This is a genomic window from Roseateles sp. P5_E8, from assembly GCF_054177665.1.
In genome coordinates this window covers 1-56,686 of sequence record NZ_JBGCUM010000016.1, presented here as the reverse complement: position 1 = coordinate 56,686, position 56,686 = coordinate 1, and the positions used below count along the sequence as shown (strand labels likewise).

46 protein-coding genes (1 of these 46 cut by a window edge) are annotated in these 56,686 nt (G+C 69.0%); 20 read left to right on the top strand and 26 right to left on the bottom strand.

Annotated elements, in window-relative coordinates:
- The 7 genes from ACXRVZ_RS11940 to ACXRVZ_RS11910 all read right to left on the bottom strand — a co-directional run.
- Positions 1–752 carry the 5' portion of an ATP-binding protein gene (locus tag ACXRVZ_RS11940; protein ID WP_457420593.1) on the bottom strand. Its footprint begins 394 nt before the window's first position, so 752 of the gene's 1,146 nt are visible here — the first part of the coding sequence; its start codon is at positions 750–752; its stop codon lies beyond the left edge, outside the window.
- On the bottom strand, positions 746–1,456 hold the full coding sequence (locus ACXRVZ_RS11935; protein ID WP_458232435.1) for a response regulator: 711 nt from the start codon (positions 1,454–1,456) through the stop codon (positions 746–748). Before ACXRVZ_RS11935 ends, ACXRVZ_RS11940 begins: the two co-directional genes overlap by 7 nt.
- On the bottom strand, positions 1,453–2,361 hold the full coding sequence (locus tag ACXRVZ_RS11930) for an intradiol ring-cleavage dioxygenase (RefSeq protein WP_457420589.1): 909 nt from the start codon (positions 2,359–2,361) through the stop codon (positions 1,453–1,455). Before ACXRVZ_RS11930 ends, ACXRVZ_RS11935 begins: the two co-directional genes overlap by 4 nt.
- 217 nt (positions 2,362–2,578) lie before the next feature.
- Positions 2,579–3,349, bottom strand: coding sequence for a LytR/AlgR family response regulator transcription factor (locus tag ACXRVZ_RS11925; protein WP_457420587.1), 771 nt, complete (start codon positions 3,347–3,349; stop codon positions 2,579–2,581).
- Positions 3,346–4,335 carry a sensor histidine kinase gene (locus ACXRVZ_RS11920; RefSeq protein ID WP_457420585.1) on the bottom strand — a complete coding sequence of 330 codons (990 nt, stop codon included), beginning with the start codon at positions 4,333–4,335 and terminating at the stop codon, positions 3,346–3,348. Before ACXRVZ_RS11920 ends, ACXRVZ_RS11925 begins: the two co-directional genes overlap by 4 nt.
- A gap of 56 nt (positions 4,336–4,391) precedes the next feature.
- The gene (locus tag ACXRVZ_RS11915; protein WP_457420583.1) at positions 4,392–5,489 is read right to left on the bottom strand and encodes a sensor histidine kinase; all 1,098 of its coding nucleotides are present in this window, start codon (positions 5,487–5,489) and stop codon (positions 4,392–4,394) included.
- Between the two features lie 55 nt (positions 5,490–5,544).
- The gene (locus ACXRVZ_RS11910) at positions 5,545–5,868 is read right to left on the bottom strand and encodes a PilZ domain-containing protein (RefSeq protein ID WP_457420771.1); all 324 of its coding nucleotides are present in this window, start codon (positions 5,866–5,868) and stop codon (positions 5,545–5,547) included.
- On the opposite strand from ACXRVZ_RS11910, the gene ACXRVZ_RS11905 reads away from it, so the two are divergent.
- The gene (locus tag ACXRVZ_RS11905) at positions 5,834–5,965 is read left to right on the top strand and encodes a hypothetical protein (RefSeq protein ID WP_458232434.1); all 132 of its coding nucleotides are present in this window, start codon (positions 5,834–5,836) and stop codon (positions 5,963–5,965) included. The genes ACXRVZ_RS11910 and ACXRVZ_RS11905 overlap by 35 nt on opposite strands.
- Before the next feature lie 2 nt (positions 5,966–5,967).
- Here ACXRVZ_RS11905 and ACXRVZ_RS11900 read toward each other — a convergent pair whose 3' ends face one another.
- A complete protein-coding gene (locus tag ACXRVZ_RS11900; protein WP_457420579.1) occupies positions 5,968–6,402 on the bottom strand; it encodes a hypothetical protein in 435 nt (144 codons plus the stop codon).
- A 332-nt stretch (positions 6,403–6,734) separates the two neighbouring features.
- Between ACXRVZ_RS11900 and ACXRVZ_RS11895 the strand changes: the two genes are divergently transcribed.
- Together ACXRVZ_RS11895 and ACXRVZ_RS11890 are read left to right on the top strand one after the other, a co-directional pair.
- Complete coding sequence (locus ACXRVZ_RS11895; RefSeq protein WP_457420577.1) at positions 6,735–7,304, top strand: DUF1134 domain-containing protein; 570 nt, start codon at positions 6,735–6,737, stop codon at positions 7,302–7,304.
- A 61-nt stretch (positions 7,305–7,365) separates the two neighbouring features.
- Positions 7,366–10,275: an adenosylcobalamin-dependent ribonucleoside-diphosphate reductase gene (locus ACXRVZ_RS11890; RefSeq protein ID WP_457420575.1), complete on the top strand. Its 2,910-nt coding sequence runs from the start codon at positions 7,366–7,368 to the stop codon at positions 10,273–10,275.
- An 8-nt stretch (positions 10,276–10,283) separates the two neighbouring features.
- Here ACXRVZ_RS11890 and ACXRVZ_RS11885 read toward each other — a convergent pair whose 3' ends face one another.
- Entirely contained in the window at positions 10,284–10,670 is a 387-nt protein-coding gene (locus tag ACXRVZ_RS11885; protein ID WP_457420573.1) for a hypothetical protein, read from the bottom strand.
- 343 nt (positions 10,671–11,013) lie between these two features.
- On the bottom strand, positions 11,014–12,096 hold the full coding sequence (locus tag ACXRVZ_RS11880) for a substrate-binding domain-containing protein (protein ID WP_457420571.1): 1,083 nt from the start codon (positions 12,094–12,096) through the stop codon (positions 11,014–11,016).
- Positions 12,097–12,227: 131 nt separating this feature from the next.
- On the opposite strand from ACXRVZ_RS11880, the gene ACXRVZ_RS11875 reads away from it, so the two are divergent.
- Positions 12,228–12,587, top strand: a complete 360-nt coding sequence (locus ACXRVZ_RS11875) for a nuclear transport factor 2 family protein (RefSeq protein WP_457420569.1) — start codon at positions 12,228–12,230, stop codon at positions 12,585–12,587.
- A 7-nt stretch (positions 12,588–12,594) separates the two neighbouring features.
- Here the strand turns inward: ACXRVZ_RS11875 and ACXRVZ_RS11870 are convergent, their stop codons facing one another.
- Positions 12,595–12,777: a ribbon-helix-helix protein, CopG family gene (locus tag ACXRVZ_RS11870; protein ID WP_457420567.1), complete on the bottom strand. Its 183-nt coding sequence runs from the start codon at positions 12,775–12,777 to the stop codon at positions 12,595–12,597.
- A 160-nt stretch (positions 12,778–12,937) separates the two neighbouring features.
- Between ACXRVZ_RS11870 and ACXRVZ_RS11865 the strand changes: the two genes are divergently transcribed.
- Positions 12,938–13,708, top strand: coding sequence for a spermine/spermidine synthase domain-containing protein (locus ACXRVZ_RS11865; RefSeq protein ID WP_457420565.1), 771 nt, complete (start codon positions 12,938–12,940; stop codon positions 13,706–13,708).
- A gap of 9 nt (positions 13,709–13,717) precedes the next feature.
- Here the strand turns inward: ACXRVZ_RS11865 and cfa are convergent, their stop codons facing one another.
- The 4 genes from cfa to ACXRVZ_RS11845 all read right to left on the bottom strand — a co-directional run bounded on the left by cfa (position 13,718) and on the right by ACXRVZ_RS11845 (position 18,610).
- Positions 13,718–14,911: a cyclopropane fatty acyl phospholipid synthase gene (gene cfa / locus ACXRVZ_RS11860; RefSeq protein ID WP_457420563.1), complete on the bottom strand. Its 1,194-nt coding sequence runs from the start codon at positions 14,909–14,911 to the stop codon at positions 13,718–13,720.
- 122 nt (positions 14,912–15,033) lie between these two features.
- Positions 15,034–15,969, bottom strand: coding sequence for a 4-hydroxyproline epimerase (locus ACXRVZ_RS11855; protein WP_457420561.1), 936 nt, complete (start codon positions 15,967–15,969; stop codon positions 15,034–15,036).
- Positions 15,966–16,880 carry a dihydrodipicolinate synthase family protein gene (locus tag ACXRVZ_RS11850; RefSeq protein WP_457420559.1) on the bottom strand — a complete coding sequence of 305 codons (915 nt, stop codon included), beginning with the start codon at positions 16,878–16,880 and terminating at the stop codon, positions 15,966–15,968. Before ACXRVZ_RS11850 ends, ACXRVZ_RS11855 begins: the two co-directional genes overlap by 4 nt.
- A gap of 20 nt (positions 16,881–16,900) precedes the next feature.
- Positions 16,901–18,610, bottom strand: coding sequence for a methyl-accepting chemotaxis protein (locus ACXRVZ_RS11845; protein WP_457420557.1), 1,710 nt, complete (start codon positions 18,608–18,610; stop codon positions 16,901–16,903).
- A 117-nt stretch (positions 18,611–18,727) separates the two neighbouring features.
- On the opposite strand from ACXRVZ_RS11845, the gene ACXRVZ_RS11840 reads away from it, so the two are divergent.
- From ACXRVZ_RS11840 to ACXRVZ_RS11830, 3 genes are all read left to right on the top strand, one after another.
- On the top strand, positions 18,728–19,303 hold the full coding sequence (locus ACXRVZ_RS11840) for a hypothetical protein (protein ID WP_457420555.1): 576 nt from the start codon (positions 18,728–18,730) through the stop codon (positions 19,301–19,303).
- A gap of 32 nt (positions 19,304–19,335) precedes the next feature.
- Positions 19,336–19,836: a hypothetical protein gene (locus ACXRVZ_RS11835; protein ID WP_457420553.1), complete on the top strand. Its 501-nt coding sequence runs from the start codon at positions 19,336–19,338 to the stop codon at positions 19,834–19,836.
- Between the two features lie 64 nt (positions 19,837–19,900).
- Positions 19,901–21,421 (top strand): lysozyme inhibitor LprI family protein, encoded by a 1,521-nt coding sequence (locus ACXRVZ_RS11830; protein WP_457420551.1) that lies wholly within the window; start codon positions 19,901–19,903, stop codon positions 21,419–21,421.
- Between the two features lie 41 nt (positions 21,422–21,462).
- Here ACXRVZ_RS11830 and ACXRVZ_RS11825 read toward each other — a convergent pair whose 3' ends face one another.
- The 6 genes from ACXRVZ_RS11825 to ACXRVZ_RS11800 form a co-directional block, all read right to left on the bottom strand.
- Positions 21,463–24,096 carry a diguanylate cyclase domain-containing protein gene (locus tag ACXRVZ_RS11825; protein ID WP_457420549.1) on the bottom strand — a complete coding sequence of 878 codons (2,634 nt, stop codon included), beginning with the start codon at positions 24,094–24,096 and terminating at the stop codon, positions 21,463–21,465.
- A gap of 7 nt (positions 24,097–24,103) precedes the next feature.
- Positions 24,104–25,609: a malonate--CoA ligase gene (locus ACXRVZ_RS11820; RefSeq protein WP_458232433.1), complete on the bottom strand. Its 1,506-nt coding sequence runs from the start codon at positions 25,607–25,609 to the stop codon at positions 24,104–24,106.
- 7 nt (positions 25,610–25,616) lie between these two features.
- The gene (locus ACXRVZ_RS11815; protein WP_457420545.1) at positions 25,617–26,567 is read right to left on the bottom strand and encodes a Bug family tripartite tricarboxylate transporter substrate binding protein; all 951 of its coding nucleotides are present in this window, start codon (positions 26,565–26,567) and stop codon (positions 25,617–25,619) included.
- A gap of 54 nt (positions 26,568–26,621) precedes the next feature.
- The gene (locus tag ACXRVZ_RS11810; RefSeq protein ID WP_457420543.1) at positions 26,622–28,613 is read right to left on the bottom strand and encodes a PAS domain S-box protein; all 1,992 of its coding nucleotides are present in this window, start codon (positions 28,611–28,613) and stop codon (positions 26,622–26,624) included.
- A gap of 206 nt (positions 28,614–28,819) precedes the next feature.
- Complete coding sequence (locus ACXRVZ_RS11805) at positions 28,820–29,245, bottom strand: globin family protein (protein WP_457420541.1); 426 nt, start codon at positions 29,243–29,245, stop codon at positions 28,820–28,822.
- A gap of 89 nt (positions 29,246–29,334) precedes the next feature.
- Positions 29,335–29,544, bottom strand: coding sequence for a hypothetical protein (locus ACXRVZ_RS11800; protein WP_457420539.1), 210 nt, complete (start codon positions 29,542–29,544; stop codon positions 29,335–29,337).
- A 132-nt stretch (positions 29,545–29,676) separates the two neighbouring features.
- On the opposite strand from ACXRVZ_RS11800, the gene ACXRVZ_RS11795 reads away from it, so the two are divergent.
- Positions 29,677–30,408 (top strand): response regulator, encoded by a 732-nt coding sequence (locus tag ACXRVZ_RS11795; RefSeq protein ID WP_457420537.1) that lies wholly within the window; start codon positions 29,677–29,679, stop codon positions 30,406–30,408.
- 164 nt (positions 30,409–30,572) lie between these two features.
- Here ACXRVZ_RS11795 and ACXRVZ_RS11790 read toward each other — a convergent pair whose 3' ends face one another.
- On the bottom strand, positions 30,573–31,079 hold the full coding sequence (locus ACXRVZ_RS11790) for a response regulator (protein WP_457420535.1): 507 nt from the start codon (positions 31,077–31,079) through the stop codon (positions 30,573–30,575).
- Between the two features lie 221 nt (positions 31,080–31,300).
- On the opposite strand from ACXRVZ_RS11790, the gene uvrA reads away from it, so the two are divergent.
- From uvrA to ACXRVZ_RS11775, 3 genes are all read left to right on the top strand, one after another.
- The gene (gene uvrA / locus ACXRVZ_RS11785) at positions 31,301–36,925 is read left to right on the top strand and encodes an excinuclease ABC subunit UvrA (RefSeq protein WP_457420533.1); all 5,625 of its coding nucleotides are present in this window, start codon (positions 31,301–31,303) and stop codon (positions 36,923–36,925) included.
- Positions 36,926–37,663: 738 nt separating this feature from the next.
- A complete protein-coding gene (locus ACXRVZ_RS11780; protein ID WP_457420531.1) occupies positions 37,664–38,062 on the top strand; it encodes a hypothetical protein in 399 nt (132 codons plus the stop codon).
- A gap of 51 nt (positions 38,063–38,113) precedes the next feature.
- The gene (locus ACXRVZ_RS11775) at positions 38,114–40,783 is read left to right on the top strand and encodes a S9 family peptidase (RefSeq protein ID WP_457420769.1); all 2,670 of its coding nucleotides are present in this window, start codon (positions 38,114–38,116) and stop codon (positions 40,781–40,783) included.
- Here the strand turns inward: ACXRVZ_RS11775 and ACXRVZ_RS11770 are convergent.
- Positions 40,780–41,991: a vanadium-dependent haloperoxidase gene (locus tag ACXRVZ_RS11770; RefSeq protein WP_457420529.1), complete on the bottom strand. Its 1,212-nt coding sequence runs from the start codon at positions 41,989–41,991 to the stop codon at positions 40,780–40,782. The two genes, ACXRVZ_RS11775 and ACXRVZ_RS11770, sit on opposite strands and share 4 nt — an antisense overlap.
- 98 nt (positions 41,992–42,089) lie before the next feature.
- On the opposite strand from ACXRVZ_RS11770, the gene ACXRVZ_RS11765 reads away from it, so the two are divergent.
- Positions 42,090–44,477 carry a sensor histidine kinase gene (locus tag ACXRVZ_RS11765; protein ID WP_457420527.1) on the top strand — a complete coding sequence of 796 codons (2,388 nt, stop codon included), beginning with the start codon at positions 42,090–42,092 and terminating at the stop codon, positions 44,475–44,477.
- Between the two features lie 29 nt (positions 44,478–44,506).
- The gene (locus ACXRVZ_RS11760; protein ID WP_457420525.1) at positions 44,507–46,246 is read left to right on the top strand and encodes a diguanylate cyclase; all 1,740 of its coding nucleotides are present in this window, start codon (positions 44,507–44,509) and stop codon (positions 46,244–46,246) included.
- Positions 46,247–46,402: 156 nt separating this feature from the next.
- On the opposite strand, the gene ACXRVZ_RS11755 is transcribed toward ACXRVZ_RS11760, so the two are convergent.
- A complete protein-coding gene (locus tag ACXRVZ_RS11755; RefSeq protein WP_457420523.1) occupies positions 46,403–47,092 on the bottom strand; it encodes a response regulator transcription factor in 690 nt (229 codons plus the stop codon).
- A gap of 173 nt (positions 47,093–47,265) precedes the next feature.
- Between ACXRVZ_RS11755 and ACXRVZ_RS11750 the strand changes: the two genes are divergently transcribed.
- Positions 47,266–47,637 carry a hypothetical protein gene (locus tag ACXRVZ_RS11750; RefSeq protein ID WP_457420521.1) on the top strand — a complete coding sequence of 124 codons (372 nt, stop codon included), beginning with the start codon at positions 47,266–47,268 and terminating at the stop codon, positions 47,635–47,637.
- Here ACXRVZ_RS11750 and ACXRVZ_RS11745 read toward each other — a convergent pair.
- Entirely contained in the window at positions 47,627–48,178 is a 552-nt protein-coding gene (locus ACXRVZ_RS11745; RefSeq protein WP_457420519.1) for a DUF1415 domain-containing protein, read from the bottom strand. The two genes, ACXRVZ_RS11750 and ACXRVZ_RS11745, sit on opposite strands and share 11 nt — an antisense overlap.
- The gene (locus tag ACXRVZ_RS11740; protein ID WP_457420518.1) at positions 48,175–49,368 is read right to left on the bottom strand and encodes a M20 aminoacylase family protein; all 1,194 of its coding nucleotides are present in this window, start codon (positions 49,366–49,368) and stop codon (positions 48,175–48,177) included. Before ACXRVZ_RS11740 ends, ACXRVZ_RS11745 begins: the two co-directional genes overlap by 4 nt.
- A gap of 49 nt (positions 49,369–49,417) precedes the next feature.
- Here ACXRVZ_RS11740 and ACXRVZ_RS11735 point away from each other — a divergent pair, with 49 nt between their 5' ends.
- The 5 genes from ACXRVZ_RS11735 to ACXRVZ_RS11715 form a co-directional block, all read left to right on the top strand.
- Positions 49,418–49,729 carry a hypothetical protein gene (locus ACXRVZ_RS11735; RefSeq protein WP_457420516.1) on the top strand — a complete coding sequence of 104 codons (312 nt, stop codon included), beginning with the start codon at positions 49,418–49,420 and terminating at the stop codon, positions 49,727–49,729.
- A gap of 69 nt (positions 49,730–49,798) precedes the next feature.
- Positions 49,799–51,781: a TonB-dependent receptor gene (locus ACXRVZ_RS11730; protein ID WP_457420514.1), complete on the top strand. Its 1,983-nt coding sequence runs from the start codon at positions 49,799–49,801 to the stop codon at positions 51,779–51,781.
- Positions 51,782–51,909: 128 nt separating this feature from the next.
- The gene (locus tag ACXRVZ_RS11725; protein ID WP_458232432.1) at positions 51,910–53,382 is read left to right on the top strand and encodes a circularly permuted type 2 ATP-grasp protein; all 1,473 of its coding nucleotides are present in this window, start codon (positions 51,910–51,912) and stop codon (positions 53,380–53,382) included.
- A 13-nt stretch (positions 53,383–53,395) separates the two neighbouring features.
- On the top strand, positions 53,396–54,340 hold the full coding sequence (locus ACXRVZ_RS11720; protein ID WP_457420510.1) for an alpha-E domain-containing protein: 945 nt from the start codon (positions 53,396–53,398) through the stop codon (positions 54,338–54,340).
- Positions 54,341–54,894: 554 nt separating this feature from the next.
- The coding region (locus ACXRVZ_RS11715) for a transglutaminase family protein (protein WP_458232431.1) at positions 54,895–56,686 on the top strand (1,792 nt) is incomplete at its 3' end.

Sequence of the window (56,686 nt, the reverse complement as noted above, 5' to 3'; positions counted from 1 at the left end):
GCCAGCGCCGACAAGTCCACCCGCTGCGGCTCGGCCACCTCGGCCGGCCGGAAGATCTCGATGACGCTCTCGACGAGGCGGTTCATCTCGCGGATGTCCTCCACGCAGCGCTCGCGCACGCCGGCCTCGACCTCGCCCGTCTCCAGTCGCAGCCGCATGCGCGTCAACGGTGTGCGCAGGTCGTGGGAGATGGCCGCGATCATCAGGCCGCGCTCCTCGAACTGGCCGCTCAGCTCGGCGGCCATGCGATTGAAGACGGACGCAGCCTCGCGCACCTCGCGCGTGCCTTCGTCCTCGCTGAGCGTGGGCGCAGGCCGGCCCTGGGCCAGCGCGGGTGTCAGCTGCCGCGCCGCGCTCACCAGCCGGCGCACCGGGCCGGCCAGCCAGCGTGAGCCCCACCAGGCCGCAAGCGCGATGACGAACAGGCGCACGCCGTAGTCGACGAGGCTGGCGGACCAGGGCAGGTTGGGCGGCAGGGAGGGGAAGGTGGGTATGCGCGCGGGCATGGCGGCGCCAGGCGATGGACGCTGCGGCGGCGGACCGGTGTCGAAGTCGTCGTGCGGCGGTGGCGCGCCGGGTCCGAAGCCGCCGTCGGCATGCATGGGCGGCGGCCCGGGCCGGTCATTGCCTGGGCCGTGCAAGGCCTGCGACACCAGGCTCCAGGCCGCCAGGTGGCTGAGCGCCAACGCGGCCCACATCAGCAGGAAGAGGCGCAGGCCGAGACCATCCCAGCTCTTCAGGCGGCTCAACATGGGCTCACCTCGGCATCGAACAGATAGCCCTCGCCGCGCACGGTGCGGATGACCGAGGGCTCGCGCGCGGTGTCGCCCAGCTTGGCGCGCAGCCGCGATACGGCCAGGTCGATGCTGCGGTCGTTGACCTCCACGCCGGGCGCGCGGGTCAGCTCGATGAGCTGGTCACGATTCAGCACGCGGCCCGGGCGCTGCACAAAGGCGGCGAGCAGGCGGAACTCGGCGCTGGACAAGGCCACGCCCACGTCGTCGGGGCTGATGAGCTGGCGCGCGAGGCGGTCGAAGCGCCAGCGGCCAAAGCGCAGCAGGCGGGGGTCTTCCTGCAGCGCGGCGCCCTTGCTCGAACGCCGCACCAGAGCCTGCAGGCGCGCCACCAGCTCGCGCGGCTCGAAGGGCTTGGCGAGGTAGTCGTCGGCGCCCAGCTCCAGGCCGACGACGCGGCTCATGGTGTCGCCGCGCGCGGTCAGCATCAGCACCGGCGGCGCGTCGGCCTGGGTGCCCAGCCAGCGCAGCAGCGCCAGGCCGTCCTCGCCGGGCAGCATCAGGTCCAGCACGATGACATCGGGCTTGGTGGCCGCCATCGCCTGCCGCATGGCCTGGCCGTCCGCCGCCGCGCTCACCTGCCAGCCAAAGCCCTGGAGGTAGGTCCTCAGGCTGGTGCGGATCTCGGCGTCGTCGTCGACGACCAGGCAGTGTCCATTCATGCAGAGATGCCGACCTTCAATCGAGCCACATAGCCGGCGCTGACCGAGCCGGTGACGGTGGTGAGTTGCGTGGAATAGCCATCGCTGAAGATGCCGTCGCTGCTCAGGCTGATGGCATTGTTGTTGGCCGCGCTGCTGCCATAACCGCTGGTGGCGTAGACGGCGGTGTTGGCGTCCGACGGGAAGCACAGCTGCGAGGTGCGCAGCTTGTTGTTCCAGTTGGTGGCCGTCGTCGTGCTGCGGTAGACCTCGAAGTGGATGTGCGGCACGCGGCCGGCGTAGCAGCCGGGGTAGATGGTCTGGAAGACGGCTGTTCCGTCGGTGCCGGTGGCCTGCACGCCGCGCAGGTAGTTCTCGCCGGTCACGCCGCTGGAGTACATGGAGTAGCGGCCCTGCGCGTCGCAATGCCACAGGTAGACGGCATAGCCGGACAGGTCGGCGCAGGAGGCGTTGGTGTTCACGAGCTCGATGATGACCTGAAGCGGCACGCCCGTGGCGATCCCGCTGGCACCGGCGATGCTGGAGCGGATGTCGCTGCGCACGACGCCGGAAAGGGCCAGCACGTTGGCGATGCTGCCGTTGGCCGTGTTGGAGCCGTCGCGCGGGTAGGGGCCTTCGGTCTCGGCGGGGATGACGGAGCAGCCCGTCGTGGTGGTCGTGGTGCCGCCCGAGGAGCTGCTGCTGCCGGAGGACGACGAGCCGCTGCTGCTTGCAGCGCTGCTGCCACCGCCACCGCAGCCCGCCAGCGCCATCGCACCAACGCCACCCAGCGATAGGACGCCTGCGCCCATCAGCCAGCGCAGCGCGGTGCGGCGCTCCAGGGCCTGCTGCTGCAGGCGGGTCAGGTCATGGGCCAGGCCAAGGTCGTGGTCGTGGTCGTGGTCGTGGTCGTGGTCGTGGTGCATGGGGTCTCCATCGGGATGTCGAGTGGAGGCATTGCATCGCCCGGATGTATCGGGCGGATCGGCAGATTGTGTCGGGGTGGAAATACGGGGGGTGCTTTTGGCTAGAGCCTTTCGACGCGGTGCATCGCGCCGGGAGTCCGCCCCGGCCGCCGGGACGGACTCCCGGCAATGCAGCGAGCAAAAAAGCTCTCCGCAAAGGCGACCAAAAAAACCAACCTCACATCTGCCGAAACAAATGCGCGCAGCTCTCAGCCACCAACAGCATCTCGCTCCCATGCTTCAGCTTGATCTGCATCCGCCCCCGAAAGTCCCGGCTCACGCTGCCGATCGCATTCACGTTCACCAGCGTGGAGCGATGGATCTGCCAGAACTGCTGCGGGTCCAGCTCGTCGATGAGTTCCTTCAGCGGCTTGCGGATCAAGGCCTCGCCGTCCTTCAGCGCCAGCCGCGTGTACTTGTTGTCGCTCTGGAAAAACATCACCTCGTCGACCGTGATGAGCCGCAGCGTCTGCCCCACCGATGCATTGATCCAGCGCAGCGGCGCGCGTGACGCCGACGCCACTGGGCGGGCGCTGAGCTGCTCCAGCACGCCGCCCAGCGGCGCCGGAGGCTGGCCCTGGCCCAGCCGCGCCTTCAGCCGCGTGATGGCCGTGAACAGGCGCGCGCCGGCCAACGGCTTGAGCAGATAGTCCACCGCGCCCTGGTCGAAGGCGGCGACGGCGTACTGGTCGTAGGCAGTGACGAAGACGACATGGCAGCGCCCGCCCACCTGGCGCGCCACGTCGATGCCGGTGGCGCCGGGCATCTCGATGTCGAGGAAGAGGATGTCGGGCTGGTGCCGGTCCAGCAGGCGCAACGCCTCCAGGCCATCGGCCGCCTCGCCGACGATGCTGAGTTCGGGCCACAGCCGGTCGAGCTGCTCGACCAGTTCGCCGCGCAGCGCGGCTTCGTCTTCGGCCACCACGGCGGTCGGGGAGAACAGACTCATGACGGCAACTCAAGTGTGAATTCGGTGCGGCCCTGGCCGCTCGTGCAGACGAGTTTCGCGCCCAGCACGGTCAGGCGCTCGCGCAGCGAGGTGAGGTCGGCATCGTCACTGCACAGGCCGTCCTGATCAAAGCCCAGCGTGATGTCCCTGTCGTCCCCCCTCAGCCAGCAGCGCTGCGGGTGGCCAAGCCGCAGCGCGCGCTGCACCAGCGGCAGCAGCAGCATGGGCGGCAGCGACGTGGCGCCGCGTGATCCCAGCTCGCAGTCGAACTCGGGCGGCTGGCCGTTGAGGTCGCGCAGCAAATCGAGATAGCTGGCGATCAGCTCGGCCTCGCCGCCCAGCGTCGCGCCGGATTCGCGCAGCCGCGGCAGGGCCACGCGCAGGTGGCGGATGAGGCGCTCCAGCCGCGCGCTGGCGGTCGGGTCCTGCCGCGCATAGGCCTGCTCGACGGAGACGAGGGCGTCGAACAGCAGGGCCGGGTCCATCTGCGCCTGCAGGGCCGCCAGCCGTGCGCCCAGCGCGTGGCGGCGCAGCTGGCTGTGCTCGCGCAGCAGGTCTTGCGCGGCCTGGTCCTGGCGGCGGCGCAGCGTGCGGAACTCGAGCATGCCCACCAGCATCAGCGCCGGCATGAAGACCCACAGCGTGTCGCCGATGACAGCGGACACGCGGAAGAAGTTGCAGTTGGTCTTGCCGTGCTTGAGCGCGTACAGGTCGCAGATGGAGGGCCAGGGCAGGGTGGCGGCCAGCGGGTAGACGACGGCGATGGTCAGCGCCGAGCCCAGCAGCGTGGCACCCACAAGGCGGGTGCGCCGCGCCGGGTGGATGGGGCTGCTGCGCGCGGCGGGGAGCCAGCACAGCAGCAGCACGGCACAGCTCACCATGGGCAGGCCCAGGTGGCGCCCCAGCAGCTGGGGCAGGCGGCCGCCCACGTCCAGCTCCACCAGCGACGTCAGGTCGATGGCGCCGAACAACAGCGCAGCGGCCATGAAGGTCAGGGCCTCGTGGGGGCGCAGCGAACGCCAAGAGCGAAGTACATGGCCGATCACTGGAAGGACTCCGCCGGCAGGCGCACGCGTGCCACCACGCCGCGCGGCAGCACGGCCTCCAGCTCCAGCGCGGCGGCGTCGCCAAAGCGGGCGGCCAGGCGTGCCCGCGTGTTGGCCAGGCCCACGCCTGCGCCACCGCTGGCCGCGCCGAAGCCCTGGCCGTTGTCGGCCACCTCGACCGTCAGGCCCCCGCCTTCAGCATGCGCCGCGCGTATCGCTATGCGTCCGCCCTCGGGCAGCGGCGACAGGCCGTGCTTGACGGCGTTCTCCACCAGCGTGGGCAGCACCAGCGTGGGCAGGTGGGCATGCAGAAGCTCGGGCGGCACGGTGATGTCGAAGGTCAGGCGCTCGCCCATGCGCATCTGCAGGATGGCCAGGTAGTGGCGCACCAGCTCCAGCTCGTCGGCCAGCGTGGACTCGTGCCGGCGCATGCCCGGCAGCGCCGCGCGCAGGTAGGCGATCAGGGCCACCAGCATGTCGCGGCCGCGCTCGGGGCGGGTCTCGTACAGGCGCTTGACGTTGGCCAGCGTGTTGAACAGGAAGTGCGGCTCGATCTGCGCGTTCAGCGCCGACAGCTGGGCCTCGGTCTGCTGGGTCTTGAGCGCCTCGCGCTCGCGGAAGAGCTGGGCCAGCTCGTCGCGCCCCTGGCGCTGCGCACGGCTGACCAGCAGCAGCGCATAGGCCATGCCGCCCAGTAGCGTCCAGACGGACATCGTCGAGACGGCCCAGCCGAGCTTGACCGGCATGGTCTCGTCTAGCGACGACACCGCGTAGCGCAGCCAGGTGCCCAAGGCGGCGCCCAGGCCGACGGCCAGCGCCTGCACGGCCAGCTTGGCTGGCAGTGGCCAGCGCCGCCGGGCCAACAGGGCCTCAGCCAGGGCCACCAGCAGCATCAGCGACAGCCCGGTCAGCAGGCACTGGCGGCTGAAGCGCACCAGGTCGAACAGCGCCCCGCTCAGATTCGCAGCGCCATCCTCGTCGAACCAGCTCAGCGAGCGCGAGATGGCGTACAGCAGGCAGAAGTAATAAACCCCCGCCAGCATGCGCAGATTGCAGACGCGGCGAAAGGCTTGCAGTGGGGTCAGGTCCTCCATGCCGGGGATTCTCGGCGGCTGGCCGGTGCCCGGGGAGGGATGCGACGGAGTGGGTTTAGCCGGCGCCGGCTGCGGCAATCAGCGCCTTGAGTTCCCGCTCCGACGCTGCCGGGTCGCCGAGGTTGACCTCGATGAGGCGGCGCAGATGGGTGATGGATTCCAGGTCGATGCTGCGGCAGAGCACACCGGCGTGGTGGCCTTCCACATGCGCCAGTTCGCCGGCCATGGCGATGATGACTTCAGCTCCCGCTTCACCCAGCGTCAGCTTGACGAGGCAGGGCATGCCGGCCTGCGGCGGCGGTCCGTCGGGCAGCTGCAGCAGCACGCCCTTGAGCGAGATGTCGATGACCTGGCAGCGCAGCAGCGCCTGCGTGGTGATCAGCTCGGCGCCGACGGCAAAGGCGACGCGGGCGAATTGGCGGCGTTCGGTGCTGATGATGATCTCCCGCTGGCTGACCGAGTTCGGGTCTGCCTGATCCTAGACGAATGGTTCCAGCGCACCCGCCGCGCCGAACACGGTGCTGTGCTCCACGGCCTGCTGCAGCCGGTCGGGCGCCAGCGCGGCCAGGCCCATGGCCTCCAGCATGAACCAGGCGGCACGCAGATAGGCCACGATCTCCTCGCGGGTGGCGTCGGCCGGTGCGGGGTCGCCGTCCCAGTCGCGCGCCTGCGTCTGGCGCGGCGCGACGACGGCCGGCCGGTGCGCGCGGGCGATGCGAGCGAGCAGTTCACGCGTGTCCACTGTCGCGCTGGGTGCGTCGATGAGGCGCACGAGGTCACCCAGTTGCTGCTCGGCCGCAGCGGCCAGCAGATGCGCAGCCTGGTCGGCCCCGCCCGCCAGATACAGACCGGCGGCGAGGTCGACGTACTCGAGGGCGGCCGACAGGCGCTGGAGGTCGGGGTTGGACGACATGGCGAGCCTAGAAACGGCAGTGGAGCGCGACCGCAGGGGCTGCGAAGGGGTGCGCTGGCAAGGCGCGACGACGCTGCGGGCGCGTGCCCGCGAGAAGGATCAACGCGGCCAGCGTGCGCCAGCGCAGGCCTGGCGGGCGTGCAGCGTTGTCACCGGAATGGTGAACGCTGCCGTGGGGCCAATCCGACGATAAGGGAAGAGCTTGCATGCGCTGGGGAGCGGTCTACTGCCGTTTCTGGGCTGAGTCTAGGCTGTGACGATAGGCAACGCGCGGCCAAACTTCACGTTGCTTTGTTTATGCTGGCTCTCCCCGGGAATGTCATAGGAACCCCATGCTCGACCGTCGCCAGCACCTGCAACACCTCGCCGCCCTGGCCGCCGCCTCGGCCCTGCCAGCCGTGGCCGCCGACGAGAAGGAGAGCACCTATGACGAGGACTCCATCGTCAAGGCCGCCACCGACTTCTTCGGCCAGACAACCGAGGGCCTGGCCAAGGTCATCGAGAAAGCCTTCAAGGAGCAGGGCCGCCCCAATGCCTACATCAAGGGCGAGGAGGTGGGCGCGGCCGTCACCGTCGGCCTGCGCTACGGCAATGGCGAGCTGCTGGTGAAGGGCGGCGGCATGTCCAAGGTCTACTGGGCCGGGCCGTCCATCGGTTTCGACCTGGGCGCCAACGCGTCCAAGGTTTTCACGCTGGTCTACAAGCTGCCCAAGGCGGCCGACATCTACCAGCGCTTCCCCGGCGTCGATGGCAGCCTGTACTACATCGGCGGCGCCGGTATCAACTACCAGCGCCTGAAGGGCATCACGCTGGCGCCCATACGCCTGGGCGTGGGCTTGCGCGCCGGGGCCAGCGTGGGCTACATCCACTACCGGCGCGAGAAAAGCATCAATCCGTTCTGACCGCTGAACAGCGCCGTCAGCGGGCGTAGACTGTATTTTCATACAGCATTGCGAGGTGATTGTGAGTACCACCACCGACCTGCCCGTGCAGGACATTTCCAGCGAAGTCCTGATCGAGAAATACGCCAAGGGCGGCGAGCAGACGCCCGACGAACTGCGCGAGCGCGTCGCCAGCGCCTTGGCCCAGGCCGAGAAGCCGGCGGACCGCACCCGCTGGACGGCTGCCTTCCTTGACGCGCAGAAGCGCGGCTTCGTGCCGGCCGGCCGCATCATGTCCGCCGCCGGCACCGAGCTGTCGGCCACCCTCATCAACTGCTTCGTGCAGCCCGTGGGCGACTCCATCGCCACGGCCGAGGACGGCGTGCCCGGCATCTACACCGCGCTGACCGAGGCGGCCGAGACCATGCGCCGCGGCGGCGGCGTCGGCTACGACTTCAGCCGCATCCGGCCGCTGGGCGCCTGGGTGGGCTCCACGCGCAGCCATGCCTCCGGCCCCATCAGCTATATGCGCGTCTTCGACCGCAGCTGCGAGACGGTGGAGAGCGCCGGCAGCCGCCGCGGCGCGCAGATGGGCGTGCTGCGCTGCGACCACCCCGACATCGAAGCCTTCATCCACGCCAAGGACCAGGGCGACCTGCGCAACTTCAACATCTCCGTCGGCGTGACCGATGCCTTCATGGAGGCCGTGCAGGCGGATGGCGTGGTTGAACTGGCGCACAAGGCCCAGCCCAGCGCCGGCCAGATCGAAGCCGGCGCCTACCAGCGCGGCGACGGCCTGTGGGTCTACCGCAAGGTGCAGGCCCGTGCGCTGTGGGACCAGGTCATGCGCTCCACCTACGACCATGCCGAGCCGGGCGTGCTCTTTCTGGACCGCATCAATGCCGACAACAACCTGCATTACTGCGAGACGATTGCGGCGACCAACCCCTGCGGTGAACAGCCACTTCCTTCGTACGGCTGTTGCTGCCTCGGCTCCATCGACCTGACGCGCTTCGTGCGCGACCCGTTCAGTGCCAGGCCCGAGTTCGACGAGGCTGGCTTTGCCGATGTGGTGGCCGTCGCCACGCGCATGCTCGACAACGTGCTCGACGTGACGCCCTGGCCGCTGCCTGCGCAGCAGCAGGAGGCTGCCAACAAGCGCCGCGTGGGCCTGGGCTTCACGGGCCTGGGCGATGCGCTGGTCATGCTGAACCTGCGCTATGACACGCAGGAAGCTCGTGACCTGGCCAGCCGCATCAGCGAGGTCATGCGCGATGCGGCCTACGCGGCGTCCAGCGACATCGCCGCCGAGCGCGGCAGCTTCCCGCTGTTCAATGCCGATCTGTACCTGTCCGGCGGCAGCTTCGCGTCGCGCCTGCCGCAAGGGCTCAAGGACAAGATCCGCGCCCAGGGCCTGCGCAACTCCCACCTGCTGTCCATCGCTCCCACCGGCACCATCAGCCTGGCCTTTGCCGACAACGCGAGCAACGGCATTGAGCCGGCCTTCTCGTGGACTTACACGCGCAAGAAGCGCCTGGGCCAGGCCGAGGGCGGCGGCTTCAAGGAATACGCCGTCGAGGACCATGCCTGGCGCCTGTATCGCCACCTGTTCGGCGCCGACGCGCCGCTGAGCGACGCCTTCGTCACCGCGCTGGAGTTGAGCGCGGCCGACCATGCGTCCATGGTCGCGGCCGTGGCGCCCTACATCGACACGTCCATCAGCAAGACCGTCAATGTGCCGGCTGACTACCCGTATGAGGATTTCCAGAACCTCTACATCCAGGCGTGGCAGACCAAGCTGAAGGGCCTGGCCACCTACCGGCCCAACAGCGTGCTGGGCTCGGTGCTGAGCGTCACACCCGAGGTCAAGCAGCCGGAGCCACTGCGAGCGGATATCGACGGCACGAACCAGCGCCTGCGTGTCGAGCGCCTGCCCAACGCCGTCGTCGCCTCGCTGCGCTGGCCCGGCCGCCCCGACATGCCCGGCGGCAACCCGGCCTGGAGCTACCTGATCCAGCATCCGCACGGCGACTTCGCGCTCTTCATCGGCGAGCTGCCGCTGGACGGCCCCGACGGCGGCCTCTTCGGGCGCAACCTGCCCTTCGAAGTCTGGGTCAATGGCGCCGAGCAGCCGCGTGGCCTGTCGGCGCTGGCCAAAACGCTGTCCATGGACCTGCGCACCAACGACGCCGCCTGGCTGCGCCTCAAGCTCGATGCGCTGGCCACCGTCGCCGAGGAGCGCGCCTTCGAGATGCCCATGCCGCCCGGTGGCGAGAAGCGCCTGTTCCCCGGCGTCGTCGCCGCGACGGCCGCCGTCATCCGCTGGCGCTGCGAGCAGCTCGGCGCGTTGCAGGAAGGCGGCCCCACGCCGGTGGTGGACGCCATGTTCAGCCGCAACGAGCCGCGCACCGGCACCTCCGGCACGCTGGCCTGGGCGGTGGACGTGGACAACCCGGCGACCAACGAGCAGTTCACGCTGACGTTGAAGGAGGTCGTGCTGCCGACGCCCGACGGCGGCTCGGTCACTCGCCCCTGCGCGATGGGCTTCTCGGGCAACTACCCCAAGGCGCTGGACGGCCTGGCCCGCCTGCTGTCGCTGGACATGCGCGTCATGGACCCCGGCTGGATCGCGATGAAGCTGCGTAAGCTGCTCAATGTCGGCGAGCCGCTGGGCCATTTCATGGCGCCGGTGCCGACGCTGAACGGTGCGGATGCCAAGGCTCGGCGCCAGCAGGTCTGGCCGTCCACCGTGGCCTATGTGGCCCGCCTCGTCATTCACCGCTACGCGATGCTCGGCATCCTCGACGAAGCCGGTCAGCCGCTGACCGACATGGGTCTGCTGCAGACACCGGCTCCCAAGCTCGCCGCCGCTGCCGGCACGCTGCAGGTTCAGGCCGGCAAGCCCTGCCCGGAGTGCGGCAACGCGACCATGATCCACAAGGATGGCTGCGATTTCTGCACGGCCTGTGGGTATGTGGGGCAGTGCGGCTGAGCGCTCAGCTAGCTCGCGTCGCTGCTGGGTGCATGTGGCCGAATCAGACGGACCGGCACCGGTTGGCGTCCGTCGAGCACGTCCGTCGTCACTTCCCGCAGTACGACGACGCCATAACGCCTCTGCCAGGACTCCCAGAGCGCGGCAACTTGCGCGTCGACACCGGGCGGGCCACTGAGAGCGTAGGTGCGCCCGGTCTTGGTGGTCACTTCTTCCGTGTCAGGGTGCACGAAGGCGATCGCTGACGACACCTTCGCACAGCGGTCGTCGGTCAGGTAGCCCGCCAGATGCCAGGTCGGTGCGTCGTAATTGGGCACCTGGACCTCCCAGGCCCGCCAGCGGACCAGGGTGAGCCTGGGCTCCTGGGAATAGGGCGTGGAGATCCAGAAACTCATGGCCTTCACTGTCGAGACGGGCTGCCTTCGATCAGTACGTCCGCGGTTGGGAAGCTTGCCGCATTTCGGCGCGTGCGCTGAGCGTGGGCGCGCCACAGCGGGCGGCGAGCCATGCGCGGGGAGGCCGACACTGGGCCAAGGCTGGTGAACCAGTTCGGCACCGCAAATCTGAAAGGGGTTCTCATACTGCAACCTCAGTCGCGCAACCCTTTGCGCCACTGAACGATGCCTGTGCGGCAGGCGCGTGGCTGTAGGACGTTATGCCGCTTACATGCCGGCGGCATGGAATGCGCTGAAACAGGCCGTCAGGGCAGGAGCCCGTGCGGTCCGTGCACCGTGCCGCCTACGGCGCTTTCACGCCGCTGGCCGCGCCGCCAAACCACTGCTGCCGGTACTCGGCACGGTAGGGCATGGCGTCGTCGATGTCCTGCTTGCCGAGCCGGCCCAGCAGCTCCGTGGTGACGGTAATCGGCCGCGCGACGCGCCCGCTGGGCGGCTGTCTGGCGAACGCCCGCCTCAGCTCGTCGGCGAGTTGCCAGCCCTGCAGCGTGGTGGGCTCGGCGATGGTGGCGATCTGCTGGGAGCGGCCGGAGCGGATGCGGCTCAGCGCCGTACGCGAGCCGTCGCCTGCGGCGATGCCGACGATGTCGCGTCGGCCCAGGTCGGACAGCGGGAAGTGCATGGAGTCCATGTAGACATCGTTGATCGCCAGCACATGGGTCCAGCGTGCACCAAAGCGGCGCTGCAACTGCTCCAGCGCCCTCGGCATCTCCTTGGCCGCGTTGCCAATCGGCATGTCCTCGACGGCCAGCAGTTCGCAATGCGCGCAGCGCGACAAGGCCTTGCGCATGCGCAGGGTCTTGATGTTGGCGATGTCGAAGCGGCTGTCGTTGAAGATGACGACGCCGGCGCGCGAGACGCCGGAGCTGATCACCAGCGCGGCGGCCATGTCGGCCACCACCTCGGGGTCGGTGCTGACGTTGACGAACAGCCTGGAGGCGCTGCCGGCCACCGGCGACGCATGCCAGCCGACCAGCACCGGCGGCGTCCCGGCGGCGGTGGCCAGCCGGTCGGCGATGTCGGACTCGTCGAAGCCACCCAGCACCACGCCGTGTGCGCCCGACGCCAAGGCCTCGTCGAAGAGGCGGCGGATCGTCGCCCGGTCGCCCTTGCCGTTGACGATGCTCAAGGTCCAGCCCAGTTCGATGCAGGCCTGCTCAAAGCCACGATAGACGGCGGTGATGCCGCCATTGCGGAAATCCTGCGCCAGGAAGACGACCCGCCGCGGTCCCCCGGGTGCCGGCCCGCCCTGGGCCAGGGCTGCGGTGGCCAGCAAGGCGACGAGCAGGGTCAGGACCGAGGAACGCAGCCAACGCGGCAGCCAAGGCGGCGGGGCTGCGCGCGGGCTGGTGCGGGTGGGGATCATGCGCGCAGCCTACCCCGCCGGGGCTCGCCGCGCATGTGCCCGCGGGATGCGGAGGCAGGACGGCAAGCCCTGGCCCCGCACAGCGTTCGCGCGGCTAGCATCGCCGCCATGTTCCCCTTCTCATCGCGCCCGTGAGCCTCCAGCCAGCCGACCTCGTGCGCGCCTACCTGGCCGCCTACGCCGCCCGCGACCTCGCGGCCATCGAGCCTCTGTTCGCCGACGCCATCACGCTGCGCGACTGGAAGATCCGCGTTGTCGGCAAGGCTGCGGCGCTGGCCGAGACGCGCAAGAACTTCGCGGCCGCCCGGCATCTGCACATCGACGTGCTGGCCGTCTACGAGCGAGACGGCGGCGTGGCGGCCGAGCTGAAGATCGTTGTCGACCAGCGTGACACGCTCTACGTCGTCGACATGTTCGACGTCGATGCCGAAGGCCGCATCGCGGCCATCCGCGCCTACCTTGGGCGCGGCGACGAACTGCCGCAAGCCTGACGCCTGCTCAGCCCGGTGGGGTCGCATCCGCACCGGGCGCGTAGGCGACGCCATGGGCGGCCAGATAGTCGCGGATCAGTCGCCGCACCACCTGCGATGGCGTGACGTCTTGTTGCGCGCACAGGGTTTCAAACGCCTTTTTCTTGTCCGGGTCGATCAGCACCGTCAGGCGGGCGGTCTTTTGTTCCATGCCGGCTCCTTGTGAGTGTCAAATTATAATTTCAAACATATTTGATTAACATGCCATTCGCTTGATGACCCTCGCCTTCCTGCGCCGTCGCACTGGTACGCACCGCACGCTGATCCACGAGCTGCAGCGCGCCTGAAGGCCGCCGCCACTTCCGCACGCCATGCCCGACACCGCCGACCTGCACGCCTTCGTCAAGCCCTTCGTCTACGAGACCTTGGATACCCGTGCCATGCACTTCTCGATCTGCGAGATCCAGAGCCGCATGCAGGTCCAGCACCCCCGCGCGCTGGACCTGGCCTACACGCGCACGATGATGGCCTTCCTGCTGTTCGTGCCCCGGCCCGAGGCGCTGGCGATGATCGGGCTGGGCGGCGGTTCCATGGCCAAGTTCTGCCACCACCACCTGCCCGACACCCGCATCGACGTCGTCGAGATCAACCCCCACGTCATCGCGCTGCGCGAGCAATTCCAGGTGCCGAAGGACGATGGGCGCTTCCAGGTCCGGCGTGGCGATGGCGCCCATTTCGTCCGCGACGCCCATGACCGGCTGGACGTGCTGCTCGTGGACGGCTTCGACCACGAAGGGCAGCCGCCAGCCCTGTGCTCGCAGGCCTTCTACGACGACTGCCGCAGCGCACTGCGCCCGGGCGGCCTGCTGGTGGTCAACCTGCACACTGCCCACCCCGAGTTCCAGCGGCACGCGGCCCGCTTGAAGCGGGCTTTCGACGGCGATGTGCTGCTTGTTGGCGACAAGGAGTGCAGCAACACCATCGCCTTTGCTGGCCAAACGGCACTGCGGGCGCTGCGGGGGCCTGCGCAGCCGGGCGTTATGCGCAAGCCGCGGCTGCTGGCGCGACAGGCCTGGGGCGAGCTCCGGCCCTCATTCGCCCATGTCGCGGCCACGCTGCAAGAGCAGCGCGCTGGCGGCTGAGAGGCTGCGTCAACGGTCCGGCAAAGGCGGTCTGACGGAGCGATAGACCCCGCGCCGCTCCGGCCTGCTCAGCACCAGCTGCCACAGCTGCCCCTGGCGCGAGCGGAAGAAGCCCGCGCAGCTGAGCAGGTAGTAGCGGAACATGCGGCGGAAACCTTCGTCGTAGCCCGACGCCAGCCGCGGCCATGCCGCCTCGAAGCGCTCGGCCCAGCACATCAGCGTGCGGTCGTAGTCCGGCCCGAAGTTGTGCCAGTCCTCCACGACGAAACGGCCCTCCACCGCCTCGGCCAACTCGACCGGCGAGGGCAGCTTGCCGTTGGGGAAGATGTAGCGCTCTATCCACGGGTCGGTGTGCGGCGCGCGGCGGTCCACGCCGATGGTGTGCAGCAGGAAGAGGCCGTCCGGCGCGAGCAGGCGGCGCGCGGTGTCGAAGTAGGTGGCGTAGTTCCTCAGCCCGACATGCTCGAACATGCCCACCGACACGATCTTGTCGAAGCGCCCCTGCACAGAGCGGTAGTCCTGCAGCCGCAGCGTGACGGGCAGGCCGGCGCAGCGCGCCTCGGCCACGGCGAGCTGCTCCTTGCTGATGGTGATGCCGGTCACGCACGCGCCAAAACGCTCGGCCGCAAAGCGCGCCAGCCCACCCCAGCCGCAGCCGATGTCCAGCAGCGTGTCGCCGGGCCTGAGCTCCAGCTTGTGGCAGATCATGGCCAGCTTGTGTTCCTGCGCCTGCTGAAGGTCTTGCGCATGCGCCCAGTAGCCGCAGGAATAGATCATGCGGGAGTCCAGCATGGCCTCGAAGACGTCGTTGCCGGCGTCGTAGTGGCGCTCGCCCACCTGGTGGGCGCGCTCCTCGGTCTGCAGGTTGAAGAGGCGCTGGCGCAGGCTCTCCAGCAGCAGCCTCAGCTTGGCGGGGCCGGGAGCGGTGCGGTCCAGGTCGGCGCGCAGCAGCCGCTCGAACATCATGTCCAGCCGCTCGCAGTCCCAGTCGCCATCCACATAGGCCTCCCCTGCGCCCAGCGACCATTGGGTGAGGATGCGGCGGTAGGCGCGGGCGTCGTGCACGCGCATGTCCCAGGGCCGCGTGCCGTTGATCTGCACGTCGGCGCGGGCCAGCAGCTCGCGCAGCGCTTGGGGCGGGTGTGCCGCGGGTTGCGGTCGGGGGCCTTGCGGCCGGGTCAGCGTGGCTTGCTCGGAATGCATGCTCGACAACTCCTTCCAACGCCGCTCGTGGCCTCGTGGGCCCGCTGCGGTGGATCAAGTTTGCCGGCGAGGCCGCGTTGCCGCAGCCCCAAACTTCAAAGTCCGAGAGGCTCGGTGTGACTTCAGCTGAAGCCCCAGCCGAAGGGATCGGCTGGGTCGATGATCAGCGTCGCTTCGGCGCTGATGAAGGCCTGCCCGCGAATGGTGGGAATGACCTGGTCGCCCGCGCTCTCGTACCAGCCCTCGAAGACGCTGCCGATGACGCTGGCCTGGCGCCAGACCTGACCCGGTGGCAGCTTGCCCCGCGCGGCCAGGCAGGCCAGCTTGGCGCTGGTGCCGGTGCCGCAGGGCGAGCGGTCGTACTGGCGGCCGGGGCAGAGCACGAAGCTGCGGCTGTCGGCCAGCGCCGGGTCGGCGTCGGCAAAGAGTTCGATGTGGTCGATGACGGCACCGCTCGCGCCGAAATGACCCTGGGCCTGAAGCGCCTCGCCCAGCAGGGCGGCGTAGTCGGTCAGCGTGGCGACGCGCTCGGGTGAAATGACCTGGCCATGGTCGGCGCACAGGAAGAACCAGTTGCCGCCCCAGGCAATGTCGCCGGTGACCGTCTGCCCTGTGGGCAGCGTGATAGCGACGTCGGCCGCCAGCCGCCAGGCCGGCACATTGCGCACGCTCACCCGGCCGTCCTCGTGCAGCGTGGCGCGCACATCGCCCACCGGCGTCTCGATGACATGCTCGCCCGGCGCAATGCGCCCCAGGTGGGCCAGCGTCGCAACCAGGCCTATCGTGCCGTGGCCACACATGCCCAGGTAGCCCGCGTTGTTGAAGAAGATGACGCCGGCCGTGTGCGCCGGGTCTTGCGGCGCGCAGAGCAGGGCGCCGACGAGCACGTCGCTGCCGCGCGGCTCCAGCAGCGTGGCGCGGCGGTAGCGGTCGTGGTGGTGGCGCAGCTGCTCCAGCCGCTCGGCCATGGGGCCCGCGCCCAGGTCGGGGAAGCCATCGATGACGACCCGGGTCGGCTCGCCGCCGGTGTGCGAGTCGATGACGTGGAGGTAGTTCATGGCTGTGAGCGGCAATGTTCGGGCCGCGTCGCCAGCGCGGTGGCGACCAGCGCCTCGACACGTTCACGCTCTGCACCCACCAGCGGCAGCCGTGGCCGCCGCATGTGCTCGCTGCCGACGCCCACCAGCGCGTCGATGAGCTTGAGGTTCTGCACCAGCTTGGTCGACACGTCCAGGTGCAGCAGCGGCGTCATCCAGCGGTAGATGGCGCGCGCCTCCTGCCAGCGGCCTTCCTGCATCAGCTCGAACAGCGCAACCGTCTCGCGCGGGAAGGCGCAGCCCACGCCGGCCAGCAGGCCATCGCAGCCCAGAGCCAGGCCCTCGAAGGCGAGGTCGTCCACGCCCATGAAGAGCTGATACCGATCACCGAGCAGGTTGCGCAGGTCGGTGATGCGGGTCACGTCGCCGCTGCTCTCCTTGATGGCGGCGATGTGTTCGCAGTCAGCCAGTTCGGCGAAATGCTCGGGCCGCAGGTCCACGCGGTAGGCCACCGGGTTGTTGTAGACCATCAGCGGCCGCTGCGCCGCGTTGGCATAGGCACGCACATTGGCCATGGCCTCGCGTGCGTCGGCCACGTAGATGACCGAGGGCATGACCATGTAGCCGGCCACGCCCAGCGCGTTGGCGCCCTCTATGAAGCGCAGGGCCTCGCGCGTGCTGCTCTCCGACACGGTGGCCAGCACGGGCACGCGGCCGTTCGCCGCATCCAGTGCACAGCGCGCGACGGCCAGCTTCTCGTCCAGCGCCAGCGTGCTGGCTTCGCCGAGCGAGCCGCAGCAGACGACGCCATGGATGCCGTTGCGGATCTGGAAGTCGATGTGGCGCGCCGTGCCGGCGAAGTCGAGGCTTTCGTCGGCATGGAACTTGGTGGTGACGGCGGGGAAGACGCCGCGCCAGGGGTGTGTGTTCATCGTGGTGGTCATCTGCGGGCTCAGAAGCTGGTCCAGTCGTCATCTTTCGCGGCCACTGCCGCTGCGGCCGGCGCGACAACAGCCGTGACCGGCACCGGGCGCGGCTTGCTGAATGCCGCCTTGGCAAGGCCGGTCGCCTTTGGCCTGGCGATCCGGGCCGCCACCGGCCGGGGCGCCGCAGCCGCGTCGAGCTTGAAGGCCGCCACCGTCTCGGCCAGCTGGCCGGCCTGGGCGCGCAGGCTCTCGGCGGCTGCGGCGCTTTCCTCCACCAGGGCGGCGTTCTGCTGGGTGACCTGGTCGAGCTGGTTGACGGCCTCGCCGATCTGGCCGATGCCCTTGCTCTGCTCGCTGCTGGCGGCGCTGATCTCGTTGATGAGGTCGGCCACGCGACGCACCTGGCCGACGACCTCGCCCATCGTGCGGCCGGCCTCGCCCACCAGCGTGTTGCCGGCCTCCACGCGCTCGACGCTGGCGCCGATCAGCCCCTTGATCTCGCGTGCCGCCTCGGCCGAGCGCTGTGCCAGCAGGCGCACCTCGCCGGCCACCACCGCAAAGCCTCGCCCCTGCTCGCCGGCCCGCGCGGCTTCCACCGCCGCGTTCAGCGCCAGGATGTTGGTCTGGAAGGCGATGCCGTCAATCGTGCCGATGATGTCGGCGATCTTCTTGGAGCTGGCCGTGATCTGCTCCATGGTGCTGACGACCTGGCCCATCACCTGGCCGCCGCTCTCGGCGACGCGGGCGGCGCTGTCGGCCAGTTGGGCGGCCTGGCGGGCCGTGTCGGTGTTGTGGTTGACGGTGGCGCTCAGCTCTTCCATCGACGCCGCCGTCTCCTGCAGGTTGCTGGCCTGCTGCTCGGTGCGCTGGCTCAGGTCGGCATTGCCCTGGGCGATCTCGCCGCTGGCCATGGCCACGCTCTCGGCATTGCCGCGCACGGCGCCGACGATGCTCACCAGCGCGTCGTTCATGCGCTGCAGCGCACCCAGCAACTGGCCGGCCTCGTCCTTGCGGCGGGTGTCCAGGCGCAGGCGCAGGTCGCCGCCGGCCACCGTCTCGGCGGCGTCGACGGCCTGCTGGATGGGCGTGACGACGGAGCGCGTGATCAGCAGCGCCATGGCTGCGCCGATGGCGATGGCGGTCACGGCAGCGACGACGACAGCGATGGCGGCGAAGTCCACCGTCGCGTCAGCCGACTTGGCCGCGCTGTGCATCAGCTCCCGTTGGAACTCGACCAGCGTTTCCAGCGCCTTGAAATACTGCGCCTGCAGGCCCTGGGTCTCGCCCAGCAGCAGATCGCGGGCCGGCTCGGCCTCGTCCTTCATGCCCAGTTCGATGACCCTGCGCACCGAGGTGACGAAGGCCGTGCGCGCCTGCGCGGTGGCGGCCATCAGCTGGCGGCCGCGCTCGGAGGTGATGCTGGCATCGAGCTTGTCGAACAGCGCCGCGTTGAGCTTGGCGGCGGCTTCGACGTCGGCCAGCTGCTTGCGCTTGCCCTCGGCGTTAGGCAGCAACAGCACGTTGCGCACCGCTTGCGCCGTCAGGTTGACGTTGTCCTTGATCTGCTCCAGCTGCTGCACCTTGACGATGCGGTCGTCCACCATCAGCGCCAGCTCGTCATTGACGCGGATCAGCGCGGTGCGCGCGTAGGCGGCCAGCAGCACGCTGAAGGCGATGGAAACGGCGAAGGCCAGGCCGAGGCGGCGGCCGATGCGCAGGTCCGTGAGCAGGTTCATGCGGGTCTCCCTTGGTGTGGTGGCGTGGGACTCACCGTATGGCTCTTGGCCCGGCGAGGTGCGACAGGCCCGAGTCTGTGCCATTCTGTCGACTCAGCGCAATGCGAAAGTACAGGCATGAAGCAGCAAGCAAGTCTGGGTGAGCGGGTGCTGGCCCTGGTGGCGCGGCCGCCCGAGCCTGAATTCACCGTCAGCGCGCGGCCGGCCGATGCGGCGGCCAAGGCCATCGAGAGCGCGGCGGCCAAGGCGGCGCTGGCCGCCGGCACGCTGGCCCTGCCGCTCGGGCCTCTGGGCTGGGCCACCATCGCGCCGGAGATGCTGGCCGTCTGGCACATCCAGCGCCAGCTGGTGGCCGATATCGCCGCCCTCTACGGCCGCAGCGCCGACCTCGGGCCCACGCAGATGATGTGGTGCCTGTTCCGCCACACGGCGGCGCAGGCGCTGCGCGACCTGACCGTGCGTGTGGGCGAGCGCGTCATCGTGCGCCCGGCCGCCCAGGCCGTGCTGCAGCGGGTGGCCGGCGCGGTGGGCCTGCACCTGGGCCGCAAGGTGGCGACGAAGGCGTTGTCGCGCTGGGTGCCGCTGGTGGGCGCGGCCGGCGTGGGCGCCTATGCCTGGTGGGACACCCGCCAGGTCGGCCGCGCGGCGCTGCAGCTCTTCGAGGCCGAGCAGGTCATCGACAACCCTGTGTAGCTTCCCCCGCCGGGCCTGACAAACTCGGGCCGATGGATTCGCTGCCCACCATCCTCGACATCGAAGCCTCCGGCTTCGGGCGCGGCAGCTATCCCATCGAGATCGGCTTCAGCGACGGCCAGGGCGGGCTGTTCTGCGGCCTCATCCTGCCCGAGACCGACTGGCTGCACTGGGACGCCGCCGCCGAGGCCTTGCACGGCATCAGCCGCGAGCTGCTGCGCATCCACGGCCGGCCGGCGCGCTGGATGGCCGAGCAGCTCAACACCCGGTTGCGCGGGCAGACCGTTTTCTGCGACGGCTGGGGCCACGACTACACCTGGCTGGCGCGGCTCTACGAGGCGGTCGGGCTGCGGATGAGCTTCCAGCTGGACGACCTGCGCAAATTGCTCAGCGAGGACGAGGCGCAGCGCTGGAAGGGCGTCACGGAGGCTGTGCGTGCGCGCCAGCAGTTGACTCGCCACCGCGCCAGCAGCGACGCTCGTGTGCTGCAACTGGCGCTGGGGGAGGTCAAGAACGGTGTGGCCACGATTTGACCCGGTGCCGCGCAGATGTCGCTTGTGTGAATCGATTGCGGAGTCGTCACCAATGGTTAGCCCCATGAAGAAAATCCTCTCGGCGGCCTTGCTCTGCGCATGCTTTGCGCTGCCTGCCTACTCGGCGAGCTTCGACTGTGCCAAGGCTGGCAACAAAGCCGAAGCCACGATCTGCGCGTCGCCTGAGCTTTCAGCGCTCGATGAACAGTTGGCTGCGGCCTATGCAGACGTTCTGAGCGACCACAAGGCGCCTGACTTGGTCCGTGCGTCGCAAAGGTCCTGGATCAAGGACACGAGAAACGCATGTGCCGATGAGGCCTGTCTCATGACAGCCTATCAAATGCGTATTGCGGCCTTGCGCGACGCTTCCGGTCTCGCTGCCGCCGGCGTTGCGAGCGAAGGCGACAAAATCGCGGCCACGGATGCTGCGGTAGCTTCAGGTGCTGCGCCCGCCTCTGCAGCGGCACTCCCGTCGATTGACGCCTCTTCCAGCGCAACGCGCGCTTCGCCGCCGGCGTCCGGGACGAGGCTTGGTTCCGGCATGGTGCATGACACCAGCGGCGGTTGGTGGAGCCAGGCGCTGATGGCTGGAGCGGTGGTCGCCTGGCTTGGCGTGGCGATTCTCATCCGTAGGCTTGGCCGGTCTTTAATCGTGGCGGTCGGCGGAGGTTTCCTCGCTGCATGCTTGGTGGTGCTTGGTGCTTTTCTGTTGCGCCTGCCGGTTCGTGAGGTCGGCGTTTCGAGTGGAGTTTCAACTGGTGCCGTTGGGGCCGCACCTGCCAATGGCCATGCAGTTGCGCCAGTCTTTGCGGACCTTTCCGGACTCAAGTTCGGTCAGCATTCGGACGCTATTGGCGCGGACTTCAAGTTGGTTGCCAAGTCAGCCAAAGCGGAAGAGACGGCTGAATCACTTCGCAAACAGACGGGTGAGACGATCCAAAATTGCTTTCGCAAAGACCATCCACACTCGGGCGTCGATGGCGTCGTCCTTGGTTCGCTCGTGCTGTGTTTCGACGCGAACTCCGACAGACTCGTTAAATTGATTGTGAGCGTCGAGCACCCATCTCCGGAGACCGCGGATCTCTTCGCATTGAAGCGCCAAATCGATCGTGTGATTGGGCTTGAAGGAGTTCCCGGTGACATGAATGGAAAGTATCGGAACACGATTTTCCGTTGGCTTAGGATTGATGGAGGGCAGGAATCGGAAGTCGGCTTCCACTCGGTACCGTCAGGCACGGTCTACTCCGAAAAGGTCGGTGCAAGCTATTTGAATGGCAGGCTGCCCTCCACTGACGGGACGGTCTCGACCGGCGCGCAGGAGGGCGACAAACGCCCGTCGCCTATCAGCGAGCGCCCCGTCTTGAACCCGGTTGCTTCTCAGGAAGACCCCGTCGCGATGATCAAAAGGGCGTGGCTTGCCGTGCCTTCAACGAATGAGTGCAAGTACGTCAAGGAGACGCTGTTTGCAGCACAGGAAACTGTTCGCAGCTTCGTTCAGGGATACGGGGCCTCTGGAGGGCGTAGGGCAGCGGTGGAGCGTATCAACGAGGCCAAGACGATGAAATGCCTGCCTGCTGACTTCTAGCGCCCCAACTTGCCACGACGTTTTTCAATCGGTGCAAGGCGCTAGATCGAGCCGCCCCTAACGCACCCGCGCCCGGCGCGCTTGGCTTCGTAGAGGCTGGCGTCGGCCCGCTCGACCAGTGCCTCCAGCGTGACGCTGCCCGCCGTGGCCACGCAGTAGCCGATGCTGACGCCGATCTCCAGCACCAGCTCGCCGATGTGATACGGCGTGCTGAGGGCCTGCAGTAGCTTGGCCGACACGGTGGCGGCATCGCCCACCTCGTGCAGCTGCGGCAGCAGCACGGCGAACTCGTCACCGCCCAGGCGCGCGACCAGGTCGCCCGGGCGCAGCGCGTGGCGCAGGCGCAGGGCCACCGCCTTCAGCAGCGCGTCGCCGGTCGGGTGGCCGTACCCGTCGTTGACGGGCTTGAACTTGTCGAGATCGAGGTAGAGCAGGGCCGCCTGCTGGCCGCCCGGTGCGGCCAGCAGGCGGCGCGAGCCCTCCTCGAAGCCGGCGCGGTTGAGTAGTTGGGTCAGCGCGTCGGTCTGCGAGGCCAGGCGCAGCCGGGCCTCCTCGCGGCGGGCGTCGGTCACGTCCGCCTCGATGCCGATGACACCCTCGATCTTGCCGCTCTGCACGCGCAGCGGCGCGTACTGCACGTCGAAGCTGCGGCCGTCGCGCTCGCCGCCGCTGGCCAGGTCCAGGCGGCGGGTCTCGCCGGCCAGCGCGGCGGCAATCAGCGGCGCGCGGGCGGCGTAGTCCTGTGGGCCGAACAGCTCGGCCAGCGGCCGGCCGACCCAGTCCTTGAGCTCGATGTGGCGCTGCGCCTCGAAGGCGGCGTTGAAGAAGATCACGCGGCCCTCGGTGTCGCCGACGAGGAACTGCGCCCGCGCCGTATGCGCCACGGCCAGCAGCATGGCCTCGCTGCGCTCGCGTTCGCGCTGGGCGCGCGCCTGGGCCGACACGTCACGCAGGATGACCGACACCGTCTCGGTGCGGCCGCGCGGGTCGCGGTGGGCCAGCACGGTGAAGTCCATGGGCACCTTGTCGGCGCCGATCTTCAGCCGCGTGCGGCCGCGCCAGTGACCGTCGCGCATTGCGGTGGGCAGCACCAGCTTCTGGTAGGCCTCGATCTGCTGGGCCGAGAAGAAGTGTTCGATGCGCGAACCGTCCAGCGCGGCATCGGCGGCGAGGCCGAAGCGCTCGCGCGCGGCGGGGTTCATGTAGATGACGTCGCCGTTGCCGCGTGCCTGGCAGACGATGTCGGGCGTGATGTCGAAGATCGCGGCCAGCGTCTGGCGCGCCTTTTCCTGCTCGCCGCGCTCGGTCACGTCCTCGACGGTGCCGGCCTGGCCGGCGATCTCGCCGTCGAAGTACAGCGGCGCCGTCCGCACCGCGATCCAGCGCACGCGCCCGTCGTCGGCGCGCCGCATCTTGCGCACCATGTCGACCGGCTCGCCGGTGGCCACATGCTGCTTCCAGCGCTGGATCATCATGTCGCGGTGCTCGGGCCGCACCAGGGCAGTCCAGCCCCAGGCGACGTCTTCGCGCTTGATGCCGTGCACGCGCAGATAGCTGTCGTTCACGTAGACCATGCGACCCGTCTCGTCGCAGCGGAACAGGCCCAGCGGCATGGCATTGCTGGTGGCCTGCAGGGCCGCCTCGCGCAGCCGCGCGGCGCGCTGCAGCAGGCTCAGCCAGCGGGTCAGCACCAGCAGGCCCAGCGTTGCGACAGTCGCCACGGCGAGCACGACGGTGCGCTGGCGGCGGTGGGCGGCGAGAGCGGCGTCCTCGGTGTCGGACAGCAGCAGCTTGAGGTTGAAGTCGCCCAGCGTCACGTAGGCGCCCATGCGCGGGCGGCCGTCGCTGACGGCGCCGCTGCTGGCGAAGAAGCCTTCGTTGTCACTGAGGTCCTTGCGCCGCGCCGGGAATTCGTCGAACAGGTTGCGGCCCACGAAGCCCGTCACCTCGGGCTGGCGCGACAGCGTCAGGCCGTCGCCACGCACCATGACGAGCGAGGCCTGCGGCCCCGGCGTGAACAGCGCCTGCACGGCGCTCAGCCGCTGCAGGTCGACGACGGCGAGCACCATGTCGTAGTCGCCCAGCGGGCGCGACAGGCGCATCAGCAGCGGCAGGCGCGTGTGGCCGTCGTCGCGCGTGCCGCCGAGCTTCAGCGGCGCACCGAGCACGATGCCCTCGTGCACGATGCCGGCCACCTGGGTGAAGGCGGCACGGCCCGCGATGCTGGCGCCGTCGCTCTCGCCCTCGGCACCGCCCTGCAGCCGCCGAACCTGGCCGTTGCGGGCCACCAGCATCACGTCCACCATCTGCCGCGAGCCATTGCGCACGCCCTCGGCGAGCTGGTTCAGCGCGGGGTCGACCTGCTGCAGGCCGTCGGCCCGGTGGCTCAGCAGCCACAGGTCGACGAAATGCAGCGCGGCGTCGGCTTGGCGCAGCACCGGTTCGGTCTGCATGCCTATCGTGTGCACGGCGCCGGCCAGTTCGCGCCGCTGATCTTCCAGCAGCTCGCGTGGCCGCTCGATCACGTACCAGGCCACCAAAGCCCAGATCGTCACGATGACGAGGCCGAAGGCCAGCGCCGGTGCCAGCAGCAGTGCGCGTTCACGCCGGCGCCGAGTGCGAGCCAGTCGCTGCGGGTCGGGCTCCGGCGGCGGGCTGGGCGCGGGCTCGCTCATGGCAGGCTCAATCGGTCGTGAACAGCGCCGCGTACTGCTCGCGCAGCAATTTCTTCTGCACCTTGCCCATCGCGTTGCGCGGCAGCTCGGGCACGACGATGACGCGCTTGGGCACCTTGAAGCCGGCGATGCGGCTCTTCAGTTCACGGATCAGCGCTTCGGGGTCGGGCTGACCCAGCGGCGTGATGACGGCGACGACCGCCTCGCCGAAGTCGGCGTGCGGCACGCCGATGACGGCCGATTCGCCCACGCCTGGCAGATCGTTCAGGAAGCCTTCCACCTCGGCCGGGTAGACGTTGAAGCCGCCGCTGATGATGAKGTCCTTGCTGCGGCCGATCAGCGTYAGATAGCCCTGGGCATCGACGCGGCCGACGTCGCCGGTCCTGAACCAGCCGTCGGCCGTGAACTCCTCGGCCGTCTTCTCCGGCATCTGCCAATAGCCGCTGAAGACGTTGGGGCCGCGCACCTGCACATGGCCGATCTCGTCCACCGCGCAGGCGTCGCCGTCGTCGAGCAGGATGCGCAGGCCGACGCCGGGCAGCGCCTTGCCGACCGTACCGCCGATGCGATCACCGTCTTCGGGGCGGCAGGGGTTGGACGTCAGCATCAGCGTCTCGCTCATGCCGTAGCGCTCCAGGATCAGGTGGCCGGTGCGCGCCTGCCAGTCGCGCCAGGTTTCGATGAGCAAGGGTGCGGAGCCGCTGATGAAGAGGCGGATGTTCTTGGTGTCGAGCGCCTTCTCCTGCAGCAGTCGCACATAGAGCGTGGGTACGCCCATGAAGACCGTGGCCTCGGGCAGGCGGCGCGCGACCGCCGTGGCGTCGAACCTGTTGAACCACAGCATGCGGCTGCCGTTCAGCAGCGCGCCGTGCGAGGCGACGAAGAGGCCGTGGACGTGGAAGATGGGCAATGCGTGCAGTAGCACGTCGTCCGGCCGCCAATCCCAGAAGGACTTCAGCGTCTGCGCGTTCGACAGCAGGTTGCCGTGGCTCAGCATCGCGCCCTTGCTGCGCCCGGTCGTGCCGCTGGTGTAGAGAATGGCGGCGAGGTCGTCCGCCGCACGGCGGGCCGGCTCGTGCTGGTCGCTCATCTGCGCGGCGCGGTCCAGCAGCGTGCCGCTGCGGTCGTCGTTCAGCGTGAAGACCCAGCGTACGCCGCGCTGGAAGGCCAGCTTGCTGACCCAGCCGAAGTTGCGCCCAGCGCAGACGACGACGCCTGGCGCCGCATCGGCGATGAAGTGCTCCAACTCACTGGCCTGGTAGGCCGGGTTCAGCGGCAGGTAGACATGGCCGGCGCGCAGCACGGCCAGGTAGAGGATCAGCGCCTCGACGCTCTTGTCCGTGTGCACCGCCACGCGGCTGCCGGCGGGCAGGGCCAGCTTGCCAAGCCAGTTGGCCAGCATCGCGCTGCCGCGCTCCAGGTCGCGCCACGAGTAGAGCGCGCCCTCGTTGTCGATGGCCGTCGAATCGAGGTTGGCCGGGAAGCCGGCGCGCAGGGCCGAGTACAGGTTCATCGTTCGATCAGTCCATCTTTGCGCCAGAGGCTTTGACGACCGCAGCCCAGCGCTTGATCTCGGCGCTGACGAACTGCCCGAAGGCGTCGCCGTAGAGGTTGGGTGTCTCGGCGCCCAGGCCGTGCCAGATGTTGCGGATGTCGTCGCTGGCGAAGGCCTTGCGCAGCTCGGCCTGCATGGCCGCGATGGCTTCCTTGGGCGTGCCCTTGGGCGCCCACAGGCCGTACCAGGTCGACACCTCGTAGCCCGGCACACCGGCCTCGGCCGCGGTGGGGATGTCGGGGAAGCCGACGGCGCGCTTGGTGCCGGCAACCGCCAGCGCCTTGATGCGCCCGCTCTTGATGTGCGTGGCCGATGAGCCCAGGCCGTCGAACATCAGGTCCACCTGGCCGGCGATCAGGTCCTGCAGCGCCGGGCCGGCGCCGCGATAGGGAATGTGGGTGATGAAGGTCTTGGTCTGCAGCTTGAACAGCTCGCCCGCCAGGTGGTGGGAGGTGCCGTTGCCGGCCGAGCCGTAGTTGAGCTTGCCCGGCTTGGCGCGCACGGTGGCCAGCAGGCCCTTGAGATCGGCCACCGGCACCTGGCCCGGGTGCACGACGATGACCTGGGGCACGCTGGCCAGCAGGGCGACGGGAATGAAGTCGTCCTCCAGCTTGTAGTCCAGCCTGGGGTACATGGACGGCGCGATGGCGTGGTGCACGGCACCCATGAAGAAGTTGTTGCCGTCCGGCGCCAGCTTGGCGGCGATGGTGGCGCCCACCGTGCCGCCCGCACCGCCCTTGTTGTCGATGAGTACCTGGCGGCCCATCTGGCGCGTGAGCACGGCGGTCAGCGGCCGCGCAAAGGCGTCGGTGCCGCCGCCGGCGGGGAAGGGGACGATCCAGGTCTGGGGCTTGGCGCTCTGCGCCTGGGCGAGCCAGGGGCTGAGCATCACCGGCAGCAAGGTGCGGCGCTTCATGGGCTTGTCTCCTGATGCTTTTGTGGCGGCGATTATGGTCGCGCCACCTCCGCGTCAGCCGCGCAGCAAGGCCGCCACGCGGGCCAGCAGTTCGGCCTTGGCAAACGGCTTGTTCAAGCGGTCGCAGCGCGCCTCGTCCAGGAACTGCCGGGCCGTGGGCGACAGCGTGTCGCCGGTGACGAACAGCATGCGCCGCGCCAATGCCGGTTGCGTGCGCTTCACCTCGCGCCACAGGCCGGCGCCGTCCAGCTCGGGCATGTGCAGGTCGCTGATGATGGCGTCAAAGCGGGCCTCGGCCAGCATGGCCAGCGCGACGGCACCGGACTCGGCCGTCATGACCTCGTAGCCCGCGCCGGCCAGCATCTCGCCGATCAGCTCGGCGATCTCCGGCTCGTCGTCAACGACCAGCAGGCGGGCGCTGATCTCGTCGGCCGCAGCCAGCGGCACGGGCTCGGTTTCGGTGGTCTCGGGCTCGCCRCTGACGGGCATCTGCAGGCAGAAGCAGGCGCCATCGCCCTCATCCTGCACCGTCAGCTCGCCGCCGTGGTCGCGCGCGATGGAGCGCGACACGGCCAGGCCCAGGCCCGTGCCCACGCCTTCGCTCTTGGTCGTGAAGAAGGGCTCGAAGACGCGCTCGCGCAGCTCCGGCGCAATGCCCGGGCCGTTGTCGCGCACGCGCATCCACACCCGCGGCGTGCGGCGGCGGTCGCCGTCGGTCATGGGCGCCACGCCGGTGGAGACGGTGAGGCGCCGGCCGTGGTCGCGCGCGCCCAGCGCCTGCTGCGCGTTGACGATGAGGTTGAGCACGATCTGGCCGATCTGGTCGGCATCGGCTTTGACCGGCGGCAGCCCCGGCAACAGGTCCAGCGTGACGGCGATGCCGTGGCTGCGCAGCACATAGCCCAGCATGTCGATGGCGGCGGTGGCCAGGTCGTTCAGCGCCACCTCGCTGCGGTTGGCCGGGCGGCTGCGCGCCATGTTCAGGAAGGTGCGGACGATGCGGCCGCAGCGCTCCGCCGCTTCATGGATGCGCTGAGCGTCGGCGGCCAGCGGGTTGTCGCTCAGCTTCTCGGCCAGCAGCGACGCGCGGCCCATGACGATGGAGAGCGGGTTGTTCAGCTCATGCGCCACGCCGGCCAGCAGGCTGCCCATGGCGGTGAGCTTCTCGCTCTGGCGCAGCGCCTCGCGCTGGCGTTCGATCTGGCTCTGCGCGGCCTCGCGTTCCGACAGGTCGAACAGCGACGCGGTGTAGAAGGTCTGGTTGCCCACGGCGGTGCGCCACAACAGCATCTCGATGGGGAACTCGCTGCCGTCGGCGCGCAGGGCCGCCATTTCGATGCGCCGCCCCATCAGACGCTGCTCACCGCCGGCCGTTACGCGGGCCATGCCGGCGTTGTGGGCATCACGCAGGCGCGGCGGGATCATCACGTCAGCCACCGAGCGGCCCAGGGCCTGCTCACGCGCGATGCCGAACATGGCCATCGCGGCCGGGTTGAACTCGACGATGTGGCCGGTCTCGTCCGTCGACACCAGGGCCGCCATCGCGTTGTCGAAGATGGAGGACTTCAGCGCCTCCGTGGTCTCCAGCTCGGCCACCTTGGCCGACAGCTCGGCGTCGCGGCGCTTGAGCTCGGTCAGGTCCAGGCTCATGACGACGGTGGCTTGCGGCACGCCGTCGCGCAGGTCCACCGGCACCAGGTGTTCGCGCATATAGCGCCTGCCCATGCCGGCCAGCTCGGTCCAGCCTTCCCAGGCGACCGTCTGGCCGCTGGCCAGGCGTGGGCGCACGGCCCTGTAGCTGACGTAGGCCGCCTCGCCGATGATGCGGCTGATGCGCTGGGTCAGCACCTGCTTGGGGTGCAGGCCGGTGAAACGGAAGAACTCCTGGTTGGCCCAGACGAGGCGCTCGTCCACGTCGATGACGACGACGCGCGCCGGCACGGCCTCCAGCAGTTGCGACAGCAGCGGCAGCGTGGCCTGCAGCACCGCACTGAGCTCGCCCACGCCGGCGTCGGGCGTGGGGTGGAAATGGATGTCATCGGTCATCTTGGCCGTTCTCCCTGGCGCTGTCGGTGAAGCGCGGCCGATGATAAGGACGTCGTCTACGCCTGCGGGCCGAGCGCCGGGCCGCTCCCAAGCCGGCCCGCAGGCGATGTGCATGCCGGTCAATCCGGCATGCATCGCCGTCCCCCAGGGGGACCGACCAGGCTTGCCCGCGTACAGCGAGGCAAGACTGGGCGAGGGGCTTCAGTTCAGGCGGCCAGTACGGCCGACACCGCACCTTGCTGCATCGTGCGAGCCACCAGGCCGTACATCGTCGTCCAGGCCTCGCGGACTTCGGCCGTGAAGCCGTCGCCCAGGCCGGCGGCCAGCGTGTCCAGCAGTGCAGCGCCGACGCTTTCGTAATGGGCGGTTTCGACGCCATAGCCGTTGTGGCGCTGGCCCAGGCGCAGCAGCACGGGCATCAGGGCGCCCGGGCGGTCCAGCAGCTCGATGGCGGCGCTCAGCATCTGCATGAGGCGCTCGCCCTGCTCGTGCATGTCGCCACCACGGAAGAGGGCGCGCAGGGCCGGGTCACGGGCGAAGAGCTGGGCGTAGAAGGCCTCGGCCACCGTGGCGGCCAGGGGCTTGAGCGGCTCGAAGCTGCTGCGGATGAGGTGAATTTGGTGCGGGGTCATGAGGAGGTCCTGGTCAGTGGTGTTCGGCGACCCGAAGCTGACGCACCCCTCGGGGGCAGCGAGCAACACGAGCGTGGGGCGGTTGAAAGTCAGCCGCGTAGATAGGCGTCGGCGACGGGGGCGAAGATGCACAGCAGCGGCAGCGCAGCGACGAGGCGCTCCAGCGGGTGCCAACCGGGAGCGACGGCGGGCGAGGTCTCGTAGCTGTCATCGAGGTCTTCGGCAAAGGCCTCGCTGCGGAAAATCATGGCCATCGTTTCGGGCCAGTCGGTGTGTGGGTTGTCGCTGCGGAAGTTCATGGCGTTGCTCCTGTTCGGTGACAGGACTGTCTGCGGCGCGCGTTTCAGCCCGGCTTCAGCATTGCCGGCCTTGTGTTGCGTTTGTTTCAACATCGCGCTGGGGCCGTCGGGCCCTGCCTATCATTCGCCGCCATGCCCGACACCTCTGCCCCTGCCACCGTGCTGCTCGTCGACGACGAGCCCGAACTGCGTGCCCTGCTGGCCGAATACTTCGGCCGCAACGGCTTCGAGGTCATGCAGGCCGAGAACGCCGCCGCCGCCCGCGCCCTGGTGGCCGAGCGCGTGCCCGACGTGGCCGTGCTGGACATCAACATGCCCGGCGAGAACGGCCTCTCGCTGGCCCGGGCGCTGCGCGAGGCCCACCCGCGCCTGGCCGTGCTGATGCTGACGACGGCCGGCGAGGCCATCGACCGCATCGTTGGCCTGGAGGTGGGCGCGGACGACTACATCGCCAAACCCTTCGAACTGCGCGAACTGCTGGCCCGCGTGAGGGCGGTGCTGCGCCGCTTGCAGGTCACGGCCGCACCGGTCGCGCCGGCTGCCGAGTTGGAGCCCGAGCGCGTGGCTTTTGGGCCCTGCCAACTGGACATGGCCCGGCGCAAGCTTTTTGGCGCTGGCGGCGAGGAGATCGACATCACCGCCGCCGAGTTCGACCTGCTGGCGTTGTTTGCCCGCCACCCCAACCGACCGCTGAACCGCGACCAGATCATGGAACAGGCGCACAACCGCGGCTGGGACGTCTTCGACCGCAGCATCGACCTGCGCGTCATGCGCCTGCGCCGCAAGGTGGAGCGCAACCCGGACAAGCCGGAGGTCATCAAGACGGTGAGGAACGTCGGCTACGTGTACGTGCCCGCGGCCTGATGACATCTTCGCGGCCGTAGTGCCCGACTGCGGGCCGAGCGCCGGGCCGCTCCCAAGCCGGCCCGTCTGGCGATGTGCGCGCGGCTCAATGCCGCAAGCATCGCCGTCCCCTCGGGGGACCGGTCAGGCTTGCCGCGTTCAGCAGGCAAGACTGGACGAGGGGCTCAGTGCTCCGGCAGTTTCAACCAGCGCTGCAACCTTGTGCGCAGCGCGACAAAGTCCAGCGGCTTGGTCAGGTGCTCGTCCATGCCGGCGTCCATGCTGGCGGCCACGTCGGCGTCCAGCGCATGGGCGGTGAGGGCGAGGATGGGGAAGTTCGGCAGCTTGGCCTCGCGCTGCAGGGCGCGGATGCGGCGGGCGCATTCCAGGCCGTCCATGCCGGGCATCTGGATGTCCATCAGCACGAGGTCGGGCGCGGCCTGTTCGCAGGCGGCGAGGGCTTCGATGCCATTCTTGGCGAGGCGGGCTTCAACCCCCATCAGCGCGAGGAACTCCAGCGCGACGACCTGGTTGATGTGGTTGTCTTCCACCAGCAGCACATGGGGCTGGTGACGTCCCGGCTCGGCATCGGCGGCGCCTGGCTGCGGCATACCGGCGCTGGCACCGCCAGCGGCGGCGCTCAGCCAGAGCGGATGTGTGTGCACTTCAGCAAGCAGCCTTGAGTAGTCCATCCCTTGTCCTCGATTGCATTTGTTTTTATGTCCCCTGGTAAGGGGTGGGGCCATTGTTGCCTCAGGCAGTGTCGGTATGCAACCGCAAGTCCCCACGATTTGCGCTGAGCCTTGGCCGCTCACGTAGGCTGAATCGACCGCTCGTCGGCCTGCAAGTGCTGACAGTTCTCGACCACCCCCGTCCCTACACTGCTGGCCTTCGCAGTTTTGGCCCCCCCGCAATGACCGACGGTCTGATCCGCATCCGAGGCGCTCGCCAGCACAACCTCAAGAATCTCGACCTGGATCTGCGCACCGCGGAGCTGACTGTCGTGACCGGCCCCAGCGGCTCCGGCAAGTCCAGCCTGGTGTTCGACACCCTCTACGCCGAGGGGCAGCGGCGCTATGTGGAGACCTTCTCTGCCTATGCGCGCCAGTTCCTGGACCGCATGGACCGCCCGGCCGTCGACAAGGTGGACGGCGTGCCGCCCGCCATCGCCATCGACCAGACCAACCCGGTGCGCACCAGCCGTTCCACGGTTGGCACCATGACGGAGCTGAACGACCACCTGAAGCTGCTTTTTGCCCGCGCGGCCGAGCTTTTTGACCGCAAGACCGCCGCGCCCGTCAGGCATGACACGGCGCAGAGCATTTATGCGGAGCTGATGGCGCGCGCCGAGGCCGCTGAAGATCCCAGGCTGGTGCTGACCTTCCCGGTCGAGCTACCGGCCAACACCAGTGCCGAGCAGGTGGAGCAGTGGCTGTCGGCCAGCGGCTTCACGCGAGTGCAGGCCGAGCGTGAATCGGATGGCAAGAAGCTGCTGGACGTCGTGGCCGACCGCTTCCGCATCCTGGGCGCGGACCAGCAGCGTGCCATGGAGGCCATCGAGCTGTCACTGAAACGGGGTTCAGGCCGCCTCAGTGTCTACGTCGGCGACGAAGGGGCCACGTTGTGGCGTTTTTCCACCGGTCTGCACTGTCCCGAAAGCGACATCCGCTACGCCGACCCGCAGCCGGCGCTGTTCTCGTTCAACTCGGCCTTCGGTGCCTGCGACGCCTGCCGGGGTTTCGGCCGCGTCATCGGCGTCGATTTGGGCCTGGTCATCCCGGATGACCGCAAGACGCTGCGCAACGGCGCCATCAAGACCCTGGCCACGCCGGCCTGGAAGGACAGCTATGAAGACCTGCTGAAGTACGCCGGCGAGGCCGGTATCCCGCGCGACACGCCGTGGAAGGACTTGTCGCCGGCCCACCGCGAATGGGTCATCAAGGGCACGCCGAATTGGAACGGCAACTGGAACAAGCAGTGGTACGGGGTCAAGCGCTTCTTCGAGTACCTGGAGAGCAAGGCCTACAAGATGCACATCCGCGTGCTCTTGTCCAAGTACCGCAGCTACACCGAATGCCCCAGTTGCCGTGGCGCCCGGCTGAAGACCGAGGCGCTGCTGTGGCGCGTCGGCAGCAAAGCTTTGGCGGACGTGGCGCTGCCGGCGGTGCAACGCTTCCTGCCGGTCGGCGTCGAGTGGAGCCGCGAGCAGCTCGAAGCGCTGCCGGGCCTGAGCCTGCACGACCTGATGCAGCTGCCCATCCAGCGCCTGCGCGCCTTCGTCGACGGCCTGCAACTGCCCAGCACCATGCTGGACGAAGCGCTGAAACTGCTGCTCGACGAGATCCGCCACCGCAGCCGCTACCTGTGCGACGTCGGCCTGGGCTACCTGACGCTGGATCGCCAGAGCCGCACCCTCTCCGGCGGCGAGGTGCAGCGCATCAACCTGACCACGGCGTTAGGTACCTCGCTGGTCAACACGCTTTTCGTGCTGGACGAGCCCAGCATCGGCCTGCACCCGCGCGACATGGGCCGCATCGTGCAGGCCATGAAGCGGCTGCGCGACGCCGGCAACACGCTGGTCGTCGTCGAGCATGACCCGGCCGTCATGCTGGCCGCCGACCGCCTCATCGACATGGGCCCCGGCCCCGGCGAGCGTGGTGGGCAGATCGTCTTCGACGGCACGCCCGAGGACATCCGCACGGCCGACACGCTGACCGGCGCCTACCTCGGCGCGCGCAAGCACGTCGGCATGGGCCTGAAGCGCCTGGTGGACGAGGCCACGCCCAAGCTCATCCTCGAAGGCGTGCGCGAGCACAACCTGCGTGACGTGTCCGTTGCCTTCCCGCTGCAGCGCCTGGTCGTCGTGACCGGCGTGAGCGGCTCGGGCAAGAGCACGCTGATGCAGGACGTGCTCTACCCCGCGCTGGCGCGCCAGTTCGGCAAGGCGACCGAGACGCCCGGCGTGCACGACCGCCTGCTGGGCGGCGACTTTCTGGCCGACGCGGTATTCGTCGACCAGTCGCCCATCGGCAAGACGGCGCGCTCCAACCCGGCCAGCTATGTCGGTGCCTGGGACGAGATTCGCAAGCTGATGGCGGATACGCCGTTGGCGCGCGAGCGCAGCTACACGGCCAGCATGTTCAGCTTCAACGCCGGCGACGGCCGCTGCCCGACCTGCGGCGGCTCGGGCTTCGAGCATGTCGAGATGCAGTTCCTCAGCGACGTCTACCTGCGCTGCCCGGACTGCGACGGCAAGCGCTTCCGCGCCGAGATGCTGGACGCCAAGCTGACGCTGAAGGACCGCGACCTGAGCGTGGCCGACGTGCTGGAGCTGACGGTGGCCGAGGCGGTGCACCTGTTCAGCGAGCACCGCGCCGTCATCGCCAAGTTGCAACCCATCGTCGACGTGGGCCTGGAGTACGTGCGCCTGGGCCAGCCGGTGCCGACGTTGTCGGGCGGCGAGGCGCAGCGCCTCAAGCTCGCCGGCTTCCTGGCCGAGGCGGCGGCGTCGCCGCGCTTTGGCGTCGCCAAGAAGGGCACGCTGTTCCTGTTCGACGAGCCGACCACGGGCCTGCATTTCGACGACATCGCCAAGCTGATGCGCGCCTTGCGCAAGCTGCTGGGCGCCGGCCATTCGCTGATCGTCATCGAGCACAACCTGGACGTCATCCGCGCGGCCGACTGGCTCATCGACCTGGGCCCCGAAGGCGGCGAGACCGGCGGTGAAGTCGTCTGCGTTGGCACACCCGAGGAGATCACCCGGCACGCGACCTCGCACACCGCCGCCGCGCTGCGCGACTACGCGCTGCACATGGACCGCCCCGCCATGGCCGTCGCCGAGGGCCGGCCGCTGCAATCCATCATTCGCGGCCGCCGCCAGGCCGACGAGGCCATCAAGATCGTCAACGCCCGCGAGCACAACCTCAAGGGCCTGAGCGTGGACATCCCGCGCGGCAAGTTCAACGTCGTCACAGGCGTGAGCGGCTCGGGCAAGTCGACGCTCGCCTTCGACATCCTGTTCAACGAAGGCCAGCGCCGTTATCTCGAATCGCTGAATGCCTACGCGCGTTCCATCGTGCAGCCGGCGGGACGGCCCGAGGTGGACGCGGTCTGGGGCATTCCGCCCACGGTCGCCATCGAGCAGCGGCTGAGCCGGGGCGGCCGCAAGAGCACGGTCGCGACGACGACCGAGGTCTGGCATTTCCTGCGCCTGCTCTACGTGAAGCTGGGTGTGCAGCATTGCACCAAGGACGGCGCGCCGGTGCGGCCGCAGAGCGTCGAGTCCATTGCCGCGCAGTTGATGCGTGACTACCGGGGCCAGCATGTCGGCCTGCTCGCACCGCTGGTTGTGAATCGCAAGGGCGTCTACACCGACCTCGCCAAATGGGCCAAGGGCCGCGGCCACACGCATCTGCGCGTGGACGGCGAGTTCCTGCCCACATCGCCCTGGCCGCGCATCGACCGCTTCAAGGAGCACACGCTGGAGCTGCCCGTCGGCGACCTCGTCATTGCCCCTGAACGCGAGGCCGAACTGCGCGAGATGCTGGCCAAGGCGCTGGACATCGGCAAGGGCGTGCTGCACCTGCTCAGCCCCCTGGACGGCCTCAGCGTGGAGGAGGGCGCGACCGGGGTCGGCGTTGGCACCGTCAAGGTGTTCTCCACCAAGCGCGCCTGCCCGGTCTGCGGCACCAGCTACCCCGAGCTGGACCCGCGGCTGTTCTCCTACAACTCCAAGCATGGCTGGTGCACGAGCTGCGTCGGCACCGGCCTGGCGCTGACGCGCGAGCAGCGCAAGGCGCTGGACGACAGCGTGCAGAGTGACGACAACCGCGGCCGCGAGCAGAGCTTCCCGTCCGAGGAGGCCGAGGTCGAGGGCCTGACCGACGCCGCCTGCCCGGACTGCCACGGCACGCGGCTGAACGCGACGGCGCGCTCGGTCGAGTTCGAGGACAAGGCCATTGGCGACGTCGCTGCCTGGAGCGTCGGCGAGGCGCACAGCTGGGTGAAGGGCTTGCATCTGCACGGCCGTGATGCCGACATCGCCCGCGACGTCGTCAGCGAAATCCTCGGCCGCCTGGAGTTCCTGCAGGAGGTTGGCCTGGGCTATCTGACGCTGGACCGCGCGGCGCCCACGCTGTCGGGCGGCGAGGCCCAGCGCATCCGCCTTGCGGCGCAGTTGGGCAGCAATCTGCAGGGCGTCTGCTATGTGCTGGACGAGCCCACCATCGGCCTGCATCCGCGCGACAACCAGATCCTGCTGAAGGCGCTGGCGACGCTGGGTGACAAGGGCAACACGCTGGTGGTCGTCGAGCATGACGAGGACACCATCCGCCGCGCCGACCACATCATTGATATCGGCCCCGGCGCCGGCAAACGCGGCGGCCGCGTGGTGGCGCAGGGGACGGCGGCGCAGCTGGCGCTGGAGCCCGATTCAGTCACCGGCCGTATGCTGGCACACCCGCTGATCCACCCGCTGCAGGCTCGCCGTCCGATTGACGCGGACGCACCCAAGCTGACCGTGATCAACGCTGCCCTGCACAACCTCAAGGGCGTGACCGTGGACGTGCCGTTGCACCGCCTGGTGGCCGTGACGGGCGTATCCGGCTCGGGCAAGTCGACGCTGGCGCGCGACGTGCTGCTGGCCGGCATGGCCGTCGCGGTGCCCTTGAGAAAGGCGCCGGCCAAGTGGGCTGGCTGCGACGGCATTGAAGGCCATGAGCAGGTCGACCGCGTGCTGGAGGTCGACCAGACCCCCATCGGCAAGACGCCGCGCTCCTGCCCGGCGACCTACATCGGTTTCTGGGACGCGATCCGCAAGCTGTTCGCCGAGACGCTGGAGTCCAAGGCGCGCGGCTATGCACCGGCGCGCTTCAGCTTCAACACTGGCGCGGGCCGCTGCCCCGGCTGCGAAGGCCAGGGCATGAAGACCATCGAGATGAGCTTCCTGCCCGACGTGAAGGTGCCCTGCGACCAATGCCATGGCCAGCGTTTCAATCCGGAGACGCTGGGTGTGTCGTGGCGGGGCAAGAGCATCGGTGACGTGCTGGCGATGGAGGTCGACGAGGCCGTCGAGTTCTTCGCGGCGATGCCGTCGATTGCGCATCCGTTGCAGTTGTTGAAGGACGTGGGGCTGGGGTATCTCACCTTGGGCCAGCCGTCGCCGACCTTGTCGGGCGGGGAGGCGCAGCGGATCAAGCTCGTCAGTGAGTTGGTCAAGGTGCGGGACGACGTGGCGAGGCGGGGGCAGAAGGCGCCGCATACGCTGTATGTGCTGGATGAGCCCACCGTGGGCCTGCATATGGCGGATGTGGAGAAGCTGATCCGCGTGCTGCATCGGCTGGTTGCTGGTGGGCACTCGGTGGTGGTCATCGAGCATGACCTGGATGTGATTGCCGAGGCGGACTGGGTGCTGGATCTGGGGCCTGAAGGGGGCGATGCGGGTGGGCGTGTCGTCATCGAGGGCACGCCGGAGGCTGTGGTGGCGAGCGGCAGTCATACCGGTGTGGCGCTGAAGTCGGTGTTGGCGCGGGTGGGTTGAGGTTGCTTCTGCGAAGAGCCTTTCGACTCGGTGCATCGCGCCGGGAGTCCGCCCCGGCGGGCGGGTAACTTTCTTCTGCGGCGCCAGAAGAAAGTCACCAAAGAAGAGGCGCTGAATCCGCACTCCAGCGGCGTGACGGGCTTGGCAACGGATCGCGCCCAGACGCGACCCGCTGCGCTCTCGCTGCTGTCCTTGTCACCAGCGGCACTCATCGCCGCTTCAGCCCGCCTAACGCCGGCTGCACGCCGGGCTCACCAGTGGATACCGCGTCGCTGGGGCGACGCCACGGGGGTTGGGCACGAGTCATCGCGTCGCCCGAGCGACGCTGTCTTCAGTATTTCTCGTGAGCCCGGCGTGCAGCCGCGCGTTAGGCGGCCCGACGGTGTGACGGATGGTGCTGATGACAAGGACAGCAGCGAGAGCGCAGCGGGTCGCGTCGTCCCACTCAACGAGAGGTTGTTGCACGGCGCAGCTCGTGCACGTGGTCTCGTGTGCGGTTCAGCGCCTCTCTTTTGGTGACTTTTCTCTGGCGCCGCAGAGAAAAGTTACCCCGCCGCCGGGCGGGACTCCCGGCAATGCATCGAGCAGACGCGCTCTCCGCCAAAGCAACCCAAAACGAACACCAATTCGGTCTTCGTGAAACCTCCGGTTTTCCAGAACCGTCGCTGAACCGCAGGCGCCTTCCTCGCAGCGGCGAGGCCTAAGACACTCGGCCAGCTTTTGACAGGAGTTCGTGCCATGGTGATCGTTGCGGGATGGCTGCTGGTGTTGCTGCTGCTGGCCTTGTGGTCCGGGCTGGTGTGGTCGGGCGAGGCGCTGCTGGCGGCGGCGCTGTCTCATGCGGGCAACCTTGGCTCGGCCGACTGGAGCCTGCCCGAGGCGCTGACGGCCTGGCTGCCCGTGCCTGTGGCGGAATGGCTGGCGGGCACGCTAGAGACACTGACGCCGCAGTTGCAAGCGCTCGTTGGCACGTTGCCGTGGCTGTCGGGTGGCGTCACTGTGCTGGCCTGGGTGGTGTGGAGCCTGGGCGCGCTGTGTTTGCTCGGCATTGGCGTGGCCATCCATGTCGGCGTGGCGCTGTACCGCAAGTCCAGGGACTCGACCGTGACGAACAGGACCGGCGCCATCGTTTCCTAGAATTCGCTGCCCCTAACCCTAGGGGGCAGTTCAGGAGACCCCTTGAAGCCCGTGACTTTCGCTGCCGCCGGCAGCCTGGCCTTTGCTTTGGCCATTGCTGCTGTCGCCCCTTTGCAGGCGCAGACCGCCCCCACTGCCGCCACCGCCCCAAGCCTCGAACAGATCTTCCGCGCCGAGCCCTATCGCGGCGAGAACGCCAAGGAGGCTGCCTTCAGCCGCAGCGGCCGCTACCTGGCCTATTTGTGGAGCCCCTTCGGCGAGCCCGGCTCCGACCTCTGGGTGCATGACACCCGGACCGGCAAGATGCAACGGGTCACCTCGCCCCAGGTCATGGCCGCCTTCGAGGCGCCCGAGGACCTGGAGCGCTTCAACAAGAAGCTCAAGCAGCGCAACGACGAATACGCCGAGCGCCAGGCCCGGGAAGTCGCGCAGCAGGCCTATCTGCGTGGCGACAAGGTCGACCTGTCGCAGTGGGAAGCCGCCCAACTGGCGGTGCTGAAGAAGGAGCTGGCCGAGAAGAAGGCCAAGGACGACGCGCAGAAGGCGCTGGACAAGGCGGAGACCGATGCGGAGAAGCAGGCCATGGCCGTGCTCGCCGCCAAGCGTGCCGGCAAGCCTGTGCCTGCTGCGGCGCCTGCATCCGCCGCCTCGTCGCCCGACAAGAAGGACGACAAGGAGAAGGAGCTGTGGGAGCTGCGTGACGAGCTGAAGAAGAAGCTCGTGCGCGACAAGCTCAAGCCCGCCGACCTCTACCCCGGCCCGGCCCAGTTCACCTGGGCGCGCAAGGCCGATGAGCTGGTGTTCCAGTACCGCGGCGGGCTGTACCGCTGGAGCGTGGGCGACAAGGCGCCTACGGCGGTCGTCGCGACACAGCGCGAGTTGCGCCTCGTGGGCTACACGGCCGACGACAGCGGCGTGCTGTTCTCCGACGACACCCGCGTGCTGCGTGCCAGCTTCAGGCAGCCGGGCGTGCAGGTCGTCAACCGCGAGCTCATCCACCCGGACGACGAGCAGAAGAAATACAAGATTGCTGAGACGGCGATCAGCGAGGACGGCCGCTGGATGTCGCTGCTGGCCAAGGCGCCGCTCAAGGGCGCCGACGACAAGCCGGCCCCACCGCCCAAGCAGGTCGAGATCATGAGCTACAGCGAGCGCTGGGCCACGGCCAAGAAGGTCAACCGCGAGGTGTCCGACGACAAGCGCACGCAGCAGCCCCTGGCCCTCTACATCCGCCAGCTGCCCACCGGCAACGAGGCGCCGCGCAAGCAGCCGGCGCCGGTGTTCACGCAGGCGGGCGGCGATGTCTGGTTTGAGATGAGCGATGTGGCCTGGGCCAAGGACGGCAGCCGCTATGCCTTCACGACCTGGGAGCGTGAGAAGGAGCTGCTTAGGGTCTACATCGGCGCGGCCGATGAATCAGCCAAGCCGGAGCTTGTGCTGGAGCGCCGTGGAGACGTCGGCCACGAGGTCGTCAACGTGCTCAAGCCCCGCTTCACGCCCGATGGCAAGACGCTCGTGCTGGCCCTGGACGAAGCTGGCTGGCGCCAGCCCTATGCCATCGACGTGGCCAGCAAGGCGCTGCGCCCGTTGGTGAAGGGCGAGTTCGAGGCCCACCAGATCGTCGGCTTCACGGAGGACAGCAAAGCCGTCTTCGTGCTGGCCAACCAGGGCGATGCGGCGGCGATGAATCTGTTGCGCATAGCCATGTCCGGCGGCGCCACGCAGGCACTGGGCTCGGTGGGCGAATTCCACCGCAGCGCGGCGGCGTCGGAGGACGGCCGCTGGGTCGCCGCCAATGCGGGCAACTGGGCCCGGCGCCCGGAGCTCAAGCTGCTGGCCACCGACGCCAAGGCCAACCCCAGGGCTGAAGCGCGCACGCTGACCGACAGCAGCGACCCCGCCTGGGCCGCGCTCAAGCTGTTGCAGCCCGAGCGCTTCGCCTTCACCAACCGCCATGGCGACCGCATCGAGGCCTATGTCTTCAAACCGGCCGGCTGGCAGGCGACGGACAAGCGCCCCGGCATCGTCTACGTCTACGGCGGCCCGCTGAACGACCGCCACATCGTCGAGGTCGACAGCTTCCAGAACACCGCTTACCTGTTCGGCCAGTACATGGCCGCCAAGCATGGCTACGTGATCGTCGCCGTGGACCCGCGCGGCCACAGCAACTATGGCCGCAAGTTCTCCGACGCCAACTGGGAGCGCCCCGGCGAACCCCAGGCTGAGGACCTGGAAGACCTCGCCAAGCTGCTGCCCACGCAATACGGCGTCGACCCGGCCCGCATCGGCCTGAACGGCTGGAGCTTCGGTGGCTTCCAGACCCAGTACACGATGTACACGCGGCCCGACCTGTTCGCCGCCGGCATCGCCGGTGCCGGCCCGACCGAATGGGAGAACTACAACAGCTGGTACAGCGGCCGCACCATCGGCAAGGCCACCGACCGCAGCAAGCCCGTGCTGCGCAAGTATTCGCTGCTGCCGCTGGCCAAAGGCCTGAAGAAGCCGCTGATGCTGGTACACGGCATGCAGGACCCCAACGTGCTGTACCAGGACACGGTCAACGTCTACCGCGAGCTGCTCGATTCGGGCAAGGAATCCCTGGTCGAGCTGTTCCTGGACCCGGACGGCGTCCACGCCCTGGGCGGCGTCGTCAAGCCCGCCGGATGGCACCGCAAGTACGAGGCCTTCTGGCTGCGCAACCTGGGTCGCGCAGGCTCCTAAGGCAAGGGCCGCAGCTGCGTCGCCAGCACTTCCTCGGCCACCTTCTGGCCGAGGCGGTAGCCCACGTCGACGGAGTTGCGGAAGTGCACGCCGCTCCAGACGCGTGAGTTGGCCAGCTCCTGGCCCATGGCCTCGGGCGTGGCCCAGCTGCGCGTCATGGACAGCGAAGTGTTGACCCAGACCAGCGGCGCGGCGCTGTCGCCACGGAAGGCCGTCATCAGCGTGGCCAGCGTGCCGCCGCCGACGGCGCCGCCGGAGGGGTAGTCGCTGTTGGGCGGCGTGTGGATCAGCGGCTCCCAGGTCGCGTCGCGCAGCTTGGCATCGGCAAAGGCGCCGCGCAGCGCGTTGTAGGGCCGCCAGTGGCGGTACTTGGTCTTGATGCCGGTGTAGACGATGCGCGAGTCCAGGTCGGCCATGTCCATCAGCGCCAGCATGCGGGCGAACTCCAGCGGCGTGGCCTTGGTGTGCTCGGCCAGCTTCTGGAGCATGGCCACGGCGTCCTCGCCCTCGCCGGAATTCCAGAACAGCGCGATGACCGACTGCTCGCCGGTGCGCTGCGTGCTGACGCGCCCGCCCACGGCCTTGACCTCGGCCAGGTCGCGCTGGGCGATGGTGCTGCCGACGGCCGGCGGCGGGCCGGGGTCGAAGGCGGCGCTGTCCTTGATGCCGAAGGGCTTCATGCGCGCCGAGCCCACGCCGGACTCCTGCTTGTGCTCGGGTGTCAGCACATGGATGCCCGGCGCCGGCTCGATCTTGGGCGGATCGACGCGGCCGAAGCTGTCGTCCGAGCGAGCGCTCAGCAGCGCCAGCGCCACGCGCCGCCCCAGGGCCACGCCTTTGCTCCGAGCGGCGGCATCGGTCACGCCCTTCAGTGAGGCCTCGTAGGTCTTGTCGATCAGTGCCTGGTCCGCGCCCTGCACGCTGCCCAGCACGACGCGGGCGGCCGAGGCCACGGCCGCGTCGGGCGAGGCGTCCGGCACCGGCGCGGGCGCCACGCCATAGGCCTGGAAGCGCGGCGTGATGGCATTTAGCGTGTTGAACATCGCCAGGTCGGTCAGCAGCGTCGTGTGCAGCACCTGCGATCGCGGCGACTTGGCCAGCACCTTGGGCGTGGCCTCGGCCCAGTCGCTGACGACGTCGGCGCGGGCTGGCAATGCCGCCAGCAGGGCCAGCAGCAGGGCGCCGGCGGCGCGAAGGATTCTGGACATGGCGGCTCCCCTGGGTGAAGCCGGGACGCTAGCCAAGTCGCTTCGGGGCCGCAACCCCAACCGGGATGACGCCTTTAAGAGGCCCTAAGCTCCCGCCCATGTGGACCGCCGCCCCCCTGCCGCCCGACGAAGACCGCCGCCTGGCCCGCCTGGCCGCGCTGGCCGTCATGGACACCGAGCCCGAGCCGCTGTTCGACCACCTGACCGCGCTGGCCGCGCAGATCTGCGGCACGCCAGTCGCCCTGCTGGGCCTGCTGGACGAGGAGCGCCAGTGGTTCAAGGCCGCCGTCGGCTTTGGCCGCAGCGAGACGCCGCGCGCGCAGACCTTCTGCGCCCACACGCTGCTGGCGGACGGCTTGTTCGAGGTGTGCGACGCGCGCCTGGACGAGCGCTTTGCCGACCACCCCGACGTGCTGGCCGAGCCGCCACTGCGCTTCTATGCCGGCGTGCCCATCCGCCTGGACGACGGCAGCCACCCGGGCACGCTGTGCGTGGTGGACTTCCGCCCGCGCGAGTTGACCGAGGCGCAGCGCGAGGCGCTGACGCGCCTGGCCGGCGCGGCCGCCGAGGCGCTGATGATGCGCGAGCGGGCTCAGGGTCGTGGTGATGCGGGCGCGGGTGAGCAACCCTTCCGCCTGCTGGCCGAGACCGTGCCGCTGGGCATCCTGCGCGCCGACGCGGCCGGCCGCTGCGTCTACACCAACCCCGTCTGGCAGCGCATCTACGGCATCGCCGCGCGGGACGCCCTGGGCGATGGCTGGGCCGCCACACTGGCGCCGGAGGATGCCGCCTCGGTGCTGGCGCACTGGCAGCGCTGCGTGGCGCGGCGCCAGCCCTTCGAGATGCGCTACCGCGTGCACCGCCCCGGTGGCGAGCCGCGCCAGGTGTGGGCGCGCGCGCAGCCGCTGCTGGCGCCCGACGGCAGCCTGGCCGGCTACGTCGGCATCGCCGAGGACGTGACCGACAAGCTCAGCGCCGAGCGCGAACTGCGCGAAAGCAAGGCCTTGCTGGACCGCACCGGCCGCGTCGCCGGCGTGGGCGGCTGGAGCCTGGACCTGCAGACCCAGGAGCTGGTCTGGAGCGATCAGACCTGCCGCATCCACGACCTCGAACCCGGCTACCAGCCGACGCTGGAGGAGGCCATAACCTTCTACCGGCCCGAGGCCCGTGCCGCCATCGAGGCGGCCGTGGACCGCGGCATCAGCCAGGGCGAACCGTGGAGCCTTGAGCTACCGCTGGTCACGGCCAAAGGCCGCGAGATCTGGGTGCTGGCTCAGGGCCAGGTGGACTGGCAGGACGGCGCGCCGGTGCGGCTGGTGGGCGCCTTTCAGGACGTCACCGAGCACCACCGCGCAGCCGTCGAGCTGGAGCACAACCGCCAGCGCCTGCGCGCGCTGTACGAGTCGACCCCGGCGCTGATGCACTCGGTCGACGCGGCCGGGCGCGTGCTCAGCGTGTCGGACCGCTGGCTGGAGCGGCTGGGCTACCGGCGCGAGGAGGTCATCGGCCGCATGCTGGACGACTTCATGACACCCGAGACCAGCCGCCAGGTGCGCGAGGTCTTCCGCCCGGCCATGTGGCGCGACGGCCATGTCGATGACTGCCCGTTGCAGTTCATCTGCGCGGACGGCCGGCTGCGCGACGTGCTCGTTTCGGCCGTGGCCGAATTCGACGCGCTGGGCCGCCCGCAGCGCGCCCAGGCGCTGGTGGACGACATCACCGAGGAGCTGCAGCGCCGCGCCGAGCTGGCCCAGGAGCAGCAGATCCGCCGCCAGACCGAGCGCCATGTGCAGGAGCTGGACCAGCTGCTGCGCGAGCGCTCCGAGATGCTGGACGTGCTGGCCCACGAGGTGCGCCAGCCGCTGAACAACGCCAGCGCCGCGCTGCAGAGCGCCACGGCCAGCCTGGCCGGCCGCGGCGAGCATCAGACGCAGGAGCGGCTGATGCGCGCCCAGGCCGTGCTGGGCCAGGTGCTGGCCGGCGTGGACAACACGCTGGCCGCCGCCAGCCTGCTGGCCGGCGGAGGCCGCATCGCCCGGCTGGACACCGACATCGACACGCTGATCGCCGTGACCATTGCCGACCTGCCGCGCGACCAGCGCGACCGTGTCGTCGTGAACCGCCACACCGCCACGCGCACGGCCATGATGGACATGAGCCTGATGCGGCTGGCGCTGCGCAACCTGATGTCCAACGCGCTGAAGTACGCGCCGGGCGTCAGCCCGGTCACCTTGCATGTGATGGACTTCGACGAGCCGGCCGTGCTGCAGTTCGAGGTGGCCGACGCCGGGCCCGGCATCCCGCGCGAGCTGCTGCCGCGCCTGTTCACGCGCGGTGCGCGCGGCGGCGGCGTGGAGTCGGCCCACGGCCTGGGCCTGTACATCGTGCGTCGCGTGATGGATGTGCACGGCGGCAGCGCCGAGCTGCGGCGCACCGGCGCGCTGGGCACCGTCATGCGGCTGACCCTACCCCAAGCCCTAGACTGACCGCCTCCCGGCTGCGCCCCGCAATTGCGATGCCCGACACCCCTGCCCAGCCCGCCAAGCCCGCCCGCCGCTTGCCCAGCCTGCGCGGCCAGCTCAGCCTGGTGTTGGGGGGCTTGGCGCTGGCCATCCTGACCCTGGTGGGCGGCTACCTTGGCAGCCTGGCGACCGACGAGATCTTCCTGGCCCAGCAGGCCGCCGTGCGCGCCACCGCCCAGTCCGCAGCCGAGCTGCTGGCCACGCAGCTGCGCGACCGCGAGCGCGAGATCGAACTGCTCAGCGTCGCGCCACATCTCGTCGACGGCGCGCTGGATTCCGCCCTCGTGCGCGACGCGCTGGAGCGCCGCCAGGCCCTGCACGACGAGTTCGCCTGGCTGGGCATTGCCGCGCCGGACGGCACCGTGCTGCAGGCCAGCGGCGGCATGCTGGCGGGCCGCTCGGTGGCGCAGCGCGAATGGTTCATCGCCGGGCTCGAGCGCGTCTACGTGGGCGACGTGCACGAGGCCAAGCTGCTGGCCACCATGCTGCCGGCCCAGCCCAACGGCGAGCCGACGCGCTTCATCGACTTCGCCGCCCCCATTCGCGACGCCGAAGGGCGCCTGCGCGGCGTGGTGGGCGCGCATGCGCACTGGCGCTGGGTCACCGGCCTGGTCGACGGCGTCACGCGGCGCCAGAACCCCGGCAGCGGCATCGACGCCCTCATCATCGACCGCCAGGGCCGCGTGCTCTACCCCGAGGCGCTCAAGCTGGCGCAGGCCAGGGGTGACAGCGTGCTGCCCAAGCTGGTCAACGGCCGCTTCGAAGGCGAGCTGGTGTTCGATGGCAAGGCCTATCTGACCAGCGAGGCGCCCTTGCAGGCGCGCACTAATGCCGAGCTGGGTTGGCGCATCGTTGCCCGCCAGCCCATGGAACTGGCCATGCGCCCGGTGCGCGACCTGCGCCGTGAGCTGGTGTTGCTGGGCCTGATGGCGGCTGCCGCACTGACGCTGGCCGCGCTGCTGCTGGCGCGGCGCATCAGCCGGCCGGTGGAGCAGCTGGCGCGCATTGCCGTGCGGGTCGAGAGCGAGCGCCGCATTCCCCACTTCCCCGACAGGCCGGCCGCCAACGAGCTGGCGAAGTTGAGCCAGGCCATGCAGTCCATGGCGCGCTCCCTGCTCGCCACCGAGCAGGAGCTGCAGCAGGCCAACGTCACGCTGGAAGCCCAGGTGCAGCAGCGCACCGCCGAGCTGCAGGCCGCCAACGCCGCGCTGGAGCACCTGGCCACGCGCGATCCGCTGACCGGCCTGCACAACCGCCGCAGTCTGGACGCTCGCCTGGCCGAGGCCCATGCGCTGGACCGCCGATACGGCAGCACCAACGGCCGCGTGCACGGCCTGCTGCTGGTCGACGTGGATCACTTCAAGCGCGTCAACGACGAATTCGGCCATCCGGCCGGGGACGAGGTGCTGCGCCGACTCGCGCAGCTGCTGCAGGCGTCGGTGCGCGCCACCGACGTGGCGGCCCGCTTCGGCGGCGAGGAGTTCGCCGTGTTGCTGCCTGAGCTGGCCGGCCCGGCGGAGGCCGTCATGGCGGCCGAGAAGATCCGCGCGGCGGTCGAGGCGGCGGTCTTCCCCGGCGTGGGCAAGGTGACGGTCAGCATCGGTGTCAGCCTGGCTGCGCCGGACGACGTGGAACTGCGCCCGCTGATCGCCCGCACCGACGCCGCGCTCTACGAGGCCAAGCGCGGCGGCCGCAATGCGGTGGTGCTGAAGGCCGCCGATGCTCCGAGCTGAAGTGAAACTGCCCCTCGCCCAATCTCGCCTCGCTGAACGCAGGCGAGCCTGGGCGGTCCCCCGGGGGGACGGCGATGCTCGCCGGATCGACCGGCAAGCACATCGCCCGTCGGGCCGGCTTGGGAGCGGCCCAGCGCTCGGCCCGCAATACCCAGTTCAGATGAGTTGTAGCGGCGCGCGGAACACATAGCCCACGCGCGACTTGCTCTGCAGCGGCACCAGCGTCGGCGTGGCCCGCTCGATGCGGCGGCGCAGGCGGTAGATGGTGGCCGACAGGCCGTCGTCCGTCTCGCCCTCGGGCAGCTCGCGACCGAGCTTGTTGAGCAGGGCCTCGCGCGTGACGGGTTCGCCGCCGGCCGCCGCGAAGCATTCGAGCAACTGGCGGTCGGCCTCGCTGAGCTGGATGCGGGTGCCGTCCGGCACGATGAGTTCGCCGCTGGTCCGGTCCAGCTTCCAGGCCGCGTCGGCCGCGGCGGGCTTGGCCACGCGGCGCTGCACGGCGGCGATGGCCAATGCCACCTGCTCGAACTGCACGGGTTTGACGAGGTACATGTCGGCGCCGGCCGTGATGACCTCGCGGAAGACCTCCGCCCCGAGGCGACCTGAGACGACGACGATGCCGGCGTCGCTGCGGCGGCGCAGGATCTTGATCAGCTCCACACCGTTGACGCCCGGCAACATCAGGTCGACGAGATAGAACTCAAACGAGAAGGCCTCGGGCGCTGCGAGCAGGGCGTTGCTGTCGTCGTAGCGGCTGACCGCGATGCCCTGCTCCTGCAGGAACTGGGTCAGGAACTCCGAGTATTCGGCGTCGTCGTCGATCAGGGCGAGGGTCTTGGGTTGCATGGCGGCGGGGGCACGGAAGCAGCGGGCGAGTTTGCCGCATGACTGAGGCGTCAGGGAGCAATCAGCGCTCACGTGCGTGCCGATTTGCGCGGAGTCATAGACGATAAATGATTGACACCGGCCGCTGGGCGTGAGAAATCTCGGGGCAATCTCAGGGCACAAGGAGACAAGCGATGGACGATGCCACGCAAGAAGATGGCGCCGCAGACGCCGAAAACGCCGACGGCCTGGGCTGGCTGCTGCCCGGCCACCGCCCCGCGCCGGCCGAGGCGCTGCCGCGCATCCAGGCGCTGTGCGCGGCCTGGCCCGACCTGCATGCGGCCATGTTTGCCGTGCTGGCCACGCACCAGGAGCTGCCGCGCGACATGCTGGCCGCGGCCATCAAGCAGTTCCGCCCCGACCTGGATCCCTACACGCGCGAGGACGTCGTCGGCCTGCTGACGGCGCTGTGGAACGGCGGAAAGAGTGGCTTCGACGCCGTGTTGCGCACGCGGGCCAATGCGCCGAAGAAGGCCGTCGGCGGCTTCTCGTGGGTCAAGGAGTAGATTTTTTCAAGCCCAGGGCGGCCCAGCCCTCATGGCCCAGCCGCGTCAGCGTGTCGAGGTTGTTCTCGTAGATGGACGCCGTGTCCGGCATCGCCTCGACGGCCCGCTCGATGCTGTCCTCGCGCAGGATGTGCAGCGTCGGGTAGGGCGAGCGGTTGGTGTTGTTGGCGACGTCGTCGGGCGTGCTGTCGCCGAACTGGTAGTCGGGGTGGAAGTCGGCGATCTGCAGGATGCCGTCGAGCTTCAACTCCTCCACCAGCGCATCGGCCGCGTCGAGAAAGTCGTTGAAGTCCAGGAAGTCGGTCAGCACCTTCGGGTGGATCACCAGCGTCGTGTCGATCTCGTCGGGGTCGGCTCTATTCAGCGCCAGCAGCTCGTGGGCCAGGTCCTTCAGCAGCGCCTCGGGGTCGGTCGCGTCGCTGACGACATAACGGATCCGTTCATTGACATGCACCGCCTTCGCGAACGGGCAGAGGTTGAGGCCGATGACGGCCTTGACGACCCAGTCGCGGGTGTCGGTGATGACTTGTTCGTGGTTCATTTCGGTTGGGCCAGCCATTGCTCGGCGAGTCGCACCCACATGGAGCCGCCCAGCGGGATGAGGTCGTCGTTGAAGTCGTAGCTGGGGTTGTGCAGCATGCAAGGTCCCAGGCCGTGGCCACCGGCGCGGTGCTCGCCATCGCCGTTGCCGATGAGGAAGTAGCAGCCCGGCTTGTCCAGCAGGTAGTAGCTGAAGTCCTCGGCGCCCATCGTCGGCTCGAAGTCCTGCACGTTGGCGGCACCCACCATGTCGGTCAGCACGCTGCGCACGAACTCGGTCTCCGCGACGTGGTTGATGGTGGGCGGATAGTTGCGGCGGAACTCGAACTCGGCCGTCAGCTCGAAGGCGCCGGCCAGTTGCTCGGTCATCGCCTTCATGCGGCGCTCCAGCAGGTCCAGCAGCTCCAGCGTGAAGGTGCGCACCGTGCCTTCCATGACGACCGTGTCGGGCACGACGTTGGTGGCTTCACCGGCGTGGATCATGGTCACGGAAATGACGCCGGGGTCGATGGGCCGCTTGTTGCGGCTGATGATGGTCTGGAAGGCCGTGACCAGTTGGCAGGCTGCCGGCACGGGGTCGAAGCCCAGATGCGGCATGGCCGCGTGCGAGCCCTTGCCCTTGAGCGTGATCTTGAACTCGTTGCTGCTGGCGAACACCGGGCCGGACCTCAGCGCGAACTGGCCGGCCTGCATGCCGGGCCAGTTGTGGGCGCCGAACATCGCCTCCATCGGGAACTTCTCGAACAGGCCATCCTTGATCATCTCGCGCGCGCCGCCGCCACCTTCCTCGGCGGGCTGGAAGACGAGGTAGACGGTGCCGTCGAAGTTGCGGTTCGTCGCCAGGTGCTTGGCCGCCGCCAGCAGCATGGCCGTGTGGCCGTCGTGGCCGCAGGCGTGCATGCGGCCCAGGTAGCTGCTGGCATGCGGGAACTCATTGCGCTCGGTCATCGGCAGCGCGTCGATGTCGGCGCGCAGGCCGACGGCGCGGGTGGACGTGCCGTTCTTGACGATGCCGACGACGCCGGTCTTGCCCAGGCCGCGGTGGATGGGGATGCCCCAGTCGGTCAGCGCCTTGGCGATGACGTCGGCGGTGCGCTCCTCGTGGAAGCAGAGTTCGGGGTGCTTGTGCAGGTCGCGGCGTATGGCCGTGATCTCGGCCGCGTCGGCCAGGATGGTGTCGATGAGCTTCATGAGAGGGTGACTTCAGGCTCGGTAGGAACCCGAGTTTAGGATTGCGCCCGTGAACCTGCGTCGCAACGTCCGAAGCTGGCTGTTCTGGCTGGCCCTCATCCTGCCCATCGCGCAAGCGATGGCCGGGGTGCATGCGCTCTCGCACATCGACGACCGCCAGGACGATGGCATTGCCCATCTGGTTCATTGCGACCTCTGCCTGACGGCTGCCGACCTTGGCAGCGGCGCACCGCTCGCAGCACCGGCCGCGCTGACTGCCGGCTCGGCCACGCATGCCGCGCCGCTGCCGGTCGAGGCGTCTGCGCCGCGCGCCGTCAGCCTCGATCTGCCGCCCGCCCGAGGGCCGCCCGCTTCCGCCTGAACCTCAAGCCTTTCCGTGCCCCCGTGTCGGGGTGCGGGCGTTTGCGTTTTCTCGTGGAAGTACCCCCTCATGCGTTCCTTCGCCTTGGCGCCCGTTGCGGCCGCCTGCCTGTCCGTTTTCGTTGTCTCCGTTTCTCACGCCGACCCGGCTGAATCCCTCGACAAGGTCGTCGTCACCGGCAACCCGCTGAAGAGCCAGGTGCTGGCCCAGCCCAGCGACTCCCTGTCCGGCGACCAGCTCGTGCTGACCCGCGCCGCCAACCTCGGCGACACGCTGCAAGGCCTGCCCGGCGTGGCGGCCACCAACTTCGGCCCCAACGCCAGCCGGCCCAGCATCCGCGGTCTGGATGGTGACCGGGTACGCATCCTCAGCAACTCCGGCGCTTCGGTGGATGCGTCCAACCTCAGCTTCGACCACGGCGTGGCCATCGACCCGCTGGTCATCGACAAGGTCGAGGTGCTGCGCGGCGCGGCGGCGTTGCTCTACGGCGGCAACGCGGTGGGCGGCGTCGTCAACACGCTGGACAACCGCATCCCGCGCACGCTGATCCAGGGCTTGAGTGGTGCCGCTGAAGTTCGTTTTGGCGGGGCCAGCAATGACAAGAGCGGCGCCGTCGTGCTGGACGGCGGCAGTGGCACCCCGCAATCGGGCTTCGGCTGGCACGTCGACCTCGCCGGCCGCGATGCCGACGACCAACGCGCGCCGCGTTTCGACAGTGACGGCGAGAGCCGCACCAGCGTGCGCAACTCCGCCGCGCGCAGCCACGGCGGCGCGGTGGGTGGCTCGGTGTTCTTCCAGGGCGGCTTTGCCGGCGTGTCGGTGGACGACTTCCATACCGACTACGGCACCACCGCCGAGGCCGACGTGACCATCCGCATGCAGCGCCAGCGCCTCGCCACGGCCGGCGAGTGGGCAACGAACGACGGCCCCATCCACCGCATCAGCTGGCAGCTCAGCCGCAACCGCTACGAGCATGTGGAGATGGAGGGCGACGAGGTCGGCACGACCTTCAAGAGCCGGGGCACGGACGGCCGGCTGGAGTTGGAGCACGCCGCCATCGGGCCGGTCAAGGGTCTCGTCGGCCTGCAGACCGAGGCGCTGGACTTTTCGGCGCTCGGCGAGGAGGCCTTCGTGCCCAGCACGCGCACGCGCAGCACCGGCGTCTTCCTGCTGGAGCAGGCCAAGCTGGCCGGCGTGGACTGGTCGGCGGGCTCGCGCACCGAGCGCGTGACCATTGATTCCGACGGCGGCGACCGCTTCGGCCCCGCGCAGTCGCGCCGCTTCAGCCCGGTCAGCCTGGCGCTGAGCGGCGTGCTGCCTCTGAACAACGCCTGGAGCCTGAGCGCCAACCTGAACCGCACCCAGCGCGCGCCGGCCTATTACGAGCTGTTCGCCAACGGCCTGCACGTGGCCAGCGCCGCCTTCGAGCGCGGCGACCCGACGCTGGGCCTGGAGCGCTCCAAGGGCGCCGACATCGGCCTGAAGTGGGAGGGCGAGCAAAGCCACGTGCACGTCAACGTCTACGAGACGCGCTTTGCCAACTACATCGCCTTGCAGGCCACCGGCGAGATGGCGGACAACGACGGCGAGGCGGTGCCTGTCTACAACTTCCAGGCCGTGCCCGCGCGGCTGCGTGGCGTGGAGCTGGAAGGCCGCTGGCAGGCCCACCCGGCCGTGGCGCTGCTGGCCCAGCTGGACGCCGTACGTGGCGACAACCGTGCCACCGGGGAGCCGCTGCCCCGTCTGGCGCCACTGCGCGCCATGTTGGGGCTGGAGGCGCGGCAAGGCGACTGGTCCGGCAAGCTGGAATGGCGTGGCGCCGCCCGTCAGACCCGCGTGGCCGAGTTCGACACGCCTACGCCAGGCTACGGCACGGTGCGCCTGAGCGTCGCGCGCCAGCTCCGTTGGGGTCAGACCGACGCGCTCTGGTACCTGAAGCTGGACAACCTCGGCAACAAGCTGGCCTACAACGCCACGGCCGTGCCGACCATCCGCGACCTGGCACCCCAGGCGGGCCGCTCCGCGAGCACGGGTCTTCAGTTGCGCTTCTGACTGTATAAACCTGGTGCCTTGGCGCCTCTGCGGCGGGCGCACTGCACCGCCGCAGTGCCCGCACGCACCAGAAACCGTAGCCTTGCGTGGGCGCGGAATTTGCGTCGTTGGCTTTGAGAGGAGCAACGATGCAGACCGCCTTTGACGAAATGAACGCCGCTGCACAGCAGTGGCAAGGCGCCACTGGCCAAGGCCAGCAGGCTGCCGGCGTGCGGGCCCACTACGAGAGCTACGCCCGCTGGCTGGCGGAGCAGCCCGAGTCGCTGATGCGCGAACGGCGCGAGCAGGCCGAGCTGATCTTCCGCCGCGTGGGCATCACCTTCGCCGTCTACGGCGACAAGGATTCGGGGGAGGGCACCGAACGGCTAATCCCGTTCGACCTGATCCCGCGGATCATCCCCGCCAGCGAATGGACGTCCATGCAGGCCGGCCTGGCCCAGCGGGTGACGGCGCTGAACCGCTTCATCCACGACGTCTATCACGGCCAGGAGATCCTCAAGGCGGGCATCGTGCCCGCCGACGAGATCCTGAACAACGCCCAGTTCCGCCCCGAGATGATGGGCGTGGACGTCGCCGGCGGCGTCTACAGCCACATCGCCGGCGTCGACATCGTGCGCGCCGGCCACAGCGACGGCAGCGGCCAGTACTACGTGCTSGAAGACAACCTGCGCGTGCCCAGCGGCGTGAGCTACATGCTCGAGAACCGCAAGATGATGATGCGGCTCTTCCCCGAGCTATTCACCGGGCACCGCGTGGCGCCGGTCGCGCACTACCCCGACCTGCTGCTGGACACGCTGCGCAGCGTGGCGCCGCAGGGCGTGTCGGACCCGACGGTCGTCGTGCTGACGCCGGGCATGTACAACTCGGCCTACTTCGAGCACGCCTTCCTGGCCCAGCAGATGGGCGTCGAGCTGGTCGAGGGTCAGGACTTGTTCGTCGACGGTGGCTTTGTGTACATGCGCACCACGCGCGGTCCGAAGCGCGTGGACGTGATCTACCGCCGCCTGGACGACGACTTCCTTGACCCCAAGGTTTTCCGCGCCGACTCGCAGCTCGGCTGCGCCGGCCTGGTGGACGCCTACAAGGCCGGCAAGGTGACGCTGTCCAACGCCATCGGCACGGGCATCGCGGACGACAAGTCCATCTACCCCTATGTGCCGAAGATGATCGAGTTCTATCTCGGCGAGAAACCCATTCTGCAGAACGTGCCCACTTACGTCTGCCGCGACAAGGACGATCTGGCCTACACGCTGGCCCACCTGTCCGAGCTGGTCGTCAAGGAGGTGCACGGCGCGGGCGGCTACGGCATGCTGGTTGGCCCGGCGGCCACCAAGGACGAGATCGAGAACTTCCGCGCACGGCTGCTGGACAACCCGGGCAACTACATCGCCCAGCCGACGCTGTCGCTGTCGAGCTGCCCGACCTTTGTCGAGAGCGGCATCGCGCCACGTCACATTGATCTGCGACCCTTCGTGCTGTCAGGCGCATCCGTGCGCATGGTGCCGGGCGGGCTGACGCGGGTGGCGCTGAAGGAGGGCTCCCTGGTGGTGAACAGCAGCCAGGGCGGCGGTACCAAGGACACCTGGGTGCTGGAAGACTGAGGGAGACAACAAGATGCTTTCAAGAACCGCAGACCATCTGTTCTGGCTCAGCCGCTACATCGAGCGGGCCGAAAATACGGCTCGAATGCTGGATATCGCCTACCAGACCTCTTTGCAGCCGCAGTCGGGCGAGGAGTCCGAGCAGTCCTGGCGCAGCCTGGTGTCCATCTCCGAGCTGAACAGCCTCTACAACACCAAGTACTCGCGCATCGACAGCCGCAGCGTCATGGACTTCATGGTGGCCGACGAGAACAACCAGTCGTCCATCTTCAACTGCCTGCGTGCCGCCCGCGAGAACGCGCGGGCCGTGCGCGGCGCGTTGACGACCGAGGTCTGGGAGACGATGAACCAGACGTGGCTGGAGTTCCGCCGCCTGCTGCGCGACGGCCTGCTGACGCGCGACCCGTCGGCGCTGTTCGAGTGGGTCAAGTACCGCAGCCATCTGTCGCGCGGCGTGACCGTGGGCACCATGCTGCAGGATGAGGCCTTCCACTTCATCCGCATCGGCTCCTTCCTGGAGCGGGCCGACAACACGGCGCGGCTGCTGGACGTCAAGTTCTATCGCCAGGAAGAGGCCTCGGACGAGCGCGACGATGCGCGCGATTTCTATTACTGGTCGGCGGTGCTGCGCTCGGTGTCGGGCTTCGAGATCTACCGCAAGGTCTACAGCAACGTCATCCAGCCCGACAAGGTCGCCGAACTGCTGATCCTGCGGCCCGACATGCCGCGCTCGATGTCCCACTGCATCACGCGCATGCTGGCCAACCTGAAGCGGGTGGCGAATCCGCAGTCGGGTGAGACGCTGCGGCGGGTGGGGCGGCTGGAGGCCGAACTGGCGTTCGCGCGCATCGACGAGATCCAGGCGGGGGGGCTGCATCCGTTTTTGGATGGTTTCCTGGCGGAAGTGGCTGACCTCGGGGCGAGCATCAGCCGCGACTTCTTGGTTCCCTCGACTTGAGGGTTTGGGACATGACCAGTCTTTCGCGTTGTTTGTCGAAGGGGTGGTTTATGGCTAAGCCCAGCCGGGATTTCGTCTTGGCGAGCGACTCAGGGTGGCGGCGGCTGCGCGCTGAGTCGGCTTGGCGCAAAGGCCCAGCCGGGAGTTCGCCCCGGCGGGCGACCTACTTTTTGCGCCGCCAAAAAGTAGGCAAAAAGCTCTGCCCTGCGAAACCGCCCCTGCGGGGTCCCCTGCGATGCTCGGAACCCGGGGCCGCACCCAACTCATTTCGCTACGCTCCGTTCAGACAAAGGGGTGCGAAGTCAGAGCTTGAAGCTCGCTGCGCTCGCGCCCCGGGCTCCTGTGCTTCTCGGCGGTTTAGAAGGGGAGTCCCCGAAACAGCCAAACAGCCGCAACAGCCAATAGCCAATCCCGAACGCGGGGTGATGGATGCATTTGCCCAGCCGGGGCGAAAACCGAAGGTTTCGCCGAAGGCAAATCCCGGCATGGGCCTAGCCGTACAACCGAATTCAACGAACGAGCAGCCCGCCACACGCGCGGCGGAGTAAATCCATATGAGCATCCACGTCGCCCTCAAACACGTCACCCGCTACAAATACGACCGCCCGGTCAACCTGGCGCCGCAGGTCGTGCGCCTGCGCCCCGCGCCGCACTGCCGCACCCCCGTGCTCAGCTACTCACTGAGCATCGAGCCGGCCGGCCACTTCCTCAACTGGCAGCAGGACCCGTTCGCCAACTATCTGGCGCGCCTGGTCTTCCCCGAGAAGACGACCGAGTTCACCGTCACTGTGGACCTAGTCGCCGAGATGGCGGTCTACAACCCCTTTGACTTCTTCCTTGAAGAGCATGCGCAGAAGTTCCCGTTCGAGTACGACGAGGCCCAGAAGATCGAGCTCGCGCCCTATCTGCAGGTCGAGCCCGCCACGCCGCTGCTGGCCGCCTTCGTGGCCGAGGTCCCGCGCACGCCGCGCGCGACCAATGATTTCCTGGTGGAGATCAACCGCAAGGTGCAAAACGGCGTCTCCTACCTGATCCGCATGGAGCCSGGCGTGCAGACGCCCGAGGAGACGCTGGCCAAGGCCTCCGGCTCCTGCCGCGACTCCGGCTGGCTGCTGGTGGAGCTGCTGCGCCACCTGGGCCTGGCGGCGCGCTTCGTGTCCGGCTACCTGATCCAGCTCAGCCCCGACGAGAAGGCACTCGACGGCCCCAGCGGCACAGAAGTCGACTTCACCGACCTGCATGCCTGGTGCGAGGTCTACCTGCCCGGCGCCGGCTGGATAGGCCTGGACCCCACGTCGGGCCTGCTGGCCGGCGAAGGCCACATCCCGCTGGCCGCCACGCCCACGCCCGGCAGCGCCGCGCCCATCAGCGGCGCGGTGGACGAAAGCGAGGTCGAGTTCGAGCACGAGATGGGCGTCACGCGCATCTACGAGTCGCCGCGCGTCACCAAGCCCTACAACGAAGAGCAGTGGGCCGAGGTGCTCAAGCTCGGTGAGCAGGTCGACCGGGAACTCGTGGCCGGCGACGTGCGCCTGACCATGGGCGGCGAGCCGACCTTCGTCGCCGTCGAGGACCGCGACGCCGCCGAATGGAACACCGACGCGCTGGGGCCAACGAAGCGCCTGTACGCCCAGCAGCTCACGCACCGCCTGCGCGACGAATACGGCCAGGGCGGCTTCCTGCACTTTGGCCAGGGCAAGTGGTACCCGGGCGAGCAACTGCCGCGCTGGGCGCTGTCCATCTACTGGCGGGCCGACGGCCAGCCCTGCTGGCGCAACCCCGACTGGTTTGCCGACGAGCGCCAGAGCCACGCCTACACCAGCGAGGACGCCAAGACCTTCATGGCCGCGCTGACCCGCCGCCTGGGCGTGACGGACGCCCATGTGCAGCCAGGCTACGAGGACACCTTCTACTACCTCTGGCGCGAGCGCCGCCTGCCGGTCAACGTCGACCCCTTCGACTCGCGTCTGGACGACGAGATGGAGCGCGCCCGCCTGCGCCGCATCTACGAGCAGGGCCTGGATCACGCCGTCGGCTATGCGCTGCCGCTGAGCCGCAGCGAGGAAGCGCCGCCGCTGGGCGGCAACCGCTGGCAGACGGGGCCCTGGTACTTCCGCGGCGAGCGCCTCTACCTCTTCCCGGGCGACTCGCCCATGGGCTGGCGCCTGCCTCTTGATTCGCTGCCCTGGGTCAGCAAGGGCGACTTCCCGCACCTGATCGAACAGGACCCGTTCGCGCCGCGCGGCATGCTGCCTGCGGCGGCGGCCCTGCGTGCGCAGACCATGGGCGTCACCGCCGCCGGCCCGACGGCTGGGCTGCTGCGCGGCGGCCAGGCGGCGGGGGCTG

Coding starts and splice junctions, on each gene's coding strand:
- ACXRVZ_RS11825 (WP_457420549.1), bottom strand. CDS start 24,096: ATGAGCGAGCCCGCGCCCAGCCCGCCGCCGGAGCCCGACCCGCAGCGA.
- ACXRVZ_RS11780 (WP_457420531.1), top strand. CDS start 37,664: ATGGTGATCGTTGCGGGATGGCTGCTGGTGTTGCTGCTGCTGGCCTTG.
- ACXRVZ_RS11920 (WP_457420585.1), bottom strand. CDS start 4,335: ATGGCCGCTGCGCTGTTGTTCGGCGCCATCGACCTGACGTCGCTGGTG.
- ACXRVZ_RS11865 (WP_457420565.1), top strand. CDS start 12,938: ATGCCCGACACCGCCGACCTGCACGCCTTCGTCAAGCCCTTCGTCTAC.
- ACXRVZ_RS11855 (WP_457420561.1), bottom strand. CDS start 15,969: ATGAACTACCTCCACGTCATCGACTCGCACACCGGCGGCGAGCCGACC.
- ACXRVZ_RS11870 (WP_457420567.1), bottom strand. CDS start 12,777: ATGGAACAAAAGACCGCCCGCCTGACGGTGCTGATCGACCCGGACAAG.
- ACXRVZ_RS11935 (WP_458232435.1), bottom strand. CDS start 1,456: ATGAATGGACACTGCCTGGTCGTCGACGACGACGCCGAGATCCGCACC.
- ACXRVZ_RS11760 (WP_457420525.1), top strand. CDS start 44,507: ATGCCCGACACCCCTGCCCAGCCCGCCAAGCCCGCCCGCCGCTTGCCC.
- cfa (WP_457420563.1), bottom strand. CDS start 14,911: ATGCATTCCGAGCAAGCCACGCTGACCCGGCCGCAAGGCCCCCGACCG.
- ACXRVZ_RS11745 (WP_457420519.1), bottom strand. CDS start 48,178: ATGAACCACGAACAAGTCATCACCGACACCCGCGACTGGGTCGTCAAG.
- ACXRVZ_RS11795 (WP_457420537.1), top strand. CDS start 29,677: ATGCCCGACACCTCTGCCCCTGCCACCGTGCTGCTCGTCGACGACGAG.
- ACXRVZ_RS11895 (WP_457420577.1), top strand. CDS start 6,735: ATGCTCGACCGTCGCCAGCACCTGCAACACCTCGCCGCCCTGGCCGCC.
- ACXRVZ_RS11790 (WP_457420535.1), bottom strand. CDS start 31,079: ATGGACTACTCAAGGCTGCTTGCTGAAGTGCACACACATCCGCTCTGG.
- ACXRVZ_RS11750 (WP_457420521.1), top strand. CDS start 47,266: ATGGACGATGCCACGCAAGAAGATGGCGCCGCAGACGCCGAAAACGCC.
- ACXRVZ_RS11770 (WP_457420529.1), bottom strand. CDS start 41,991: ATGTCCAGAATCCTTCGCGCCGCCGGCGCCCTGCTGCTGGCCCTGCTG.
- uvrA (WP_457420533.1), top strand. CDS start 31,301: ATGACCGACGGTCTGATCCGCATCCGAGGCGCTCGCCAGCACAACCTC.
- ACXRVZ_RS11930 (WP_457420589.1), bottom strand. CDS start 2,361: ATGCACCACGACCACGACCACGACCACGACCACGACCACGACCTTGGC.
- ACXRVZ_RS11905 (WP_458232434.1), top strand. CDS start 5,834: ATGACCTGGCAGCGCAGCAGCGCCTGCGTGGTGATCAGCTCGGCGCCG.
- ACXRVZ_RS11880 (WP_457420571.1), bottom strand. CDS start 12,096: ATGATCCCCACCCGCACCAGCCCGCGCGCAGCCCCGCCGCCTTGGCTG.
- ACXRVZ_RS11755 (WP_457420523.1), bottom strand. CDS start 47,092: ATGCAACCCAAGACCCTCGCCCTGATCGACGACGACGCCGAATACTCG.
- ACXRVZ_RS11900 (WP_457420579.1), bottom strand. CDS start 6,402: ATGTCGTCCAACCCCGACCTCCAGCGCCTGTCGGCCGCCCTCGAGTAC.
- ACXRVZ_RS11765 (WP_457420527.1), top strand. CDS start 42,090: ATGTGGACCGCCGCCCCCCTGCCGCCCGACGAAGACCGCCGCCTGGCC.
- ACXRVZ_RS11915 (WP_457420583.1), bottom strand. CDS start 5,489: ATGGAGGACCTGACCCCACTGCAAGCCTTTCGCCGCGTCTGCAATCTG.
- ACXRVZ_RS11840 (WP_457420555.1), top strand. CDS start 18,728: ATGAAGCAGCAAGCAAGTCTGGGTGAGCGGGTGCTGGCCCTGGTGGCG.
- ACXRVZ_RS11830 (WP_457420551.1), top strand. CDS start 19,901: ATGAAGAAAATCCTCTCGGCGGCCTTGCTCTGCGCATGCTTTGCGCTG.
- ACXRVZ_RS11740 (WP_457420518.1), bottom strand. CDS start 49,368: ATGAAGCTCATCGACACCATCCTGGCCGACGCGGCCGAGATCACGGCC.
- ACXRVZ_RS11805 (WP_457420541.1), bottom strand. CDS start 29,245: ATGACCCCGCACCAAATTCACCTCATCCGCAGCAGCTTCGAGCCGCTC.
- ACXRVZ_RS11800 (WP_457420539.1), bottom strand. CDS start 29,544: ATGAACTTCCGCAGCGACAACCCACACACCGACTGGCCCGAAACGATG.
- ACXRVZ_RS11845 (WP_457420557.1), bottom strand. CDS start 18,610: ATGAACCTGCTCACGGACCTGCGCATCGGCCGCCGCCTCGGCCTGGCC.
- ACXRVZ_RS11730 (WP_457420514.1), top strand. CDS start 49,799: ATGCGTTCCTTCGCCTTGGCGCCCGTTGCGGCCGCCTGCCTGTCCGTT.
- ACXRVZ_RS11835 (WP_457420553.1), top strand. CDS start 19,336: ATGGATTCGCTGCCCACCATCCTCGACATCGAAGCCTCCGGCTTCGGG.
- ACXRVZ_RS11720 (WP_457420510.1), top strand. CDS start 53,396: ATGCTTTCAAGAACCGCAGACCATCTGTTCTGGCTCAGCCGCTACATC.
- ACXRVZ_RS11850 (WP_457420559.1), bottom strand. CDS start 16,880: ATGAACACACACCCCTGGCGCGGCGTCTTCCCCGCCGTCACCACCAAG.
- ACXRVZ_RS11815 (WP_457420545.1), bottom strand. CDS start 26,567: ATGAAGCGCCGCACCTTGCTGCCGGTGATGCTCAGCCCCTGGCTCGCC.
- ACXRVZ_RS11885 (WP_457420573.1), bottom strand. CDS start 10,670: ATGAGTTTCTGGATCTCCACGCCCTATTCCCAGGAGCCCAGGCTCACC.
- ACXRVZ_RS11925 (WP_457420587.1), bottom strand. CDS start 3,349: ATGAGTCTGTTCTCCCCGACCGCCGTGGTGGCCGAAGACGAAGCCGCG.